Here is a 57,671-nt window from a genome sequence, read left to right on the forward strand (position 1 = left end):
GGCGCGGCTGAGTATCGCACAAATGCCAGCGCTGACAAGGGGGCAGGCGCACAAGGCCGGCGCCGATCGATATGGTCGCCTACTGACCACTACCGATAAGATGGCCGAAGGCCCGAAGCCGATTTTTGCTTAGCAACGAGATACCCGCCACAAACCAGAACGAAGCACTCGTGACCGCCCCGCCAACGACGCCGCGATTTCTGCTCATCGGCTCCACCGGCCAGGTGGGGCGCGAACTGGTACGAATGCTGTCGCGCTTGGGCCCGCTCGTCGCCACGGCTCGAGCGCCGGGCCAAACCGCCGAGGCCGGGGCTACAATCGGGCTCGACGTTACTGACCTTGCCGCGCTCCGCCAGGTGGTGCGCGACGTGCGACCGTCGATCGTGATCAATGCCGCCGCATACACCGCGGTCGATCGGGCAGAAACCGAGCAAGACACAGCCTCGCAGGTCAACGGCGTGGTGCCGGGCGTGCTGGCCGAGGAAGCGCGGGCGATCGGCGCGGCGCTTGTACACTTTTCGACCGATTACGTCTTCGACGGTTCCGGCACGCGTCCCTGGCGCGAAGACGACCTGGTCGGCCCTTTGAACATGTACGGCCGCACCAAGCTGCAGGGGGAAGAGGCGATCCGCGCTTCGGGCGCCGCGCATTTGATTCTGCGCATTTCCTGGATCTACGCGCCTCACGGCGCCAACTTCGTGCGCACCATGTTGAAGCGGGGGCGGGAACGAGCCGAGCTGCGCGTGGTCGACGATCAAATCGGCGCGCCGACGCCGGCTTCCTGCGTAGCGGCCGCGACGGCACAAATCGTGGCACGCGCATCCGCCGGGCCGGTCGAGTTCTTTAACGAGCAAGGAGGTACTGTCCACCTGCCCTGCGCCGGCGAGACGAGTTGGCACGGCTTTGCGGAAGAAATCTTTCGTCTGGCGCGTGCCGCCGGATTGCCGCTGATCGTCGAACACGTGACGCCGATTCCAACCAGCGAATATCCCACACCCGCCCGCCGGCCGTTGAATTCACGGCTGGATGGCGCGCGGGCTGCCGAGCGCTTCGACGTGCGGCTTCCCGATTGGCGCACGGCGCTGGCTGCCGCCTTTCCCGCGATTGTCATCGCGAACCGTAAAACCTGATGGACTCGCCTCCGTATAATGCGCCGGAAACCCCGTCCCATTGAACGTCCGCGATGAGTAACCGCACGACCAACGTCCGGCAAAGCCTTGGCTTCATGGTGCGGTCGCTGCGCCACCGCAACTTCGCGTTATTCTTCAGCGGCCAACTCGTGTCGCTCGTCGGCACCTGGCTCAGCCTGGTAGCGACCAGTTGGCTGGTCTATCGGCTGACGCGCGATTCCGCGTCGGGGCACTCCGCGTTCATGCTGGGCGTGGTGAATTTCGCCGCTCAGATACCCATCTTTCTGCTGGCGCCCTTGGCCGGCGTGTGGCTCGACCGCTGGAATCGCCACCGGGTGCTGCAGGCCACTCAGACCTTGTCGATGGTACAGTCCTTCGCGATGGGGTACCTGGTGCTGTCGGAGCACATCACGCTGGTTCAGATCATCGCCTTGAGCATCTTTCAGGGCATCGTGAACGCTCTGGATATTCTCACGCGGCAATCGTTCCTCGTGCAGATGATCGACGAGCCCGAGGACCTGAGCAACGCCATCGCGCTGAATTCGTCGATGGTACAGGCCGCGCGCCTGGTGGGCCCGGCCGTGGCGGGCTTCTTGATCTACGCGTTCGGCGAGGGACTGTGCTTCGTGATCGACGGTTTCAGCTTTCTGGCCGTGCTTGGCGCCCTGTTGGCCATGCGCATTGCGCCGCGACCGGCAACACAAAAACATTTGCCGGTGACTTCGGCGCTTTGGCAGGGCCTGGTGTATGCCTTCGGGTTCGCACCGATTCGTGCGCTACTCTCGATCGTCGCCATCGTCAGCTTGATGGCGATGTCACAATCCGTACTCATGCCAATCTATGCCAACCAGATCCTCGGCGGGAACGAGCGCACGCTCGGCATTCTGTTAGGCAGTGCCGGGATGGGCGCTTTGGCGGGCGCTATTTACCTCACCTCACGCCGCAGCGTGCTGGGACTGGGGCGCGTGATCGTGATCGGCAGCGTCGCGCTGGGCGCGGCAATGATCGTACTCGCGTCGTCGAGCCATCTTGTTCTGTCTTTGGCCGCGCTCGTGGTGGCCGGTGCGGCGATGTTGGTTCAGGCCGCTTCGTGCAACACGCTGCTGCAAACGATTGTCGACGAAGACAAACGCGGTCGCGTGATGAGCCTGTTCGCCATGGCCTTCATGGGCATGGCTCCGTTCGGCAGTTTGCTGGCCGGCAGCGTGGCCACGGAACTGGGCATCCGCTGGACGCTGGCCTTGGCCGGCCTGGTGTGCGTAACCGCTGGCGGCATTTTTGCCCTGCATCTGCGTGCGATTCGTCCGCTCATTCGGCCGATTTATATTGCCAAGGGCATCCTGCCCGCCGTCGTCGCTGATCCCCAAGCGGCTACCGACATTCCGGCCGACGAACTCGCGGCGCTCAGCGAAGCGGGCGCCCTCAAGAGCGCGGCTGTCGAGCGAGACTCTGCCGCGAATCGCAGCGATTAGCGTCGCTACATCCCTCAATCAATAAAGAAATCGGGCTGCAGTTGGTTGCCCGGCTCGGTGGCGTATTGATCGAAGTCGGTCACGCCGCGGGCACGGAGCAGGTCTTCGTCGATAAAGAAGTTGCCCGTGCATTTTCGGCTGTCGCTGGTGAGGATCGCATAGGCCGCGTCTCCCATGATTTCTGGCTTGCGACAGAAAGGCCGCGCGTGCGGGGCCAGCAGGTTTTCGACCGCCGCGGTCCAGATCACGGTGCGCGGCCAAAGGGCGTTGGCGGCGATCCCCTGTTCGGCCAGTTCGGCCGCCATGCCCAAGACGCACATGCTCATGCCGAACTTGCTCATCGTGTAAGCCACATGGCCGGCGAACCACTTGGCTTCCATATTCAAAGGGGGCGAGAGGTTCAAGATGTGCGCGTTGTCGCTCTTGGCCAGGTGCGGAATGCACTTCTGCGAGCAGAGGAATGTCCCGCGCACGTTGACCTGGTGCATCAAGTCGTAACGCTTCATGGGCGTGGCCGTCGTGGGCGTCAACGAAATTGCGCTGGCGTTATTGACGAGGATGTCGATGCCGCCGAATTTCTTGACCGCTTGCTCGACGGCATCGGCCACTTGCTCCTCTTGGCGCACGTCGACCGCCAAAGGCAGAGCTTGCCCGCCCGCCGCCACCATCTCTTCTGCGGCGGTGAAGATCGTTCCGGCCAGCTTGGGATGGGGCTCGGTGGTCTTCGCCGCGATGACGATATTCGCGCCGTCACGCGCGGCGCGCAGGGCGATCGCCTTGCCGATCCCACGACTGGCACCGGTGATGAACATGGTTTTGCCGCGCAAATTGGGCATGGGATGCTCCGCGCTTGGTTTTCGGTTTGAGTCCGCCCCTCGCCGCCGAGAGTTCGGTTATACGGCCACGGTCAGCTACTGCTCCACATTGTCGGGGTCCCAGATCGTGGCCGCAATATAGCGATCGCTTTTCGGTTGATCGTGATAGTAGTAGGTCGTTACCACGTGCCCGTCGGCGCGCTGCACACTACGTGGATAGCCGACGTCCCGACCGCCGCCATCCTCGCGGAGAATGATCTCCTTACCCCAACTGCGGCCCCCGTCGCTGCTGAGACGGGCGCGCATCCCGTAGGGGGCCTTGCGATAGCCGTACGTCAGGCAGACGCGGCCGTCTTTCAGCCGGATCATGCTGGCTGGGTTTCCTTCGCCCGTGTCCGGCGCGCCGATGCCGGCCGACTGCCAGCTTCCGCCGTCATCGAGCGATCGGTAGAGGTCGATCCACTTCTTCGGCCCCTCGTGATGTCGCAACGCTGTCAGCAGCTCGGCCGGGCCCAGCCGCACGGTCGAGGGCATGATCGAAAAGCCCGTCGGCTCCGGCCCGACCCACGAGACAAAGTTCCAGGTCTTACCGCCATCCTTCGTGCGGGCGCAGAGCACGCGCCCTTCCTCATGATCCGTCTTGGCGGCAGTCAGGAAAAGCAAGCAGTCGTCCCGGCCGTTGACGATGTAATCCGTTCGAGCAGCGATCTCGAGACCCGTGTTGTTGGCTAGCACCAGGCGGAATGGTCCCTTCCAGGTATGACCACGGTCCGTCGAATAGTGGAAGCGCGATGGCCCGATGTCCGCATCGGTCATGCGCAGCGTCATGGCAAAGTCGGGATGCGTGAAATCGATCCCGCCGGGACAGTCTTGCCACGGCTTTTCCACCAGGCCGGGCGGCGTGACTCCGTGGAGCGCCTTACCAACCGGGATCAACACGCCTTGCTCGGCGGGATTCTCGATCTTCCAGGTACGGCCGCCGTTCAGACTGCGAGCGAGCAAATGCTCCTCGGGCTTGCCGTGATCGATGTTGTGCCGCTCGGGGCCAAGGTCCTGATAATACCCGGCGCCGAAGCCAACGAGAATTTCGTCGCCCCACGACCAGATGCCGTGATTGGCCGGCCAGCCTCCGAAGCGACCGGGCACGCGATAGACGTCAACGTTTTCGACTTCGATGGCCGCCGCATCCTGCGCAGCGAGCACTACGAACAAGGCGAAACAATTGGTAGCGATTGTCACGAGCGGTCGCATCATGAGAAGCATTCCCTCGTCGAGATTGGGATCAAGGCTGCACCTACCGCCTACATAGAATGCGAGCCGCGACTTGTGCGGTCAAGGTGCGGCTGTCCGCTTGGATGGTTCAGGAGATTGCTCAGACCAGATACTGTTCGAGGTGAGCGAGCAGGGCAGCCCCGGAGGCAGGTTGACCACGGAAGCCGACGTATCCGTCGGGCCGGATCAAAAAGAGCGTGTTGGCGCCGGCTCCGTAGGTTTCCTGCATGTGACGCTCGGAATCGATGAGTATCGTCGCAGCGGCGGTCCTCGAATCAAGGATGTGGGGTAAATCGCGCGCGCTCTGGGGTGTCAGAACGAAATGCATTTTAACGATACCCGGAAAGCGGCTTTCGACAGCGTCTGGAATGGCCAGCAGGTCGTCGTTTGAGAGGTTATCTGTCAGCAGAAGCAGAATGTGCTGCGAGCCGCGCAAGAGGTCGAACAATCGCAGCCGCGGGCCGGTGGCAAGTTCGGCAAACTCGACGTCGGGCGCGCGATCGCCGGCATGCACTCCTCCCTCCCACAGGCGCGTCGCGGCATTCCAGAAACCGCCGTTCTCACCCGTAATCGGGCCGTGGCGATAGTGGATCGACACCTCGGCCAGAGCATTGCTGAGTCCGCGCTGCACGACTTCGAGCGATCCGAACAGTTTGTATGCCCCGTCGCGAAGCCCCTGCGCCAGCGGGTTGCGCAGCGTCGCGGCGGTAGTCATAAGGCCGGCGTTGCGAAGCACCGCGCGGCCAATGGCGCTGCGCTCTTGCGAGTAACTGTCGAGCAACACATCCTTCGCGCGACCCTTGTGAACCAGTGCCAGCTTCCACGCCAGGTTCCAGGCATCCTGCATGCCAGTGTTCATCCCTTGTCCGCCGGCGGGGCTATGAATATGCGCCGCATCGCCGACAAGGAACACGCGACCGTGGCGATACTCGGCGACCATCCTCTCGTGAATGCGAAAACCCGCCAACCAAACCGGATCGCGGACCGTCAATTTGCCTGGGCCGCGCTGGTCGATCATGGCTTGCACTTCGGCGAGCGTTGGATCAGGGGGACGGTCGACGTTCTTGACCAGCCCGAGGTCGGCGATCACGCGAAAGCGACCACCGACGATGGGGAAGAAGGCGAGCACACCCTGCGTGTGAAAGAAAATGCTGATCTCATCCGACGGCAATGTTCCTTCGAGATGAATATCGGCCAGCATCCAATCGTTCGGCTCGGCATCGCCGGCGAACGGCACGCCAAGAACATGGCGCACAGTGCTATGGGCGCCGTCACAGCCCACCAGCCAGCGACTGCGCAGCTGCTCCTTCTGTCCGTCCACAGAGCATAGTTGGCTCGTTACGCCGGTTTCGTCCGCAGAAAACTCAGTAAGTGCAAGCGACCGCTCGACTCGCACGCCAAGGCGACCGGCGTGTTCCGCCAGCAGCCGCTCCGTAACGTTTTGGGGGATCAATAACGCATAGTTGTAAGGACTGTCGATTGCCAACGCGATGTGCAGCAACCGCTCTCCCTGCGTGTAGAGATTCACCCCGCGACCGCGCAGCCCGGACGCGACAAAGGAAGGAGCAATGCCGATGGCGTCGAGCATTTCCATACTGCGACTCCACAGCACGAGGGCTTTCGACTTGTCGGTAGGGGTCGCGGCTTTATCGATAAGGCGACAGGTCAGGCCATGCCGCACGAGTTCAGCAGCCATGGTCAGGCCGACTGGCCCCGCGCCGACGACGAGCACGTCAACCGTAGATTCCGACATCGCCGACCTCACCATTTGTTGATCCGGGCATAGTCACGCGGCCGCATCGAAGTCCAACTTCCCCGTTTAGTACCAGCGCCGTTTGTCGACGATGTTCAGCAGCTCCTTTCCTTGCGCGAAGCGGCGCAGGTTGTCCAAGAGCACTTGCAAATGCCGCTCGGCGATCAAGGGGGCCATGCCGGCGACGTGCGGCGTGAGGATCACGTTGTCGAACTGCCACAGTGGATGCTCCGGCGGCAGCGGCTCGACCTCGAAAACGTCGAGCGCCGCGCCGGCGATCTCTTTCGCTCGAAGAGCCGCGCACAGGTCGGCCAAGCGCACGATCGCCCCTCGGCCGATGTTGATGAAATAGGCGGTCGGCTTCATCTGCTGAAACTGTGCGCGGCCAAACAGCCCCGCGGTCTCGGGCGTATGCGGAGCGGCAACCACGACGTAATCGCTTTCGGAAAGCAGGCATGGTAATTCATTGATTGGCCACAGTGCTTCCATGCCCGGCACGGGCTCGGTTCGCGCCGGGTCGACGGCCACCACGCGCATGTGGCAAGCCACTCCGCGCGCCGCGATCTCGGCGCCGATGCCGCCCAGACCAACGATGCCCAGCGTAGCGCCCGTCAATTGCCGGTGTTCGAGATCAATGGGCGTTTGCAGCCCCGCGCCAAACTGGAAACCGGTGCGCGTCTGCTCGCCGCCGACCGGTTCCCAGCGTCCCGATGTTTGCCGCCGAATGTAAAGGTGCAAGTTGCGGGCAAAGCACGTAATGTATCCCAATACCTGGTCGGCAATGCAATCGTTGAACAGCCCGCGCATGTTGGTGAGCACGGCCGAGTGCTCGACCAGCTCGGGAAACAGGTAGTGTTCCATGCTGGCCGTGGGAGCTTGAATCCAGCGGAGCCGTTCGCCGCGTGCGAGCAACGCCGGCGTAATGCGTCCGAAGAAGGCGTCGGCATCGGCCATTTCGGCGAGCGCTTGCGCGTCGTCCGCGGCATTAACGACCGTGCCTAATCCCGCAACTGTCGATTCAATCTTGGAAAAACGGGCGGGCTCGACAGCGGGCGAAATCAACAGTTTCATCGAGTATCCATCTAGGGAATGTTCGGTGTACGGCTTGTTACGTCGACGGCATTATCGGGCGTGCCGCCGGAAATCGCCAGCCGGAGGCCAGTCCGCGCATTGTGACGCAACGTGGCGGCGGACTACAATCGACGCGAAAGGCAATCGATCATTCCGCCGGGGACAGAACGATGGCGACCACCGTTTATCGCACGTGTACGCTTTGCGAAGCCATGTGCGGTTTGAGCCTGGACGTCGAGGGCGACAAGATCGTGGCCGTTCGCCCCGACGAGGAAGATGTCTTTTCCCACGGCTACATCTGCCCCAAGGGCGCGGCGATCGCGGCCATTCACAATGATCCCGACCGGTTGCGTACGCCGATGCGCCGCACGCCCTCCGGCGATTTCGAGCCCATCCGCTGGGACGAAGCGTTTGCTCTGATTGGCGAAAAGCTCAACGCGATTCGGGCGCAGCACGGCGCCGATGCGATCGGGCTCTACATGGGCAATCCGATCGGGCACAACCACGCCGTATTGGCTTTGCGAAACGGCCTGTTTCGCGCGATTGGAACGCGCAATTGCACAAGCGCCGGTTCACAGGATACGAGCCCTCGGTTCGCGACTTCCTTTTACGTCTACGGTGCCTCGCTGTCGATCCCGGTTCCAGATATCGATCGGACCGACTATTTGCTCTGCCTGGGGGCGAACCCGCGCGTGTCCAACGGCAGCTTTCTGACGGCGCCCAACGTTCGCGAACGGTTGCAAGCCATTCGTCGGCGGGGCGGCCGGGTGGTGGTCGTCGATCCGCGGCGCACCGAAACCGCGCGCGATGCCGACGAGCATGTTGCCATACTGCCAGGCGGCGATGCGGCGTTTCTCTTGTCGATAGCGCAGGTGATTGTCGCGGAACAACTCGTGCGGCGCGACCATATCTCACGACTGGCCCTCGGCTTCGACGAAATCGAGCGCCGGCTGACGGAATTCACGCCCGAGCGCGTGGCCGCCTCGACCGGCATCGATCCGGGTACGATTCGCCGTCTGGCTCACGAGTTTGTGGCCGCGCGCACGTCGGTCGCGTATTCGCGCGTCGGCGTTTGCAACAATGCGCATGGTACGGTCGCCTCACTGGCCACGGATATCGTCAACCTGGTGGCAGGGCGGGTGGGCGAGATCGGTGGGGCCATGTTCCCCACTCCTGTTTTTGACGCACGTCCCATTTTGATGCTGACGGCGGCCGACGGCCATGCCCGCTGGCACAGCCGCGTGCGCCGGCTACCTGAGACGTTTGGCGACTTGCCGGCCGCAATACTTGCTGAAGAAATCGAAACGCCCGGCCGTGGCCAGATTCGTGCTATGGTCACCTACGCGGGCAATCCTGTGTTATCGACGCCCAACGGCCCACGTTTAGACCGAGCGCTAGCGACGCTCGATTTCATGGTCTCGATCGATTTGTACATCAACGAGACGACGCGGCATGCCGATGTGATTCTTCCGCCGGCCTGGAGTTTGACCGAAGATCACGTCGACTTGATCTCGACCAACGCGGCCGTGCGCAATGTCGCGCGCTGGTCACCGCCGGCAGTGCCACGACCGGAAGGCGGCAAGGCCGATTGGGAAATCATTCTTGAGCTGATCTATCGCCTGGGCGGCGGGCCAACCGGTCTGCGGCCGCTGGACTGGCTCTATCGCGTCGGTCGAAAATTCGGCATTCGCTGGAAGCCCGATTCAACGGTTGATTTGCTCGTTCGTCTTGGGCCGCACGGCGACCGGTTTCTGCCATGGAAGCGAGGCCTGAATCTGAAAAAACTCAAGCAAGCGCCTCACGGCATCGATCTGGGGCCGATGCAGCCGGGCATTGAACATCGGGTTTTGCATCGCGATCGAAAGATGCATCTCGCGGCGCCGGTTCTACTCGGCGCGATCGACGCTTTGGCCCAGTCGCTCGAACAATCGACCGACGACGGGACGCTGCTGTTGATCGGCCGGCGCGATTTGCGCAGCAATAATTCGTGGATGCACAATGTGCCAGGACTCGTCTCGGGAAAACTTCGGTGCGTGCTCTTGATCCATCCCGACGACGCTGCCCGCGCGGGGGTCCGCGATGGCGATACTGCCATTCTGGAAAACTCAATCCACTCGGGCGAAGTGCCAATTCGCGTCAGCGACGAAATGCGGCCGGGTGTGGTCAGCTTGCCGCACGGCTGGGGTCACGCGGCAACGGCCCGTTGGCAACGGGTGGCGGGGGCGAACGCCGGCGTTTCGGCCAACGACTGGACCGACGATCAGCAAGTCGAATCGGTCGTCGGCCAGTCGATTCTCAATGGCGTGAAAGTGCGCTTGCGAGCGAAGGTTGCGGTCGCGGTCGCGGCCGCTAGCGACGTGCAACCGGTCCTACAAAGCTAGCCATTCGCCCGGCGCTCGCGAGCCTCGACTGTCGGGAAGCAGCACCAATGCGCAGTCCGCGCGTTTTTCCCACCATAGCAGCATGCAAGAGAAATGGCCTCTGCTAGCGGCCGGAAACTTTCAAAAAAGCCCCCAACCGTCAAAGTCGGCCAAAGCACTGCGTCAATTCTGCCGATCAATGTCCCTGTAATCCGCATCCTCGGATTGCGTAGCTGCGCGACATGTCGCGGTGGCTTTCCCAGCCCCCGCAGATTGTCGGCCAAGGGACCAAGATGAGTCAGCTTCTCATGACACAGCCGTCGGAAGCACGTGCGACGATTCACCTCTCGCTGATCGCCTTGGCGATCACAGCGATGAGCTTGAGCGGCTGCGCTCACATGTATGAGAACACGGAGATGGGCAAAACGTCTTTGCCCCCGCATTACCCTCATCCGTTTGAAGCTCCCGTCAATTACGGCTATTTCCCGACTCTATGGCGCGCGTGGCCTGGTGCGGAATCGATTCCGGGTCAGACGATGGCGCGCAGCAAGGGTGAGGAAGAGGAGCGGGCCGAATCGACGAGCGATACACTGCCCGAGCCATCGACGGAAACCACACCCGAGGGCGCCGGTGAGCCGGGCATGGAGAATGTATTCGACCTGCCCGAGGGTATGCAAAACGAGACGCCCGAAGGCGCGGCTCAACCCGAGATGGGCGAGCCGCTACCCGACCAATTGATTCCGGACAACGAAGCACCGGCGGCAGCTCCCGAGGAATTGCGACAGCCTGAGGCGGCACCTGAAGCCGCGCCCGAGGCCGCGCCGGAGAAGGAGCAGATTCCCGACCAGCTCATCCCACCGGACGAAGGAGCCGCGCCGCCGCCCGAATCCTCGACGATGAATACGCCACGTGACCTGGAAGAGCTGCCGTTTGACGCTCCCGAAGGTGACCTGATTCCCGAGCGGGCACAACCCGTCGCGGCAAAGCCTCGGCCCGGCCTGCTCATGCCGATCGAGCAACGCCGTTCGACCGATGGAGAAGCGCCGCGCATCCAGAATGCTCTGCGTCCCGGAGTGCGGCAGGGCGCCAAGACGATGCTGAGCGAACCCGAGAACGCGATGCGCGAACTCGCCCGTGGCAAGGCAAAACCGGCAATGACCGCCGATGAGGTTTTTGCCGACGGTCCCCAATTCGCTACACCGGCGAGCGCCGAAACAGACGCAACGGCGAGCACTCAAGAAGAAGCGCCAAAAACAGAATCCTCGAACTTGCAATCGACACGGAAGCCTGGCGACAGCTCGCGCGTCGTTACGCCCACCTCGATGACCACTGCCGGTCCGGCAATGTCGATGACGGGTGACGAAGCAGCCGTGAACTGGCGCCCCTCGCGTGTACGCGGCGCCGGTACGCCGGGCCCTGCCCTGCAATCCAGTGCGGTGCGCGAGCCGTATCGCTCGCCTCGTCAGGCGGTGCGCCGCGATTACCCGGCCGTGCAGGCCGGGCATGTCGAGAGTGGCCCGGATTTCGGCACGACGGGCGGCGCGACGAATCCACTCCGCTAGTGCGGGCCGAATGCGAGCGGCTTCTTAAGTGCGAGCGGATCATCGCTGGTGCCAGGGGCGGTTAAGCGATGAAAATCGCCAGTCCCGCGGAATTTCGGGTCGCCTGCGTAAAACTCATCGCGGCGCAGCATCGGTCTCTGTAACAGGCGGAATCCACCGGCGACTCGCGATTGGTCAGTCGTTCGGCTGCTGGTCGCCGATGGCCGTCAATGATAGAGTTGATGAGGCAGGCCTCTGGTGCAAACCGCCGGATATTTCGGTCGGAAACCTGTCGCGTAAGTCATGGCGGAGGTGTCCGGGCCGCCGTGGTGAGTTTTTCGATGGCGGGGTCAGGCCCCCTCCGGATTAGTTTCGCGATAAGCACGCCGCCGACGGGACGGCGGGTCGCGCCCATTTGAGGGCCCCCACAGCTACGCTCTCACAAGTGGGGGGCAAGGGATGACTCAGAATTCATCGGCCCTGAAAAGCCCGAACGCCGACAAGCAACTCGCCGAGGTTGATGCATTGCGCCAGCGTGTCGCCGCGCTGGAGAAGCAAATGACCGATTACCGGCGGTTTACGGAACGATTGAGCGCGCCGTCGACCTCGCCGGAAGCCGATAACCGGGAATTCTTTCCGGCGCTCTCGGAAGCGCTGGCCAAGACGCTGGCTGCCGACGTCGTTGTTTTCGGAGAACTCCTAGCGCAGAAGGAAATCGTTCGCACGCCCGCGATGTACGTCAAAGGGGAGTTGCTCGTCGGAAAAGAATATCGCCTGGCGGGAACTCCCTGCGAAAACGTGGTGCGCAAGGGAGAGTGCATTTATACCGAAGCCGTGCAAAGCCATTTTCCCCGCGATCGCACGCTGGCCGAATGGGAAGTGGAAGCGTACGTAGGCACGCCGCTAGTCGGCGCCAACGGAGAGGTACTCGGCTTGTTGGCCGCCATGTGGACGCGACCCCTTGCCGATGGTGAGTCCGCCCGGTCGCTGCTGGCCTTGTTTGCCGGCCGCGCAGCGCGCGAGATCGAGCGCGGGCGGGCGGTCCAAGCATTGCGCACCAGCGAAGCTCGTTTTCGCACGCTTTGCCAGGCGTCGCCCATGGGAGTGTTCGAGGCCGACGAGCGCGGCTATTGCACCTATCTGAGCACGCAGTGGGAAGCGATCACCGGCCGCACGAACGAGCAGTTGCTGGGCTTCGGTTGGACGGCCTTCATGCATCCTGACGATATTGCACATTCGCGGGCCACGTGGCGCAAGTCGTGTCTGCAGCGTAGCCCCTATCTGGATGAGTTCCGCGTCGTGCTTGAAAGCGGCGAAATACGTTGGGCCCGAGCCGTTGCCCGGCGGCTGGAAGGGGACGAGACCAAGCCAGCCAGCTACGTCGGCTGCATCGAAGACATCACCGATCGCAAGAACGCCGAACTGGCGCAGCGGTCCACCGAAGAACGCTTTCGCGCGTTTATGGATAACAGTCCGGCCATCGCCTTTATGAAGGATACCAATGGCCGCCGGGTTTACGCAAATTTGCCGTATCTGAAGCGCTTTCAGCGCGGCACGGAAGAGGTCATCGGCAAAACCGATTTCGAAATGTTCGACGCCGAGCTAGCCCGCAAGCTGGCGGCCAATGACGAGCGGGTGTTGAACGAGAACCGCTGCATCCAAACGACCGAGGCGGTGCCCACGGCCGACGGTGTTCTGCGGCACTGGCTGGTCTACAAGTTTCCGGTCGATTCGGAATCGGGCGAGCGATACATCGGTGGCGTCGCGGTCGATATTTCGGAACGCAAACACGCTGAAGAAGAACTGCGCCGCGTGCTCGATGAACTGGAGCGTCGCGTCGCCGAGCGAACCAGCTCGCTGACAACCGCCAATAAGCGATTGCTCCAAGAGGCTTCCGAACGCGAAGCGGCCGAGTCCGCCCTACGCGACGAACAGATCCTCTTGCGCCGGCTTCTCTATCGGCAAGAAGCGGATCGCAAGCTGATCGCTTACGAGCTTCACGACGGACCGGTGCAATATGTTACCGCGGCGCTCATGCATCTGGAGGCGGCGCGCCGCGCTCTGGGCGATGTCTCGGATCAGGCCCGCGAGACGTTTGACAACGGTCTGGCGCTTTTGCGGAATACGATTCAAGAGGCCCGGCGGATGATCAACGGCCTGCAGCCGATGATGCTCGACGAATCAGGGCTGGCGCCGGCGATTGAATGCCTGATCCACGAGTACTTCGATCCCCAAGTGGTTCAGTTCGAGCATCAGATGCGCTCCGAGCGGCTCACGCCGCTGTTGGAGGGTATCCTGTTTCGCATTTGCCAGGAAGCGCTCACCAACGCCACCAAATACAGCCAGGCGAAAAAAATTCGAGTGCGGCTGACGCAAGAGAATGCCTGGGTGCGGCTGGAAATCGTCGATCAGGGGATCGGCTTCGATATGGAGCAAGCCACCACGGCCAACTCATTCGGACTGCGCGGCATTCGCGAGCGCGCGCGCTTGCTGGGAGGACATGCCCTGATCGATAGCGCGCCGGGCCGGGGGACGCGCATCGTGGTCGAGTTGCCGGTAAAAGAGGACTGACGGAGCTCGTTCGTTGCCACCCCTTGATCACTCGACAGCGTTGAAACGCGTTTATCTCGATAACGCCGCCACCAGTTGGCCCAAGCCGGCCCCGGTCTACCGCGCCGTCGAGCAGTACCTGCGCGACGTGGGCGCTGCGGTGGGCCGCAGCGTGTACGACGAGGCCGTGACGGCCCAAGGCCTTGTCGAGAATACCCGCCGGGCGATCGCCGAATGGATTGGCGCGAAACAGTCGGAAAACGTCGTCTTTACGCTCAACGGGACCGACGCGCTGAACACGGCGATTCACGGCGCGCTCGTTGACGGCGGACACGTCGTGACCACACTGGCCGAGCATAATTCCGTCTTGCGGCCGCTGGCCGCTTTGCAGGAAGCTGGTCGTATCCAGATCAGCCGGGTTTCCTGCGACGCGACCGGCGTGGTCGATCCTGCCGAGATTCGCCGGGCCATGCGGCCCACGACTCGTCTGGTAGCAATGACGCACGCCTCGAACGTGACGGGCATGATCCAGCCCGCCGCCGAGGTAGGAGCGATAGCACGCGACCGTGGCGTGTTGTTTCTTCTCGACGCGGCTCAGACCGCTGGCGAAATCGCCATCGACGTCGAACAAATGCACATCGATCTGTTGGCCGCACCGGGCCATAAAGGCTTGCTCGGGCCGCTGGGCACCGGATTCTTGTACGTCCGCCCGGAAATCGCAGACCAGATTCCGGCCCTTCGCCAAGGCGGCACTGGGACGCACAGCGACCGCGACCGCCAACCCGATGCGATGCCCGATAAGTTCGAGGCAGGCAACCTGAATGTTCCCGGCATCGCGGGGCTGGGCGCCGGCATCGCATGGCTGGCGGAACGTGGCATCGAACAATTGCGCAGCGTCGCGATCGAGCGTACCCGAAAGTTGATCGATGGCCTGTCAGAGATCAAAGGCGTGCGCCTGTTCGGCGCGCGTTCGGCTGAGGCGCGCGTGGCCGTGGTCAGCATCTCGGTTTCCGGGTACGATCCGCAAGAACTGGCCGCCACGCTTGACGCTTCGTTTCGCGTTCAGGCGCGGGCCGGCCTGCACTGTGCGCCGCTGATGCATCGGGCGCTCGGCACGACGGCCTCGGGCGGAACGCTGCGTTTCAGCCCTGGTCCGCTGACGACCGAGGAGGAGATCGATGTCGCCGTTCGCGCGGTGGCCGAAGTGGCCGCGCAGTCGCCGGTCGTGTAAATTTGCGTTTTGCGAGCGTTCACGCGGCGGAACAAGCTAGCCGTGTCGCCCGGCGCATACGAGACGAAGTTCGAGGAAGACCCCATGGCCAAAGAACCCTGGTACCGCGACGGATTGCGATTCAAATGCACGCAGTGCGGCGATTGCTGCACCGGCGCCCCCGGCTATGTGTGGGTGAACAAGGAGGAGATTGCCGCCCTGGCACGCCGCTTCAACCTGTCGGTCGAAGATTTCGAGCAGGATTACGTGCGCGAGGTGGGCGTGCGCAAGAGCCTGATCGAGTATGACAACGGCGACTGTGTCTTCTTCGATGGCGAAGCCCGGCGCTGCACGGTTTACGAAGATCGGCCGCGCCAGTGCCGCACCTGGCCCTTCTGGGAATCGAACGTGCGCACGCCCGAGACCTGGAAAGAAACGTGCGAAGCCTGCCCGGGCAGCGGCAAGGGGAACCTGGTACCGCTGGAAAAGATCGTCGAGCAGCTCAAGGTGTTGCGGCTGTAATTCTCAAGACGGATCGTGGCAGCGGCATGCTTATTCGGTGCGCAAAAAAGCATGGCACCGAGGATCTGCGGCCGGCTTATGCCAACTCTCTTGCATGCTGCTGAATCTTCCGCACGGCGGCCGCAATCTCGTGCATGTCTTCTTCATCGCCCAGAAGCGCATATTGGGGCACCCAGTAGGTCTCCCAGGCGGCCCGCTCGGTGATCGGAAATTCGCGCTGCCAGCTCGGGTGCCCGTCGGTGCCTGGGCAGAGCCGGCTGCGGAAGGCGCCGCTGGCGAATACATCCAGCGAGTGGACCGGCGGATAGGCCGCCTGGTTCGGTATACCTTCGGCGATCATGGCCTCGATGAAGCGCTCAGTGCTGATGTTTGCGAAGTGCGCGCGATTGATGTGGAAGATGTAGGCGTAATGGCCGTTGCGGGTCATGCGTGCGTCGAAAGCCTGTGGTGTGATGCCGGGAATATCGGCCAACAGCCGGTCCAGCAACCGGGCATTTTCATGACGACGACGGGTTTGCTCGTCGAGACGCGTCAGTTGCGCACCGAGAATCGCGCCTTGCCATTCGCTGAGCCGGTAGTTCGAGCCGTAGATAAAATGGCTATAAAACCACTTGCCAGGCATCCGTCCGCAATCATGGACCGAGCGGAGCAGACGTTCGGTCTCGTCGTCGTTGGTGATGATGATGCCCCCTTCGCCGGCGGTCATCAATTTGCTTTGCTGAAAGCTGAACGTGCCGGCCCGGCCGAAGGTGCCGACCGGACGTCCGCGCCACTGGCTGCCGTGGGCGTGGGCGCAATCTTCCAACACGATCAGGCCGTGGCCGTTCGCCATTTCGGTCAAGCGATCGAGATCCGCCGCATGCCCGCCCATGTGTACGGGCAGAATCGCCTTGGTGCGCGGCCCTATGGCCGCCTCGACGAGGTCGCAGTCGATGCAGTAGTTGTCCGCCCGGACGTCAACGAGCACCGGCACGGCGCCGGTCATGAGGACGGCGCTCGCCGTGGCGACGAACGTATAGTCGGGCACGATCACTTCATCGCCTGGCCCTATGCCGACGGCCAAGAGCGCGACTTCCAGCGCGTGCGTGCCGTTGGTGACCGCAATGCCATGTCGCGCCTGATGGTAGGCGGCGAAATCGCGTTCGAAAGCCAACGTTCGCGTTCCGGGCGTACGCCACCAGACGCGGCTGTCGAGTACTCCGAGCAGGGCTTCACGTTCGCGCTCGTCGTACTGCGGCCACTGTGGAAAAGATTTTGTCTTGGCCGGCCGGCCGCCGGCGAGCGCCAATTGGGCCATCGAGTGCTCGTCTTTCACAAAGAGGGGGTCATCGATGCTATGCGAGGGATTGGGCAGCTCGCGCATTTATTGCGCAAGGCCGTTTTAGCAGACGGCGCGAAGAGGAACGAGCGATAAGCACTCAGCCCGGCCGAGCGCAGCTTAACGAGCAGCTTCGACCGCCGCCGGCCGCGGCTTCGCGGTGTGATCTGGTACGAGAAAGCTCAGATGCATTTCGGCGTGCCGCAAGTGAAAGCGATCCCACTCTTCGATCGAAAGTGGTCCGGCCACCGGATGCGACGTGCGCGCCGTCTCGCTGCGCAAACGATGGATGCCGTGGCGCAGCGCCGCCAGCCCCTCGGCCGGCGTCGTGGTATCCGGCGCTACGAGCCGCTCGGCCGCCGACTGCGGTACCTGGAAACCGGTCGGGAAGGGACCGTCGAGCAGTAGTCGTTTGACGTACATGCGCCCGATGATCCGCAGCCAAAGCGGCACCTTGAAGCCAGTGCCGTTGATCGAGCCTTCCATCGCCACGCCCAAATGTTTGAGCGTCTGCCCAACCGACCAATTTCCCAGGCACATGACCTGCGGAGCCGCGGCGAGTGTTTCGGCCTCGGCCCAGACCTCGTCGATGGAATTGAAGCGCAACCGGCGTCGTCCGCTGACCTTTTTGGTATCGACGGCCATAGTCGGCATCCCGGTGGGGGCGAATTCGCCGGTCGGTCGGTCGCCGAAGAGACCCGGCGCGGCGCAGGAAAAGATGCCTCACTTTATCGCAGCTTCTCCGCGCTGGCAAACTTCCTGATCGCCCCTTCAGACCGGGGGGCGATTGCCTGCGCGGCCTTGGTTTGGCACGATGGGGGTTTCTCGTCGGGCGTCCCAAGCCCGACACGAACATTAAACCGCACGAATAATTCACTCCAAGTAGAGCAACCGAACATGGCCGCATTCCCCGAAGTCAGCAAGATCCGCTACGAAGGCCCGACGTCGAAGAATCCTCTCGCCTTCCATCATTACAACCCCGACGAAATCGTCGAAGGGAAGGCGATGAAGGACCATTTCCGTTTTAGCGTCGCCTACTGGCACACATTCCGCGGCGCGGGGGCCGATCCGTTCGGGCCGGGCACCGCCTTGCGCCCCTGGGAAGCGCCGGTCGATTCGGTCGATAACGCCATCAATCGCGTGCGCGTCGCCTTTGAATTCATGGAAAAGCTGGGCGCACCCTACTACTGCTTCCACGATCGCGACGTGGCGCCCGAGGGGGCCTCGCTGGCCGAATCGAACAAGAATTTCGACGCCGTCGCCAAGGTGCTCAAGGAAGAACAGCAGCGCACGGGCATCAAGCTCTTGTGGGGTACGGCCAATCTGTTCAGCAATCCGCGTTACGTGCATGGGGCGGCCACCAGTTCGAACGCCGACGCGTTTGCCTTTGCCGCGGCTCAGGTGAAAAAAGCGCTGGAAGTCACCAAGGAGCTGGGCGGCGACGGATACACCTTCTGGGGTGGACGCGAAGGGTACCAGAACCTGTGGAACACCGACATGAAGCGCGAGGTCGATCACCTGGCCCGCTTCATGCACATGGCGGTCGATTACGCCAAGTCGATTGGCTTCCACGGGCAGTTCTATTTCGAGCCCAAGCCGAAGGAACCGACCAAGCACCAATACGATTTCGACGTAGCAGCGTGCATCAACTTCCTGCGCGCCTATGGCTTGGAAAAGAGCGTGAAGATGAACATCGAAGCCAATCACGCCACGCTGGCCGGCCATTCGATGCATCACGAGCTGGAATATGCGGCCATGCAAGGCTTCCTGGGCTCGGTCGACGCCAACTACGGCGACCTGATGCTCGGCTGGGACACCGATCAATTCCCTACCGATATCTATCTCACCACGCAGATCATGCTAGTGCTGTTGAAATACGGCGGGTTCACGACGGGCGGGCTGAACTTCGACGCCAAGGTTCGCCGCGAAAGCTTCGAGCCGGTGGATCTCTTCCACGCCCATATCGGCGGCATGGACGCTTTCGCGCGAGGGCTGAAGATCGCCGCCGCCATCCGGGCCGATGGCCGTCTCAATGAGATGTTGAAGAGCCGCTACAGCAGTTGGGACTCGGGCGTTGGCGCCGAAATCGAATCGGGCAAGGCCGACTTCAAGTCGCTCGAGGCCTACATGCTCAAGAAGGGGGACGCCACGCCCAACGTGAGCGGCCGCCAGGAAATGATCGAGAATTTGATCAATACCTTCATCTAGTTAGTGGGCAGAGGGCAGTCGGCAGTCGGCAGTGATGAAGGAAGCCCCTCCGTCGTGGAGTGCCGTGCTTGTTCGCCGTTAGGCGAATAAGCATGTCTTAGATGCACCATTCGGCTTCAGCGCGCGAAAAAAATCGAGCCTGCGACATCGATCAGGATTTCGAAGTCCTGGTCGGTGCCGCAGGCTCGTTTATTACGTTCGAACTCGGCCGGGAACCGAAGCTCTAAACAGCCTTACGACTTCCTGCGACGCACGCGCCGCCAGGCCAACGTCGCCACCGCCATGCCGACGAGCGTGATGCTGGCCGGTTCCGGAATCGGGGCCGAGGTCGTGTGGAACGTCGGCGTGAAGAACGACAGCGACGGCGAACCGTCGACGGCGAAGGCCAGCACACTGTCTTGCACGTTCAGCGAGGTCGCGCCGGCGAAACTCAGATTCGTGGTCAATTGCGAGCCGCCCGGCGAGTTGGCGAAAATGCTCATCGTGTCGTTGACATTGCCGGGCAGAAAGCTCTCGGTCGCGGACACCGTACCACTGCCGCCCAATACGGTCGGGACGCCCGTCAGGTTAGCGCCGATGATGGTGTTGCCCAGCGTGACATCGGTAACGCGGTAGGTGAGCAGCGCGTCCGACCCCTGGTTCCCAGGGAGATCGGTGAAAGCACCTTGGAATTGCAGACCGTTGTCACCGTTCAGGGCGGTGAAGGGCGAAACCGTTATGCCGGTGGCCGCGGGCATGTCGCCGGTCTGCAAGTAGCTGAAATTGTCGAACACCAGGTCGCCCACCTGGATCGAACCACCAGGCACGAGCAGGTCGGACAGCGTCGTGGCACGGGCCACGGTGACAGCGCCAATCAAGACAATCGAAAAAGCAATGAGTCGAAGAAAAGTGCGATGCAAAGTCATAGTTCTCTCAGTTCCCAGGTGCTGAACGTTGTGGATGGTTTTTTGCGAAATCTAAAGGGCCTCTATTCCTCTCTCGGCAACGAACGCCAATACCGCGTGCTGGAAACTCGGTCGTGGCGGCCGGATCTGGGCGAATCAGAGAATCGAACGGTCGGCTCGATCTCACGCCGTGCGAGGACCAGAAATCCGCAAGCGGCTTAAACGAGCGCGGTGCGACGCACGCGGAAAAGCCGGATTGACTGGCCGGGCGACGGTGCCCAGGAGAATCGCAAGAAAAACAAGCTTTGGATTACCATCCGTGGCTTGTCGCGATTCTCAGCGAGAGAGCATTAGCAACTCGTAAAACGGACCGTCGAAAAAGAACTGTGGGGCGTTTGCCCTACCCAACTATAATCACCGCCTGCCGGCGGATGTTCCGAAAAATCCCTAAAATTCTCAAATTGTTTTTTCGTCGCTGGTCGTTGCCTGCCGACGGAGCCATTTCTTGCGACCCGCCACCAGGCCGGCCGTTCCCAAGGCGATCGCCGCGAGCGACAGACTAGCCGGCTCGGGGATCGACCCGGTAACGACTTGGAACGATGGCGCGAAGAACGACAACGTCGCGGCCCCGCTGGTCGCCTCTGCCTGCAGCACGCCGGTCACAGTAAGCGACGTAGTTGAACTCAATCCCGACAACTGATCGATAAGGTGATTCGGGCCCGACGTGCTGGCAAAGATATTCAGCACCGTGGGCAATTCGGCAAATGATTCGGTGAGCGTGAGTGTTCCTTGACCGATAATGGCCGGATTACCCGACAGGATGGCGCCAAAGAGCGAGTCGCCTTGATCGGCCGTCACGTGAAACCCAAAGGTGGCGTCGGAGCCGTTACCGGCGGGCATATCCAGGAATGCTCCCTGGAACAATAAACTGTTGGTTGCCGACTGTGGGACGACATTGATCGAACTGGGCGCCGGCATCTGGCCCGTGCCCAGGTACGTGAAGTCGCTAAATGTCACGTTGCCCGCGTGCAATGTCGCACCGGGAACCAGCAGGTCCGACAGCGTCGTCGCCTGCACCGTCCGCGCGGTCAGCAGCAGCGCGAGCCCAAGTGTGGCACGCACGGCAGCAGAGGTCAGCGGATGGTTTCGACGTACGACAAACATGGTTTTTGACGGGGTAAAAATCTTCGGTTAGTTCCGGCAACCTGGTTGCGCCGAGATGCGCGCAACGAAGCACGCAAGTCCGTGAACAGGAATGGGGCCAGAGGAATCGCAGAAGGGCAGCCCGATGGGCTGCAAGCTTGTCCGGGCTTTCTCAGCCGGCGAACGAAGCGCGATTCTTGCCGAAGAGCATTAGCAACTCAGGGATGCTGGTAAGCCGATGAGCGATACAAACTCGCCATCGACCATGACTGTACTAGAGGGCAGAGATTGTGTAAAGCTTCTCTTTCCTAAAAATCCCAGATTTTCGTGTCTCTGCCCGTTTGGTGTGTGTGGGGGCGGGGGGGGCGAGAATGGCTGCCCAAGTCTATTAGGGGCGGCAAATACCGGCCACCGGGCGAGAGGAAACTGCCCACTTCCTTGCAGCTACACGTGATCGACCTCCTGCCACCAATCGGCCGCCGCGATTGCAGCCGGATCAAACGACAACGCCAGATCCAGCGCTTTAACCATCGAAAGCTCCGTACGACGGGGCGAAATGGCAAAAAGCCCCTCCACGGGCGGGGTCGCCGGGAGCCATCCCCCCACCTGCGCCACGCCCCGCTCACGGGCTAGGGAGATGACTGACCGCAAGAGTGCCTCCCGGCATGCGGCATCCCCACCGCGGACGGCGTGATCCTGAATGATCAGCTGGCCCTCGGCCGTCGTCAGGCAGACGTAACTGCATTTCTGGCCCCCGGGCTCAACAAGCCAAAAATGCTCTGCCTGCGGCAGCCGGGCGGCCAGGTGCAGCCAGTATTCCGCGGTCCGGTCGATGGCCAGCGTACGGCGACCGTGGTCGCTCGTGTAAATCTCGGCCAACCGTGGGACCCGCTGCGAGAACTCCTCCCCCGCGGCGGCGGCCACGAGCCGCCAACCTGCCTGCGGACTCCCCGCGCCATCGGTCTTGGCGGTGCCAAAGTGCGAGGGGCAAAGCGTGTAGCCCAGCCGTTCGTAGTAACGCGGCTCAATGTCGCAGAACAGCGCGCTGATTCGCGCCCCTTCGTGTTGTTCGAGCGATTCGATCCATCGAATCAAGCGCTGCGCAATCCCCTGCCCACGGTATTGCTCGAGCGTGTGGACTGAAGCGATGCCGATGCCTGGGAACGAGCGCCCATGCAATAAGAATCGCAGCGGATGACTGGCGAGCGCGGCCACGACGCGCCCTTCGATGCAGCCGACGATCCACCGCGCACGGCGATGGAGCGCGGAGTTTTCGCGACGAGCGACGTGATCCGCCAACGACAAGCCCAGCGACCAGACGTCGTGACAATTCTCGTGGGCCTGGCGGCGCTCGGCGTCGCCGGCTACGTGGATGTCGAGAAATTGCGTCATGACCAGATCGTTCGAGGTAGTGCCATGCGGTGTGCGGTGCTGGTGGCGAGCCACCACTGGCACCCGACTCAGGTTTTGAACGGCGTTTCCATTTGTTTGCAGCCTTGCGACAGTTTGCTTGCAGCCTTGCGCCTGTGCGGTAGATTGTGGGCGCATTTCGTGGCGGTGCAATCCTTGCCGCCGGCGGTTCGTATCTCTCTTGATTCCCGTTGGGAGCTTTGTGCGGTGACAACCAAGATGAATGAACGAATCGTGCTGGCCGCCCGACCGGTTGGTTTTCCGCAAGAAAGCGATTTTCGCCTCGAGGAGCGACCGGTCGAGCAGCCTACTGCCGGACAGTTCCTCGTTCGTATCGGCTACCTGTCGCTCGACCCGTACATGCGCGGCCGGATCAGCGAGGCCAAAAGCTACGCCGCCGGTGTGCAGCCGGGCGAGTTGATGGTCGGCGGCGGCGTCGGCCGGGTCGAGGCGTCGCAGCACCCGAAATTTGCCGTCGGCGACTTCGTCGTCGGGCCGAACTTCGGCTGGCAGCGTTATGCGATCTCCAATGGCGCCGGAGTGACGAAAGTCGACCCGAGCCTGGCGCCGGTTTCGACGGCCCTTGGTGTGTTAGGTATGCCGGGACTGACCGCGTATTTCGGTTTGCTGGAAGTAGGCCGGCCACGGCCCGGCGAAACCGTCGTCGTCTCGGCAGCCTCGGGCGCGGTCGGCGGAGTGGTTGGCCAGATCGCCAAGATCATGGGGTGCCGCGTCGTCGGCATCGTCGGCTCGGACGAAAAGGCCGCCTATATCCGCGACGAACTCGGCTTCGATGCCGCGATCAACTACCGCACCGCCGGGAACCTTAGCAAGGCGATCGCCGAGGCCTGTCCCGCCGGAGTGGATGTTTACTTCGAAAACGTCGGCGGCGAGATCCTCGACGCCGTGATGCAAAACCTCAACTTTCGGGCGCGCATCGCGGTCTGTGGCATGATCGCCGAATACAACCTCGAAAAGCCCGCCGTTGGACCGCGCCCTGGGCGCATGATTCTCGTCCATCGCGCCCGCATGGAAGGATTCATCGTCTTCGATTTCCACGATCAATACCCGCAAGCGCTCGCGGCGCTAGGCCGGTGGGTGCGCGCCGGAAAAATCAAGTATCGCGAAGACGTCATCGACGGACTGCCCAATGCTCCGCGGGCTTTCATTGGCCTGATGCAAGGGAAGAATTTCGGGAAGCTGTTGATTCGCGTCGCGGATTTAAATGCCTAAGCGGTGCATGGAACCCGTCTCGTAGAGAAAGGAAGCGTCGATCGATGGCCCTGCCACGTGCGCAACTGAACGAGGTGATCGATATTCGCCCACTCGGCGCGGACATCGCCACGTCGCCCACCTCTACGCTGTTGGTGACGGACGCGCTGGAAGTCATTCGCCTCGTGATGCCTGCGGGCAAGAAAATCCCCACGCACCAGGTGCCTGGTGAAATCACGGTGCAATGCCTGGAAGGAAAAATCGAGTTCACAGCCGGCGATCGCTCGCACGCATTGCGCGCGGGCGAGATGCTGGGACTGCCCGGCGGTTGCCCTCATGCGTTGCACGCGCTCGTTGATGCAACGGTGCTGGTCACAATCCTGCTGAAGAAATAAAACCCTGCGGCACGCCCCGAGGAGAACGACGCGATGAAAATCTTACGCACGCCCGACGAACGGTTTGAAAACCTACCCGGCTATTCCTTCGCGCCCCATTACGTGGAGGTGAACGGGCTGCGGATGCACTACGTCGACGAAGGGAAGGGAGACCCGATTCTCTGTCTGCACGGCGAGCCATCGTGGTGCTACCTGTACCGCAAGATGGTGCCCATCCTATCGCGCGAACATCGCGTGGTCGCACCCGACCTGGTGGGCTTCGGTCGTTCGGACAAGCCGGCGGAGCGGTCGGACTATACGTATGCGATGCACCATGACGCGGTTGCCGGATTCATCGAAGCACTCGATCTGAAACGCATCACGCTGGTCTGCCAGGATTGGGGAGGCTTGATCGGCCTGCCGATCGCCACCGAGATGCCCGACCGTTTCCGGGCACTCGTGATCATGAACACAGGCTTGCCGACCGGCGAGCCGCCGCAGACCGAGGCGGCGAAAAAGAGCGCCGCCGCCTTCGCCGCGTGGCGAGGCTTCGCCGAGCGCATGACCGATCTGCCCGTCGGATTTGTGATCAAGGGAGCGACCAAGTCGAACCCCTCGGAAGAGATCATCGCGGCGTACGAAGCGCCGTTTCCGGACGTCAGCTACAAGGCGGGGGCCGCGAAGTTTCCGCTCTTGGTGCCTGTCGCGCCCACGGACGAAGCGTCGCCGGTGATGATCAAAACGCGCGAGGCCCTCAAGCAATGGAAAAAGCCGGCTCTGGTGATGTTCTCCGACAGTGATCCGATTACCGCCGGCGGAGACGAGTTCTTTCGCCGGATCATTCCCACAGCCAAGGACGAGCCGGCGATCACGATCCGCGACGCCGCCCACTTCCTGCAAGAGGACAAAGGGGAAGAGCTCGCCGAGAACATCCGGCAATTCCTCGCGCGGCATCCGTAAGGTTGACGTGGCGTTCGAAGCCCGGCCTGGGATGGATCTCAATTCCACCGGCACAGCCGGCAAGTTTTCGCGGCCACGCACCATCGGACCATTCGGCTCGGGCGTTACGAGCCGTGTGGTTTCCGGGGCGTTGGTCGTCTGTCGATCGATCGTTGTGACGCGTTTTGACGGTCGTAGGTGGTGGTGAGATTATCGGGCGTCACCGCGCGCGAGGATGTTGCGCCCCATGTAGTTAGCGCTCATGAGCTGGCCGTGTTGCGACGATCCTCAGGGATGACGGCCATCGAGTGTCGAGCGCCGCGCTCGTTCGGAAGCAAACGCCCGGGTCGATGTGTGATTCATGTTAAGCAGCGGACGAAATCGTGCGCGAGCAATTCTGGCCCTGTCGGCGATCGTGTTGTCGTCGGCACCGGCGCGCACCGACCAGCCTCCTGCTACCGTACGCCAGCCGGTGGTGCAGGCCGTGACGCGTGGAGCAGCCTCGGCGCCGCAGAAGGAGAGGACGACGGTCCACTCGAAGAAAAGTACTCAGCCACGTCAGCGCGCCACGAGTGCCTCGCCCGTCCGCGCGAATTCGCCGGCTCCGCGCACTGCTGGGCGAGCCAGCATCGCGAAACAACAGCGATCCAAGAACGAGACCGCCGCGTTAGCATCGCTGCAACCGCCGCAAGTTCCGCCGGAATCGAGCCGCGTGACGCGACCGCTCGACGAGCAGCCCGCCCCCGAGCCGCGCTGTGTGCGATTGCCTCCTGGCCCGGATGAAGTGCCTAGCTTCGTGGCGATTCTTGGTTCGGAAGACGCTGCGAATGTTGCCGACCCCGTGCTCGAGCAGCCGGAGAGCGAGCAGGTCAGGGCGTCGGGAAAGGCATCCACGGCCCGGCCCGCAAAGACAGGCGATCGCCAGCAGGCGGCTCCCAGGGCACGCGTTCAGCCCCGTAGTTCCACTCGCTCGCGGCAGATGTGAACGCTTCCAGGGCATCGGCACGGTGGTTCATTCCCCGCGCCACGCGCTGTAAGATAGCGACCAACCGTTATCCGCTACGCGCCTGCACACCTGGAATCGCATTCCCATGATGACTTCGCCGCACTCTGCCCGCGTAACCTTCAGCCGACGTTCCTTGTTGGCCTGCCTGCCGTTTGTCGTTGCCGCTGTCGCGTGCTTCGCGGGGCAGGCCCGCGCTGCTGACAAAAAAATCGTGCTCGTGGCGGGCACGCCCAGCCACGGCGCGGGCGACCACGAATTCAATGCCGGCGTCCTGCTCTTGAAGAAGTGCTTGGACAATGTGCCCGGCATCAAGTGCGACGCCCATCTCAATGGCTGGCCGAAGGATCCCCACGCCTTCGACGGCGCCGATGCCATCATGTTATACATGGACGGCGGATCAGGGCATCCGCTGATTCGCGACGAAAACCTGGCGCAGATGCGCGCGCTCATGGCCAAGGGAGTCGGCCTGGTGTGCGTTCATTATGCGGTTGAAGTGCCGAAAGATCGTGGCGGGCCGGAGCTGAAGGATTGGATCGGCGGCTACTACGAGACCGGCTACTCGATCAACCCGCACTGGGTCGCGGAGATCAAGAGCTTGCCGGATCATCCGATCACGCGCGGCGTGAAGACGCCATTTTCGATTCGCGACGAATGGTACTTCAACATGCGGTTCCGCCCCGACATGGAAGGAGTGATTCCGATCGTGTCGGCCACGCCACCGGACGGTGTGCGCGGCACACCCGCGGCGAAGGAACATCCAGGACGCGAAGAGATTTTGGCCTGGGCCGTCGAACGACCCGATGGTGGGCGTGGCATCGGCTTCACCGGCGGACACTTTCACATCAACTGGGGCGATGACTATTTCCGCAAGTTGATTCTTAATGCTTTGGTATGGGCCGCCCACGGCGACGTCCCGGCCGACGGCGTGCCGTCGCACGTCGAGCGCGACGAGCTGCGGCAGAACCTCGACCCGAAGGGGAAGAAGAAATAGCAAGCGAAGCGCATTCTGTAGCCTGGGTCTGCGATCCCGGAGATTCTTGGATGCGGAAAGCCTTGGGCAGACCGGCTGAAACACATGGCGGCACTCCTTTTTGTCTTTCTGCTGCTCGGAATCGGGGTATTCGCCTTTACGCCGACTTTAGGCAGCGCCCGCGCGCCGTGGCGGGCAGGTCGACGTGAAATCGAGCCGGAACCGTGGAAGGTTAAATAGCAAAGGGGGGGCCATTAGCGCCATCGGGTCGCTAGCGCCCAAATCAAGCAGGGCAGGGTCGCCATCAACATCGCGCGGCGAGAACACGCAAGAGAAATTCATCGCGCGAAGAGGACGCGATCGCCCAAGACTGGGAACGTTCCAAAGACTTGCGACGGCAAAAAATTTTTCAGGACCGGGGTCCACGGCGACAGTGGACAGGGGCGGAGTTGAACCGCCGACACGTGGATTTTCAGTCCACTGCTCTACCAACTGAGCTACCTGTCCAAAACTCTTCGCTCGATCCGGTGGCCAACGTGTGGCGGTGGCCAACGTGTGACGGTGGCCAATCCATGTCGGTTACTCGTCCGGCCGCGCCGCCGATTCGCCGCAAACTCTGCCATTCAGCCAGCTTGCAGCCTCGAATTCGAACGAAAAAGCAATGGGCAATCGTAAGAGCCATCCCACGGGTTGTCAATCGCCATCCGGCAGTGCCCGCGCAGGCACGTAGTGGGGGCTCATAGCACCAAGGCCCCCGATCAATGGTAGCTCAGGTTTGTGCGCGTCGATCGACTCATTCGCCGGCTTGCTCGCGCAGCTTCGCCAGACGTGATTTCAGATGATCCAAAACGCGAGGGTCGTCGAGCTGTTTGGCCTCGGCCGCAAGCGAGATTTCGGCCTTGGCCAGCGACGCGCGCGCCGCTTCGCGATCACCCGCTGCCTGCTGCGCTTCGACAATTCTCAGTAGCACGTGCGTGCCCGGCACATCACCCTTTTGGAAAAGCTCCCACAGCTCGGTCAATAAGGCGATCGCCCGGGCGTGATCGCCGGCGCGCGCCGATTCCTGACCAAGAAAGAGGGTCGCTGTCTGCCACGGTTCGCTGTTGGGCTCCGCGGCGTTGCGGAATTCCTGCCAGGCGCTTATCGACCGGCCCACGTCCGGCGTGCCGTGAAAATAATTCGCACGTTCGCTCAGCAATTTCAAACGTTCGGCGTCGTCCCCAGCGTCGGCATAGCGCCGTGCCCATTGATTCGAGTATTCGTCGAGCGTGCCAGCGTTCACCAGGTTGTAGGCCTCGCGTCCGAGGTAATTCTGGCGCTGTTGACTGTCGATTTGTGGATCGGCGAGCATCCGTCGAGCATTCGCCAGCGCTTTTTCGTACTGTCCATCCCATTCCAGAAATACCTGCCGTGCCCATTCCAGCCGCAACCGCTCTTTAGCATCGGTCACGGCGGGTAACGCCGCATCGAGCCGGGCAATCGCCCGCTTGTAGTCCTTGGCGAGCTTGTCCTCGTCCATCTGGGCCCAGATCTCGTTGAGCTTGCGCCACTGGGGCAGGGCCGCGATCCGGTCGTCGTAAATCTTGCGAACGCCAGCGGTGCCATTCGCGTCGAGCCGGCGAATCTCTTCCACCACGTCGCCATAGAACACAAACAGCGGATCGTCCTTGCGCTCGTCCAGCGTGCTCAAAAGCGGCGCCACACTGGCAAGCGCCTCGTGCAGCTTCTGGGCACGCGCGCCGTCGCTATCGGCTTGACGCGCTTCGTCGAACAATTGATCGCGCTGACGCCGCGCCTGCTGCGCCTTTCGGGCATGCGCGAGGAACGACGCGGGCGTGATCCCCTTGTGATAGCCCGTGTATGCAAACGGCCGCCCGGTAGCATCGGCCAACACGACTACGGGCACTCCTGAAATCAGGTACTGCTCTTTCCATTTCGCGTAGCGATCCTGCAGTTCCTGCATTTCCGCGGGCAACTGTTCGAGATCGCCCGCCAGAAAGTTCAACTTCACCAGCACGAAGTTGTCGCGCGCCGCGGCGAACTCGGGCCGTTTGAAAACCTCGTCTTCGAGTAGCGTGCAGAAGTGACACCAGCCGTGGCCTGTGAAGACAATGAGCAAGTCCTTCTGCTCATCGACCGCCATGCGCTGGCCAAGGTCGATGCGCGGAATCCACTTGATATCCGGGGGAGCCGCATCGGCCGGATCGACCTGCAAGCCCAGGGCCGCGCAGGCAAGCAAGGCGCAGGTTAGCAAGGAAGAGAGAACGCGCATGGCTCTATCCCACTTCAAAATTGGGTTTTTCCGCGATGCAACCGCCATCTTATCGTCCCCGCGCGCGGCGAAGCAAATCCATTTCGGGGCGGCCGAGTGGCGGCCGACATGCTTTCTTGCCGATCGCCGTCGGGCCGCCTATCATCGAGCGCTGTTAGCCCACCCCAACGCGCGCTAGCCTACCCACCTCTGGCCGCATGAAATTCTTTGCCAAAATTTGCCGCGATAGCGCAGCGCCATTCGTCCGATTCGTCGGGGCCGGCGCCCTGGCGCAATTCTGTGTGGTTGTGTTCGTGGCCGCGATGCTCGTGACGCCTGATCGTGCATACGGCCAGGGTTACCCGGCCGACGAAGCCCCGCGGCACATGACCATTGCCGAGGGATTCGAGGCGCAACTCGTGGCCGCCGAGCCGCTGGTCCGCCAGCCGGTGGCTATCGAGTTCGACGATCGCGGCCGCCTGTGGGTCGTGCAGTATCTCCAGTATCCAAACCCAGCAGGGCTCAAGCGGGTGCAGGTCGATCGGTACTCACGCACCGTCTACGACAAAATGCCCGAGCCGCCGCCGCGCGGCACACCGGGCGCCGATCGCGTCACGATCCTGGAGGATACCGACGGCGACGGCCGGGCCGACCGCGCCAAGGATTTCGTCGCCGGGCTGAACCTGGCGAGCGGGTTGGCCTTTGGCTATGGCGGCGTGTTCGTCATGAACGCCCCGTACCTGCTCTTTTATCCGGACCGTGATCGTGACGACGTGCCCGACTCCGATCCCGAGGTACTGCTCACGGGCTTCGGCATCGAAGACGCACACAGCGTCGCCAACTCACTCACCTGGGGACCTGACGGCTGGCTGTATGGCGCACAGGGAAGCACCGTCACGGCCAACGTGCGCGGCATCGAATTCCAGCAAGGCGTGTGGCGCTATCATCCCGTATCGCACAAGTTCGAATTGTTCTGCGAAGGGGGTGGCAACTCGTGGGGGGTCGACTTCGACGCCCACGGAGAGCTCTTGTATAGCACGAACTTTGGCGGCTTCGTCATGCTCCACGGCGTACAGGGAGGCTACTACTGGAAGAATTTCGGCAAGCACGGCGCGCTGCACAATCCGTATACCTACGGCTATTTCGATCACGTGCCGCACGCAAACTTCACGGGTGGGCACGTCACCGACGGCGGCATCGTTTACCAGGCCGACTTGTTTCCCGCGGAGTTTCGCGGACGCTACATCGCCGCCGACCTGTTGGGTCACGCCGTCCATTGGCACACGCTCGCTCTGCGCGGCTCGTCGTTCAGCTCCGCACATGGCGGAACGTTGCTGGCCGCCAATGACACCTGGTTCGCGCCCAGCGACGTCACGGTCGGACCGGACGGTGCGGTCTACGTCGCCGATTGGCACGACGCCCGCACCGCCCATCCCGATCCTGACGCCGAATGGGATCGCCGCAACGGGCGCGTCTATCGCATTCAGCCGCGCGGGGCTGTGCGCAAGCCGACCCGCGATCTGCGCGACGTCGATGATGACGCGTTGGTAAGCGAGCTGGCTATCACCAACCGATGGTACGTCCGCCGAGCGCGTCGCATCCTGGCTGAGCGTGCCGCCAAGAAGCGGAATCCGGCAGTGGCTGCACAACTGAAGAAGCTGGCGACCGGTGAGGCCACGCCCAGCGCCGCGCAAGGAGCCGGTGTCCCGCCGCTCGAAGCGCTGTGGACGCTTTATTGCGTAGGCGGCTTTGATGAAACGACCGCTACACAGCTTCTGCAAGACACGGATCCCCATCTGCGCGCTTGGACCGTACGGCTGATCGGCGACGAGCCCGAGTTTTTGACATCGCCGGCCAATCGACTCGTGAAGCTAGCCGGCGACGAGCCGAGCGTGATCGTGCGCCGGCAACTGGCCTCGACGGCAAAACGCTTGCCGGCTGACACCGGAATCTCGATCGCCGCGAGGCTTGCCGAACACGCTGAGGACAAGGACGACCCTTACCTGCCGCTGTTGATCTGGTGGGCGGTCGAGCATTTTGCCACGGAATCGCGCGATGCCGTCCTGGCGACGTTTACCTCGCCGCAATCATGGCAGTCGCCACTTACCCGTGATTTTCTCTTGCCCCGATTGATCGAGCGTTACGCGGCCGAGCGGAACGCCGATGGTGCCGCATGCTGCGAGAAGCTCTTGAGCGTGGCGCCCAACCGCGCGGCCCGAACGACGCTATGGTCCGCCCTGGACAAAGGGTGGCGCGGACGTGTGACGATTGCCGAGGCGCCGGCTACGCTTGTCCAACTGGCAATTGCCGATTGGCAAGCGGATCGGGACAACATGACGCTCGCGCGGCTCACGGCGCGCCTCGGACACCGGCCAGCGCGCGATTACGTTTTGGCCCGCGCGCTCGACGCGGACGTCGACGAAGCGTCGCGCGTCGCGGCAATTGACGTTCTAGCCGAACTCGCCGCGCCCCGGGACATCGCGCGGCTCGCATCCCTTCTGACGCCGACGAATTCCGCGGCACTGCAAGCAGCAACCTTGCGGGCGCTTGCCCGTGCGAGCGACCCAGAGCTGGCCGATGCTGTTTTGGCCGCCTATCCGCAAATGACGCCGAATCTGCGCAGCCAGGCGCGCGACGTGCTGCTCGCCAAGCGTGCCTGGGCGCGGCGATTGCTGGATCGAGTTGCCAAGGGCGCAATCGAACCTCAGGAGATTCCGCTCGATCAGTTGCGCGTCGTCGCCGCGCATGACGATGAGGAACTGAACGCGCTGGTGCGAAGATTCTGGGGCGCTATCCACCAGGCCACGCCCGAGGAGCGTCTGGCCGTCGTGCGGCGCTTGAACAACGACCTGCGCGCGGCCGTCGGCCACGCCGACGCAGGTCGTGACATCTTTCGCCGGCAATGCGGCACTTGCCACACGCTCTTCGGCGAAGGAGAAAAAATCGGCCCCGAGCTGACGCACGCCAACCGTCGCGATCGCGATTTCCTGCTCGCCAGCATCGTCGATCCGGGCGCCGTCGTGCGCAAGGAGTACACCAACTACACGGTGCAAACGACCGATGGTCGCATTCTTACCGGCTTACTGGCCGAGCAGGATGCCAACAGCGTGACCGTGCTCACGGCCAAGAACGAACGGTTGCGCCTGGCGCGCAGCGAAGTCGAAAGCATCAACGAATCGCCCCAATCGCTCATGCCTGACAACATTGCCGAGCAGTTGTCGCCGCAAAATCTGCGCGACCTGTTTGCCTGGCTGCAATCACAACCGGATGCCAAATGATGCCTCGGGCCGGCGCTCTCCCGCGGCCGGCGCTCGCGAGATAAGGAGAACAATCATGCCACGATCTTCCGTGTTGTCGGCGTTGTTGTGCGTGCTGGTGTACTTTACCGCGGCGCAAATTGTCGGGGCCGAGACGCCCGCCGCTCGCCGCGCATACGAAAATCGCTTGACGCCGATCGCGGATCCGCAGCCGCTGTTGGCCGACCATCCGCGGTTTGTCGAGCCAGTGCGCGAGACGCGCCGCTTCGAAGCCCCAGCGCTCGTGCAGGACGACCAGGCGGACCTGGCGGTCCGCGCGTGGCGTTTTTCGTACAACGCCCGCGGCATCGTGGAAATGCCGAACCGACTGCGCGGCAGCGACACCGCCATCATTGTCGTCCACCCGTGGGGGATCGACGACGGTCAAGGCTGGCGTACCCCCGAGCCGGCTGGCGCCGCCTTTCAGTGCACGCCGGAAAAGAACCTGCTGCTCAACCAGCACATCGCCGAGGTGATCAACCCAATGCTCACGGCGCTGCGCCCGCGCGTGGGCCTGGTGCTGTACAGCCTTCCCGGCAAGGAAGATCCGATCCGCAAGAAGATTTATCGCTCTTTCCGTGGTGAACCAACTCCGGCCGAGCGCAAGGAAGGTGCCGTGCAGTTAGCTGCAAAACTCACGGCGTTCGATTACCACGGCCGCGATCTGCCAGCGGCCCTCGAACTGTCCGCCGCTCTACCGGTGGTCGATTACTTTCGCCAGTTTCGCGGGCTCGATCCCACGGCCCCCTTTAACCACGAAGGCTTTTGGGATTTGCCGATTCCCGTTTCAAAACATATCACGGTCGCGCCGCGCGACGTCGTGATCTACGACGGCGAGGGGTACGACCCGCTCCGACAGTTCTTGCGCGACAATGGAATTCGCCACGTGCTTTTGACGGGCTACAACACCGACATGTGCTTCTGCAAGACGACGGCCGGCTACGACAACCTGTCGCCCGACTTCAACGTCTTCCTGGTCGGAGATGCGACGGTGGCCACGTTCCCGGCCAATCCCGAGCCGCGCTTTGCCACGAACGCCGCGATCTCGTTCGCCGCGCTCGATCACCTGGTGACGCAGGTATCATGGATCAAACCGCTGGCCGCCGGCCAGGCAGCCAAGTAAACGAATTGCAATGAGCGATCCAAGAACGACAACGCCGACGCGTCCAAATTTAGCCGGCCGGCTCGCCCGCCGCGATTTCCTGCGCGCCAGTGCCGCGGCGGTTCTGGGCGGCGCGGCCCTCGCGCGTCGTGGCGCGGCCAACCAGTCTCAGCCGGGCACAGCCCTGGTCGCCATCACGCTCGACCTGGAGATGAGCCGCAACTTCCCGCGCTGGGAAGATACGCACTGGGATTACGAAAAGGGAAACCTCAACGACGAATCCAAGGCGTACACCGTCGAGGCTTGTCGCCGCATCAAAGCCGCGGGCGCGGTCGCGCATCTGTTCGCCGTCGGTCGCGTTTGCGAACAGGAGAATCTCGACTGGCTGCGGCAGCTCGCCGCTGACGGGCATCATGTTGGCAACCATACCTACGATCACGTCAACGTGCTGGCCACGCACCCGGAAGACGTGCAATTTCGTTTCAAGCGAGCGCCATGGCTGGTGGCCGGCCGATCGGTCGAGCAGACGATCGCCGACAATATTCGCCTGACGACCGTTGCCCTGCGCGAGCGGACGGGCATCGCGGTCGATGGCTTTCGGACGCCCGGCGGATTCGCCAACGGCCTCGCGGATCGCCCGGATATTCAAGAGATGCTGCAAGCGCAGGGTTTCGATTGGGTCAGCAGCAAATACCCGGCCCATCCGAATAGCGAGCCGGGCATCGAACCGAGCGAAGTCGTCTTAGCCGGCATCGTGGCGGCGCAAACAGCGGCGCAACCCTTTATCTACGAGTCGGGCCTGTGTGAAATCCCGATGAGCCCGGCCAGCGACATCAACGCCTTCCGCAGCGGCCGCTGGAAGCTCGACTGGTTTCTGGAAAGCGTGCGGCGCGGCCTGGGCTGGGCGATCGCGAATCGCGCCGTGTACGACTTCCTCGGCCACCCGTCGTGCCTGTACGTCGCCGATCCCGACTTCCGCACGATCGACCTGATTTGCCAGACCGTTGGTAAAGCAAAGGACGCCGCAAAAATCGTCGACCTGGGGACGATTGCCCGCGCTACCAGGGCCAAGGTCGCCGCAGAGAAAGCCCGCTGATCGGTGAGCTTAGATCGATCAGGTCGTTGGAAAGTCGTCTGAGTACGGGACAAAAAAATCGCGGACCGCCGGCAGCGGCATACACGGCGGGCGATGCGTACCGGCGGTCCTCATGCCGACGAACGGAGTGGAACATCGGCACTGCCAGCCATCATTGCACATTGTGCGCCACTCCGGTAGCGCCGTTGCCATCCGTAAGTTGCTGGCGTCCTGACAAAGTGTCCTCTCAAGGACTTCTCCGCATTTGGTGGGGAGTCGCTGCCAGCGGATCGATGTTACGTTCACCCGAGCGCTCCCAAAAGGGGAGAGTCGTTCCGGTTCCGCGCATCGGTATAATCTTGGCGCTTGTTCCATCGCTTCGAATAACTGGGGGAGGATACTTCGATGCATCGCCGAGACTTCTTGATCGCCGCCGCGGCCGCTGGTGCCTTGCCACAACAACTAGCACGGCAACTTGCCGCCGCCCAGCCGCCCAAGTCATCCGCCAAAGACGCCGCTGAAACGGCCAGTTGCTGCGGGCCCGGCTACCCTTCGCCGCAAGAGGCCGCCAAGGCCCCGCCCGAAAAATTGCTCTACACGCTTGGTCTATATGCGGGCACGCCGGTCGAAAAGCCCGACTTTTTGGCGACGATCGACGTCGATCCGAAGTCTTCGACCTATTCGCAAGTGATTCACAGGCTGCCGATGCCGTTTGTCGGCGACGAACTCCACCATTTCGGCTGGAACGCGTGCAGCTCCTGCCATGGCGATGCCCAAAAATCGCGCCGCTACCTGGTTATTCCTGGTCAGCGCTCCAGCCGCATCCATATCGTCGACACGTCCGATCCGCGCGCGCCGAAAATGCACAAGGTGATCGCGCCCGAGACGATCAAAGCCAAGGCCAACCTCAGCGCCCCACACACCGTACATTGCGCGCCGGACGGGCGGATCATTATCTCGATGCTGGGCGATGCCGAGGGACGCGGGCCAGGCGGCTTTCTCGTGCTCGACGAAAACTTCGACATTGCCGGACACTGGGAGAATAGCGCCCCCGGCATGAAGTTCAATTACGACTTCTGGTATCAGCCGCGGCACAACGTGATGGTGTCGAGCGAATGGTCCGCGCCGCAGACGTATTACGGCGGCTTCAATCTCGACGACGTCGCCGCCGGCAAATACGGCACGCAGATTCACTTCTGGGATTGGCAGAAGCGCGCGATCGTGCAAACCGCCGACCTGGGCGATCAAGGGCGCATCCCGCTCGAGGTCCGTTTCCACCACAATCCGGACAGCACGCACGGTTTTGTCGGCGCGGCGCTATCGAGCACGATGTGGCATTGGCACAAGGCGGGCGATCGCTGGCAAGTCGACAAGGTGATCGCCGTCGACCCGGTCGAAGTAAAGAGCTTCCCGTTTCCGCTGCCCGGCTTGATCACGGACCTGGTGCTGTCGATGGACGATCGCTACCTGTATTTCTCCAACTGGCTGCACGGCGACATCCGTCAGTACGACGTCAGCGATCCGGCGAATCCGAAGCTGACCGGCCAGTTATGGTGCGGCGGCCTGTTGGGCAAAGCGCCGGAAGTGGCGGGGCACAAAGTCGTAGGAGGTCCGCAGATGTTGCAGCTGAGCCTCGATGGCCGCCGGCTGTATGTCACCAGCTCGCTTTTCAGCAGTTGGGACAATCAGTTCTATCCCGACATGGCCAAGACCGGCTCGTTCCTCCTGCAGGTCGATTGCGATCCGAAGGGCGGAATGAAAATCAACGACCGCTTCTTCGTCGACTTCGGCCGCGAACCGGGCGGCCCTGCGCGAGCGCACGAAATGCGCTACCCCGGCGGCGACTGCACGTCGGATATTTGGACGTGAGTCGTCGCTTGGTCGTCGATCATCAACAATGATCGAGCGCCTTTAGCTCGCAACGCGCGCCAGGCCGAATTCAGCTCGCGCCGGCGGCTGCTTCCACCATTTCGTCGTGCTCGGCAACCGCCTTGTCGATGGCTTCCTCGGCATCCTCGCACGCCTTCACGACCGCGTCGACGTCGATCTTATCTCCCTTCACCAGTTCAGCTAGCGCCGCCTGCTGTTTGGCTTCGACCTGCACCTGCTTTTCTACTTTGTCGAGCGAGGCCAAGGCCTTTTTATCGCCCGCAAATTCCTTCTTCTCCTCGGCCAAATACGTTTGCGTCAGCTTCACGTTCTGCGCCAGCTCGTTAACGTGGGCCCGGGCGATCGTCGGAGCGACCGGCTGGCTGTTGCGCCGGGAGCGCTGCGCGTAATTGCGAAAATCGCGCGACACGTCGCGCGAATGCCGCATCGTTCTGGTTGACGAACGACTGTAAGCGTCGCCACGAATTTTTGATCCTGCGTCGCGTATCTGCACATTTGCCAGCAAGGCGCCCGCCGAAACCAGAAACGCTGCCGTAACCAGGAACAGTCGAGGCCGTCGAACTCGTGACATGCGATGCTCCTTTCCATGACAGATATGGGTCGTTTGACCCAGAAACAATGCGGTTCGAGCCTGCGCATTATTGAGCAGTGAATCGGTCGAAGCAATCAGCGGACCGTGTAATTTGGGGTCCAGCGAAGTGATATCGTGGTCGGTTCCAAGAAGCGGGGAGAAACTTTGTAATCAACGATTGATTATTCGTCGATATTGAGCGGAGGTTGTTTATGCACTTGCGCTTAACTCTGTAAACGACTCCACGTTACCACCTCGACGCAAACACGCCGGGAAAGCTGCGTGACCGAATCCCGAGCCGCGATCTACTGATTCTGCGGGCCGTCATAACGCTTGTGTCAGCGGCTGCAATGCGTTCCCGGCGGGCGAGTAAGATAAAGGGCATGCTCCAATCATCCGCCAGACCCGACGCGACCAGGCGGTGGTTCTCACGCGTTTGGTTCCTGGTCGGCGTTATTGCGCTACTGTGCGTTGGCGCGGCGGCGTGGATCTATCAGTCGTACGATCGGGCGGCCGAGCAGATGCTCGCCAATGCACGCGCGAGGGGAGAACCTGTCACACCCATTGAGTTGGAGACATACTACGCCGTTCCACCGGTGAGTGAAGATGCAACTTCGTTGTGGCTTGCGGCTCTCGCTAAGCTGAGGCTCTCGCCAAAGCCGGACTGGACGGTCTATCGCGAGCTACCTTATTTCGCCGATGGCAGCATTCCGCCGCTGCCGCCGGGAGAGTGGCCTCAGCTTGCGCTAGCCGAACAGTTCTTAGCGGAGCAAAAAGAGGTTCTAGCGGCGCTACGCGCAGCGGCTGACTTTGGCGGTCGAGCGCGTTTTCCCGATGGGAATTACTTAGATGCGCATGACCGCGGCTCTGCCCTCGGGTTCTGCGCGCGCTGTCTGGAACTCGAAGCCCTCGTGCGTCTATATCGTGGCGACGTATCGGGAACCGCGGCCTCGCTGAACGCGCAGCTCGCAATCGCCCATGCATTAGAAGATGAGCCATCTAGCATGGCGTTTCATAAGATGGCAGTGGTTTACGGGGACACGAACGTGCGTACCTACTTGACGACCGAAGACTTTTCGGACGCAGACCTGTCGCGATTAGAGAACGACCTGCTCGCGATTGACTTTCGCAAGTCGCTTCGCGGCGCGCTGTACGGCGAGCGGCTCTTCGGATTGAGTATGTCCGAGTACGTTGCCACCGCGCCGCTCGACAACCCGGAGCTTTTTGCCCAGCGACTGAGGAGGCCTTTCGACAGGGTAGCGTATTTGGCCATGACCGAAGATTGGCTCGCAGTCGCCGACACCCCCTGGACGCGAATACTGGCCGAAGGAGATGCCGTGGCCGCGCGTTGGAACGACATGACGGGGCTGTTGCACCCGACCACAAAACAGCTGTCATACATCAATCTCTTCTATGTAGGTACCGTGCGTCGCGAAACTTCGCGGCGGCTGTCAATCCTGGCGATCGAGCTCGAACGATATCGCAAGCGGCACGGCGCGCCACCGGCGCTGCTCGATGAGCTCGCGCCGGAAGTTCTGTCCGAGGTGATCGACGATCCCGCGTCGGGTGGGCAATTCCGCTATCTTGTTAGCGAAACCGACTACGTCGTTTACAGCACATCGACACGATTCCCGCTTCTATACGGAGCCGCGCTCGACTCCGAGACAGGTGCCAATCCGGCGCTACTCTTTCGTCGCTCGCTTGTGAGCGATAAAGCGCCAACCGAACCGGCAACTGATGACCGATAGCCTCCTCCTAGGGATCATTGCCATCAGCGACCGAGCAGCCTGGCAGGGCCCGCCGTAGCTCGGCAATTTGCTCGTCGCTGACTGGTGTCCTACGCAGCCACAGAGACTCGAGGTTCGTCAGCGCGGCGAGCGCACGCGCGTCGCTCACGTGCGTGCCGTCAAGGTTGAGCATCTTCAGCCGCGTCAGGCCCGCAAGCGCCGAGCAATCCTCGACATTCGTATCCAGCAGTTTCAGCGATTCTAGATTCGTCAGTCCGGTCAATGGCGATACGTCACGGACTTCGGTTCCTTCGAGGTCGAGATTCGTCAAGCTGGTCAATCCAGCAAGCGGCGTCAAATCGCGGACGTGAGTATTTGCCAAATAGAGGTCGGTGAGTTTTGTAAGCGCAGCCAGCGGGCTTAGATCGCGGACGGGGGTCTGTTCCAGGTTGATAAAGTTCAGGTTCGTGCAGTGCGCAAGCGACGTCAGATCGTGTACCTTGCAGCGCGGGGCGTAAATCACTTCCAACCGGCCGTGACGGGCAACCGGTCCGATATCGGCCACGGGCGTCTCGCCCACATCGAGATACTTCACCCCTGGCATTTCGGCCAGCGGGGTCAAGTCGCTGACCTGCGAGTGCCGGAGACGCAAGTGGTCCAGGCTGCGGAACGCCACCAGCGGTGTGACGTCTGTCATTGTCTCGCTTCCCTGCGCGAAAACGACGCGCGGCCCGCGTAACTTGTCCCAAATCCGCTCCCACCACGGCCGCCCGTCGCGCGAATAAAACGTCGTTGTGGTCCCAAAGTCAAGATCGCCATAGGCCTCGATGCGTTTGGCAGCGAGCATTTCGCGGCGCGATTGCATTCTCTCGAACAGGAGCCAACAAACGGCGATCGCCACCACCGTGACGAGAAGCAACGTACGGAGGTTGTCCGCACTCCAGCGACGGGCATCTGGCGGAACTGTCGACATGCAGGACATTCTAATACGTGGTCGACGACAGCACTCCCGCCGCTATTGGAGCACGCCGTGCCCTATTCCTCGTTAAAACAACGGCGAGGCGGGCGATTCGTCCCAATTGGCCCATCCCCCTATAATGACGTATCCTATCGGAGCAGGAATAACTGTATTCGCGGTACGAATTCGCCTACTCCCAAATCGCAAAAACCACGATGCTTAACATTGCTCTCTTCGCCGCCGTGCCTGCTTCGCTGGCCTGGGCCGTCGCGATCATTATTCTGATATTGATCCTGTTAGTCTTCGTGATCGTGGCCGCGGCCTATGGCAACTTGTGGTTTCAAGCGTACATGTCCAACGCCCAGGTCGGCCTGTTGCGACTGGTGGCGATGGGCTTTCGCCAGGTGAACGCCCGCACGATCGTGCAGTCGAAAATCATGGCCATGCAGGCCGGCCTCGGCAACGATCCTGCGACGGGTATCACCACGCAGCGGCTCGAAGCGCATTACCTGGCCGGCGGCAATGTTCCGGGCGTGATTCGAGCGATCATCGCCGCGCATCGCGCGGATATCGATCTCGATTTCGACCGTGCGGCGGCCATCGACCTGGCTGGTCGCGACGTGCTGGACGCCGTGCAGACGAGCGTCAATCCGAAAGTGATCGACTGCCCCGATCCGCAGAAATCGAAAAAATCGACGTTGAGCGCCATCGCTCGTAACGGCGTTGAGTTGCAGATTCGCGCCCGCGTGACGGTGCGCACCAATATCAAGCAGTTGATCGGCGGCGCCACCGAAGAAACCGTGATCGCCCGTGTCGGCGAAGGGATTATCACCTCGATCGGTTCGGCCGAAAGCCACCTGGTCGTGATGGAGAATCCGGACATGATTTCCAAGGCGGTGCTCGCGCGCGGGCTCGACGCACAGACGGCCTTCGAGATCGTATCGATCGACATCGCTGATATCGACGTCGGCGAGAACATTGGCGCCCGGCTGCAGGCCGACCAGGCCGAGGCCGACACGCGCGTCGCCCGGGCCAAGGCCGAAGAGCGGCGGGCGTTCGCCATCGCTCGCGAGCAGGAAATGAAGGCCAAGGTGTCCGAGAACAAAGCCGAGGTGATCATGGCCGAAGCCAAGGTTCCGCTGGCCATCGCCTCGGCCTTCCGCGACGGCAATTTCGCCACCGCCGGCGGCTAAGCCCGAAGGTTCTCAGCCGCCTTTCGAAGGGCATGCGACGGCCGACTCCTTGCGCCTGTTGTGTTCTCTGCGTGATTCGGCGTTAATAACGCCATTGCGCTGCGCGCGTTCTGTATGATCCGGAACCGGTCACTCCCCGAGTCCCCCCGCATGTTCTCCTTCATACTTCTAACCGTGATCGCAGCCGATCCGGCGCCGGGCGATCAAACCAGGCTCGACCTGCTAAGAACCTTTCGCGACGAGCTCGTGCAGATCACGCCCGGCAAGGGAGATTTTCCCGCCAGCTTCGAGATGGGGTCTGATAATGGCTCCGCCGCGGAACGTCCCGCCCATCGCGTCCAGCTCTCTCGCCCGTTTGCGATTGCACGCTACGAAGTTCCGCAGAACCTCTGGCAGGCCGTGATGGGCCACAACCCCAGCCGCTGGAAAGGCCCTCGCAACTCGGTCGAAATGCTCAGCTACGACGACGCAGTCGAGTTCTGTCGTCGCGCGACAACGGACTTGCGCGAGGCAAAGCTGATTACCGCCAAGGAAGTAATCCGGCTCCCCAGCGAAGCCGAATGGGAATATGCGGCACGGGCTGGCACGCGCACGCGGTATTCTTTTGGGGACGACGCGTCCCATCTCGGCGACTACGCCTGGTTCACCGGCAACGCAGCGGGCAACGACCCTGCCGTAGGCGCCAAGCGTCCCAACAACTGGCAGCTTTACGACGTACACGGCTACCTGTGGGAATGGTGTGCTGACGCCTGGCATGACAATTACCAAGGCGCCCCGACCGACGGCACAGCCTGGCACGACGCGGACGCCAACGAGCGCGTGCTGCGCAGCGGCAGTTGGAAAGACCCGGCCGACCGGCTGACAAGCAGCGCTCGCCGCGGCGCGGCTCATGATCTGAAAGACGATGCCGCAGGTTTGCGCTGTGTGCTGGCAGAAGAGCCGTAGAACCTGCAATTCATGGTGAGCGATTATCTTGCCCCATGACATCTTTGGCGGCTAAAGTGGAGCGGTACTGTCCATATCCTCACCTGGGACCACTCCATGCTCGCCATTTCGCTCGCGCTCGCACTGGTCACGGCGACGCCTAAACCGGACAACGCCGCACCCGATACGATCGTCGTCTGTCCCGAGGCATTTCGCGCCGCTCTTGCCCCCTGGCTCGCACTCCGCAAGGAGCAGGGGCACCGCTGCCAGGTCATCAAGCCTGATACGGCCGACAAGCTGCGTGGCAAAATCTTAGCGGCCGCGGGGCGTGGTGCCTTGCGCTACGTCGTGCTGGTCGGCGACGCGCCGATCGAAACGGCTCCCAAGAAATCATTGGTCACGGTGCCCACGCATTACGTCCCCTCGCAAGTGATTCACCGCTTCGGCGGCGAAAAGCAGATCGCCGGAGACAATTGGTTCGCCGATCTCGACGACGATCAGTTGCCCGACGTGGCGATCGGGCGTTTGCCAGCCGATTCGCCCGAGGATCTGCGCACCATGGTCGAAAAGATCGTGGCTTACGAGCGTGGGCCGGCCCCCGGCAATTGGCAGCGGCGGATCAACCTGGTCGCCGGGCTGGGGGGCTTTGGTGCGATTGCCGATGCCGCGATCGAAGCCAGCGCCAAGCGACTATTGATCGAAGGTATTCCGGCCGCCTACGCGACCAGCGTTACGTACGGCAGTTGGCGCAGTCCTTACTGCCCCGATCCGCAGTTGTTCCATGCCTCGACCGTCGATCGCTTTAACGAGGGGTGTCTGTTCTGGGTCTACATGGGGCACGGTCACACGCGCACGGTCGATCGGGTGCGCACGCCCGACGGCCAGCATCACATTTTCAACACGGCCGACTGCTCGAAGCTGCAATGCGGCGCCCGTTCGCCCATTGCGCTAATGCTCTGCTGCAGCACGGGCGGATTCGATCAGCGCGAAGATTGCCTTGCCGAGGAGCTGTTGCGTGCGAAGGAAGGGCCGGTGGCGGCCCTGGCCGGCTCGCGCGTTACGATGCCCTACGCGATGAGCGTCCTGGGGGCCGAAATGTTGCGGATCTATTTTTCCGAGGATTGCCGCACGGTCGGCGAATTGCTGTCCTCGGCGAAGCGGGCCATGATCACGCGGCCGCGCGACGACGAACGCAGCCAGGCGATCGATGCCCTGGCAAAGTTACTTAACCCGGCCAGCCAGGATCTGGCACTTGAACGAGCCGAGCACTTGGAGATTTTCAATCTGATCGGCGATCCGCTCTTGAAGCTGCCACGTGCCGCCGTGGCCCAGGTGAAAGCCCCCGCGAATGTCCGCTCGGGCGAGTCGCTGGCGATCACCGGCACGGCGCCCTTTGACGGTGCGGTGGAAGTCGAACTCGTGGTGCGCCGCGATCGGCTTACCTTCCGGCCGCCGGCCCGCACGAAGTATGAGAATTCACAGACAGCCCGCGATGAATACCAGCGAACGTACGTTCGGGCGAACGACGCGCGGCTCGTTTCGGCAATGACGATGGCAAAAGGAGGCACGTTTGCCGCAACCCTGGCCGTGCCCGCCGAAGCCAGCGGAGAGTGCCACGTGCGCGTGTTCGTGCAAGGCGAGAAGGAGACCGCCGTCGGCGCTGCCGACGTCACGGTCGAGTCGGCCGTCGCCCGGAAAGATTGAAAGGCGCGCCGGCGCCGCTGCTTATTGAAGTCTTTACTTCTGCGGAGTCCGGCACGGCCGACAAAGCGATGTCGCTTTTCGCCCGTCTTTCGCCCTTCGTCCGTTGATTCCAATCGCTCCCGGAATCGGCCGTTCAGCCCATCTCGCGCCAGATATCTTCCGAGTAGGGACGCTCGGCGATCCGGCCTAATTCGTCCAGCGTGCGGCGCTGACCGACGTTGTGCCAAGGGCTGACGCCTTCGAGTTCGGGCATCATCTCGACCAATTGCGAGGCCAACGTTTGGGCCAGCCGCTTGACCGACGAGCTGTCCGCCTTTTCGGCGATGGCCGCCACGGTCTTCATGATCCGCACCAGACGAGCGCGCTCCAGTACGGGAGCCGACAGGGGCGAATTCGAATCGACCATCAGTTCCGAAATGGGAACCTCCAGCACGCTTTGCCACCAATAGACGCGGCTCAGGCGCAGATCCGAGGTCTCGTCCTCTTCCAACTCCAGATCGCGGATGCTGCTGCGCAGTTGACGTGCCAATCCACGCAAGGAGATCCCTTGCTGCTGGCGGACCGCGGCGATCCGATGTAAGGCCACGCGTTTTGCGGCGGGTGGAGGTGCCGCAGGCTGCGGCGAAGGCGCCTTGATCGCCGGGAATGCGCCGGCCCCGATTTCAGAAATGCTCATGCCGAACCTCGATCCTGTCCAGGGTTGATGCGGGACGATCCACCGACGGCAACCCTGCCGGCACGATTCCACATCCCTACGAACGAAAAAGCAGGGCGGTTCACCGTTCCCAAACGGCACGCGTCACGGTGAGCGAGCCTTTGTTCCAGGGCCGGATGAAAATCCAGCGAACCGCCCTGATCAATCCATTTGCTTTCGCACGGAGCACGACAACTCAATCGCATGACGCCTCTTCAAGCGCATGGCCCCATTCCATGGAACGACGCGCATGACGTTGCGCCGCAACACGACTTGCCAGAGATGTCGCAGCAGATCCTCGGCTGACCCGCGGACCTTACTCCCCCGTTTGGGAACTCGGTAGATGTGGTGTGGCGAGTTCCGAAGGAAATCATAGCCAGTCGCGTTGAGGGGGACAAGCGCCCGACACCCAGGTTATTTTTCGATAGCGGAACAGGGCGACGAAGGGCAGTCTGCCATTCCCTATGGCAAACAGGCGCGCCAGATGGCTCGTCCTCGTCCAAGACATGGGCACGAACGTGCCAAGTTCCGCGCAAGCGCGACCGATAGCTAGACCCTCTAGGGCACGTTACTTAGCCTCAAAACTATCGGCGTTTCGACAAGCTTCGCCGTGTGCGAGTGCCCAGGATCAGTGGTTCAGTAACAGAAAGGAAGGGAAGAGCACCGTCCGAGAGCACGCGAAATCCAAGTGACGGAAACGTCACCCAACACAAGGACAAAAAACCGCCAAGACGTAACGTTTCTCATGGTCGAGCGTCTTGTGGCTTCGTTTCCAGCGGGGGCTTTATTCCCCCATGGCAAAGGCCTTCAAACGCAGCAGGTAATTCGGGCGTTTGGGCCGCCCCGATGCGTCGCCCGCGTCGCAGTGCTGCGGCTCGAACCGGCCAGACATTGGCGCCATCCCGGAGGCGAGGCAGCGACGCAATTCCACTTCGTGCTGCGGGTAACGGCGGGCGTGCAGGTAGCCTTGCAGGTCCTCTTCTTTACCGGCCAACCAGGGCCCCAGGGCACGGCGCTCGATGAGTTGCAATGCGGGCCCCGTGGCCAGTCCACGCTCCTTCTTTCGGGCGGCCAAGGTAAAACGTCCACGGCCCGCATCGCCGTGTGAACGTGCGACCACCAACGGATGCGCGGACGCCCGTTTCCACATTTTGTGCAGGCCGGTCAGGTCCAGATCGCAATCACTGGACCTGAGCAGGACCAGGTCGCCGTCGGTCACCCGCGCCCCGCGGCGAAAGCACGCGTTGTCACCCATGGCCGTGGAATGATGAATGACCGTGGCCTGCGGGTAAGCGCGAACCAACTCAGCGAGGCTCTCGCCCGTGGCGTCGGTCGAGCCATCGTCGAAAAGCACCAGGTTCCAGCGTGGAGTCAGCTCGGGCAGGATTTCCAGGGCTTGCGTAAAGATGAGCGACACGCGATCCGCATCGTTCCGCAGCGGCAAGATCATGCAAAGCGAAGGTTTCAAACCGACACCCTTTTCTCGAGCAGCCATGATTCGTAAGAGATCGCCCTGCCAGCCTGGCCTTGCAACGTAAACATCGGACCGTGGCGCGCGCATCTCCAGCCATGCACTTACGGAGGCATGTAGAGCTTAACTTGCCGCGGGCAGCGAACGATTCGATCGCGAGGCAAATACGTGTGGCGCGGGGACACCACTTCCCGGCGGCCGCGGGCCGTGGACGGCGCGAACCTGTGAGGGTGGCGAGGCGGTCCGTGAAGTAGTGTTAGGCAGTTTTTACCGCTAAGCTGTGAGCGTGGCGGTGTCAGCTCCGTTACAATCCGTCCCGTTCGCCCAGCTCCCATTCTTTCCGGGTTGAGATACCAGTGTCCGCCCATCCTGCAGCCGACGCACCTGTTCCCAACTTCGCCAAGGGCGACGGCCTGTTGCCCGCCGTGGCGCAAGACGCCGTCACGGGCGAGGTGCTGATGGTCGCGTACATGAACTCGGAGAGCTTCGCCGAGACCGTGGCTACAGGGCGTGCAGTCTATTTCAGCCGCTCCAAGGGGCGATTATGGCGCAAGGGGGAAGAGAGCGGCCACGTACAGCAGGTCGTGCAGATTCTCGTCGATTGTGACGCCGATACGATCTTGCTGAAGGTCAACCAACAAGGCCCGGCCTGTCACGAGGGCTATCGCAGTTGCTTCTTTCGCGAGCTCTCGGGCGACGGTGTGAAGGTCGTGCAAAAGCGCCTGGTCGATCCCGCCACCGTTTACGGCCGCAAGTGATTGTGTGGTGCTTGCAGGCGCCCGACGATGACATTTCGCCGCGATTTCGTCGTGGGATTTCGTCGTGGCGTTTTTTTGTCCGTGGCGATTCTCGACAATCAAGTTTGCTCATCGCGCGGCGCTCGGCCTGGTTGTGAGCGCCGCGCGAGGTAGCCTCGGCCATCCCATCTTTCTAATGACTAGACATGGGAGGTGAGCGAGTTAGAATCAACATCCCACCACGCGTCCACCCGCGCGTATTCGCTCATTTCTAACGATGGAGATCACCCGTGAGCGCTGAAGCACGCCTCGGTGAACTGAAGCTGCAATTGCCGCCCGCGCCGAAACCAGCCGGCGTTTACAAGCCCGTGGTCGTCATTGGCAACGTGGCGTACGTCTCGGGCCACGGTCCCTTGAAAAGCGACGGCTCACTCTCGACCGGCAAGGTCGGCTCCGAGGTCGATCAACAGGCCGGGTACGACGCAGCCCGCCAGACTGGCCTGGCGATTCTGTCGACGCTCAAGGCGCACTTTGGCAGTCTCGATCGCGTCGTGCGGCTAGTGAAGACCCTGGGCATGGTCAATGCCGCGCCCGACTTCCAGCAACATCCGGCCGTGATCAACGGCTTCAGCGATTTAATGTCGCAGGTTTTCGGCGCCGATCATGGCGTCGGCGCGCGGAGTGCCGTTGGCATGGGCTCACTGCCGGGGAATATCTCGGTCGAGATCGAAGCGATCTTTGAAGTGAAGAACGCTTAACCGCTGGTGGCGGAGTCAAACGGACCACTACCCATCAAGGGTCGTCGCGCCACCACTGGCTGGCAGATTGGTCTGGCCTAGCGTGCGTCCTAGCCGCTTGCGCTCGTGCCGGCCCAGGACGGGCTCGGCCGTGCGATTCTCCGTCGTCGCCAGGCGGCGCGGCGCCTCGCGCAGCAGGCTCTGCAATTGGGGATGCAATGCATCCTTGTCGTCCGCCGCGCCGATCTGCTCGACGGCGTCCGAAAATCCCAACAACACGGCCCGGCGGACCCCCTCGCGAATCCAACCGAAGACGCCAACATTGCTATTCATCTGATCCTCCCTCGATCACGCGCTTTTTCTGGTAGCGGCCGCCAGCCGGGCGGGGGATTCAAGCAGTCGCTGCTTGCACGCACCGGCCCGCCCTGTCCAAACTACCCAAAGTATGTGACGACGACATTAGTCTGCCGCCAATGCCATCGGGTTTTCCCATGCGATTCCTGCAATCAAAAAAAGCTCCGGCGAAGACACGCGGCACACAGTCGTGGACACCAAGGCAGATCATCGGCTTTGCCGGCGCCTCGCTGCTGGCAGTCTTTGTTGCCGGCGCGCTCTTCGTCGATCGATGGACGACGGAGCGTGCGCAGCCATTTCACCAAGACAGGTTGATCGCGGAAGGCTCCGTGCCGCCGACCTCGCCGCGCGACGGAAACGCAACCGAATCATCATCGCCCGATCCCGAATTCCACACCTTCTCGATTTGCGCCATTGATCCCGAGGCCGGGCAATGCGGTGTGGCGGTGACAACGCGCGTCACGCAGGTCGGCCGCTACGTTCCCTGGGTTCGCGCCGGCGTAGGCGCCGTGGCCACGCAGGCGACGACGGCCGTCAAGTACGGCCGCGCCGGGCTCGATCTCTTGGCCGCAGGTAAAGCACCCGAAGAAGTCATCGGCGAACTGCTTAGAGACGACGCGAATCGCGAAGTGCGCCAACTGGGCGTGATCGACATGCAAGGACGTACCGCGAACTTCACGGGAAAAGACAACGGCGTTTTCGCAGGCTCGCGGCAGGGGAAGAATTACACCGTGCAGGGCAATCTGCTTGTCGGACCGCAAGTGATCGACGCCGTGGCCGAGAGTTTCGAAGGGACCAACGGCGCGGGAATGGCACTGGCCGATCGGCTGATCGCGGCGCTCGAAGCCGGCCAGCGCGCCGGCGGCGATAAGCGCACCGGAAGGTTGCAATCGGCCGCGCTCGTCGTGGCCGACGAGCGATACGCCGGGGTTGCCGACGATCATATCGTCGAGACGTTGCAAGTGGCCGAACATCCCGAGCCCGTTGGCGAACTGCGCCGCCAATACAACCGCATCCACGAGCGTCTGGGGCAACGCACCTTTTCGCTGGTGCGCGGCCGCGACGTCGTCGAGCTTAAGCAAATGCTCTTCCGGCTAAAGCTGCTTTGGACCGAGCGAACCGAATTCCCCGCCCGGGCCGACCGGCCGGATCTCGACCAGTTCGATACCGAGGCAGCGACGGCCGTCGATCAATTTCGTGTCGCACACGGGCTGCCGGTGCCGGCTGATGGTCTGGGGCATCCCGCCGGACTGGTCGACGCACCCTTTGTCGAGGCGCTTCGTGCCGCATATCGCGACGCGCTCAAGAATCCCGTCCAGGCAGGCAAAGACGACAAGGCGCCGGAGCAATAGCTGATTCAAGACTGGCGGGCGCATGCTCCCGCGGCGAGTGCCGATGCCTTGTCAGGCCCAATCGAGGCCGGTCTCGTGCCGCAGCCGGGCGTCGAATTCGCCCAGCAGGCCGCCGATCACGTCCCAGCGATCATGCCGGCGCAGCTCGATGTCCCCCTGCGGATTGACCCGCACCAGGCTTTCTTCCTTCACGCCGCATTCGCGCAGCTGCTCGGGCGAGATTTCATTTTCACTCACAACCCGCAACAGCGTTCGACCGGTCATCTCGATGAATTTCATGGCGACAACCGCGCTCCGGTGTTCCCTGTCACCCATTGCCCGACTTGAGCCGCTATCATAATCTGCGATCCGCACCGGCCGCCAGCGGGGCCGGGTGACATTCTTCACCTGTGATCAGCGAGCGCGTATCGAATGCCCGAACCCTTGCGGCTGCTCATCCTTGGCGCCCATCCTGACGATGCCGAGTTCCACGCCGGAGGCCTGGCCGCGATCTATCGATCGGCTGGGCACGCGGTGAAAGTCATCTCTTTGACCAATGGTGATGCGGGGCATCACGTCATGTCAGGGCAGGTCCTGGCCAAGCGCCGCGCCGAAGAGATGCGCACCGCTGCGGCGGTGATCGGCGCCGAGCAGGCAATGTGGTCGCACCACGATGGCATGCTCGAACCCTCACTCGCCCTGCGCTGGCAAGTGATTCGCGAGTTGCGCACGTTTCAACCCGATCTGGTGCTCACACATCGTGACAACGACTACCATCCGGACCATCGCGCGTGCGGCAACGTGGTGCGCGACGCTTCGTACCTGGTAACCGTGCCGACAATTGTGCCGGACGCCGGCATCCTCCACCGCCCGCCGGTCATTGCCTACCTTCCCGACCGGTTCACGCGTCCCAATCCGCTGCGCGGTGATGTCGTTATCGATGTGGGGAGCGAAGTGGAAAAGATCGTGGATATGCTGGCCTGTCACGAGTCGCAAGTCTTCGAATGGCTGCCGTTCAATCGCGGCGCGACCGACGAAGTGCCAGCTGATAAGACTCCCCGGCGAGCCTGGCTGCGCCAGTGGTTTCTTGACTACCTGCGTCCACAGGCTGATCGGTACCGTCAGGAATTGATTGCCACTTATGGCGCAGCGCGCGGCGAGCAGATCGAATACGCCGAGGCCTTCGAGATCAGCGAGTACGCCGCGCCGCTCGACGCCGACACCCGTCGCCGGCTCTTCCCGTTTTTGCCCACTTAGCCGAGGCTGCTTGATGACGGCTAGCGCCGCCGAATAACAACCTGGCAGCCGCTAACGATGAACGTACTTGCTGAATTTGCCCTGGGGCTCGGTATTTTCTTCGTCGGCATGCAGATGGTCGGCGAGCATCTGCGCCAGCTCAGCGGACCATCGTTTCGCGCACTCGTTGCGCGCAGCACATCCTCCCCCTGGTCGGGCGTAGGGTTGGGCCTGGTCGCGGGCGCCATGATGCAAAGCGCGACGGGGGTCACATTCATTCTGGTCAATATGGTGACCGCCGGATTGATTTCCGCCCAGGCGGCGCTACCAGTGATTGCCTGGAGCAACGTCGGGCTCACGGCGCTGGCGTTTGTCGTCACGCTCGACATCCATCCCCTCGTGGCCGGCAGCGTCGGCGTTTGCGGCATCGCGGCCACGCTCATCCGGCAGCGCACCGCGCGGCAGGTGGCCAACGTGCTCTTGGGGGTCGCGCTCTTGCTATTCGGGCTGCAGAGCATGGGCGCGGCAGCCGTGCCTTTGAAGGAGACGCAGGAATTGCGAACGGCCGTGCAATACACCGTGACGTCGCCTGCGCTGGCGTTTGTCGCGGGGTTTCTGTTGGCGGCCCTGCTGCAATCGAATACGGGCGCGACGATGCTCGTCATCACGCTGGCGGCGCAAGGAATGTTCGGACTGCCGACGGCGGCGATGTTGATCTACGGCACGAACCTGGGCGCCATCGTCTTGCGACTGTTATTGTCGATCGATATGCGCGGAGTACCGCGCCAATTGGTCCGGTTCGAGGACGCGTTTTGCCTCGCCAGTGGGCTGCTAATGGTCGCGCTCTTTTTCATCGAGCGCGTGACCGGCCTGCCGCTGGTACTCGCCGGGGTGGCTGCCGCCACGGACAAGATCGCCTTGCAATTGGCGCTCGTTTTCTTATTGGCGAACTTACTCCCGGCCATCGTGGTGATGCCGGCACTCGGCCCGAGCCTGGCGTGGCTGGCGCGGCGATGGCCGGCGGACGAAGTGGCGGATGCCGCGCAGCCAGAATTCCTCACGCCGCAGAGCCTGGACGACCCGGCCTCGGCCGTGGACCTGATCCCACGCGAGTTGGCGCGGTTGTTGACCAGCTTGCAGTGCTCGGTACGTACCCATCGTGCGGGCACCGACACCAGCGACGTCGAGGACCAGCGCGCCGCTGATTACGCGGCACTGACGGCGCGGATCGACGAGTACGCTGCACAGCTCTCGACGCGTCCGCTGCAAAAATCAGTCGCCCAGCGATTGAACGCTACCCGGGAACTGACGGCGCTGGTTGGTTATCTTGCCGAAAGCTACGTGCAGTTACGGCACTCGCACCGCGCGCTGCGACACTTTCCCGACACGGCTGCCATACGTGACCAGATTCTGGCGGCTCTGGAATTGCTGCTGGGTATCGCCGCCACGGCCGTGGATACGCGTCAGCCGGCAGCGATCGCCCACCTACGCGAGCAATCGCGCAGCCGAAGCGTCTTGATTGAGCAAGCGCGCTTGGCGAGTGTATCGGGCGCGACGGGCGATGACACCCGTAACAGCAGAATCGCTGAGCGGACAGCCACCCAAAAGCTTCTGGCCGACTTTGAGCTATCGACCTGGATCATTCACCGCATCTCGAAATTGCTCGACGAGCTAACCCCACAGGCGAGCGGCGCCGCGCCGAGGAGTGCGCCAAAGCCCTGATACCGCACGGCGAAACCAGGTACGTCCGCCATGGGCTCGCTTACTTCTTGTGTTTCCGATCGAGTTGCGCTTCGAGCGCATCGAGCCTCGCGTTCCAGAAATCTCGGAATTCGGCGGCCCAGCGGTAAACGTTTTCGAGCGGCGCCGAACGTAAGCGATAGATTCGGCGGCGACCGTCACGCCGTTCAGCGACAAGGTCTGCATCCTTGAGAATTCGCAGATGCTGCGAAATGGCAGGAAACGACACGCCGAACGGCTCGGCCAATTCGCTCGCCGGGCGGTCTCCACTTCGCAGCAACTTAAGGATCTTGCGGCGCGTAGGGTGCGCGATGGCGTGAAAGACGTCATTCTGTTGGACAGGCCGCATCGGTTATTTCTTCCACTGAGGATAGAGGGCCCGCAGCTCTTCGAACCGTGGCATCCAGGAGGGCATCGCTTGCTTGCCGAGTTGGGCTTCCAGCCGATCGAGCAATACGTGTGTTCCTGGTGCAAAGCCCGCCGCGGTATTCCGCGTCATGCGGCGATATTCCACCGTGAGCAGCGTGTGGTCACCCTCTGGCGTCAATTCGTAGCGGAACACGGCGTCCTCTCCTTGCGGCATGGGAGGTACCGGAGCCACCTTCCACTCGTGCGCGAAGACACGCGGCGGGTCCCACGTAAGAACCTTACCGCTGACGTGGAATTGTGCCGGCCCGGCCACCATGGCGACCGTGCCTCCGACTCGGCCATCGATTCTGGCCGAAGAGCACATCAGCCAGCCCGCCAGCTCGGTGGGATTCGTAATGGCATCCCACACTAACTCGGGCCGGTGACGGAGGACGCGCTTGAACACGATCGTGGCGTGATCCCCCTCGATAAAGACTTCGCCCACGCGTGATGCGTCATCGGACATCTTCAACTCCCTCATCTAAACGTGCTCGTAGCGGAGAACGACTTTCCTTCTTGAACGCGCGCGATGACGCCCAGGTGCAAATTCGAGCATCGTGGGCAAGCCGTCGATGACGGAGCGTCATCCACCGACACGGTCAACTTTCGCGTCGCGGTAACTCCTTCGACCCCGATATTATTAAGTAAGTACTTAAATGTCAAGCGAGGAAACGAACGCGGCGAACTCGAACGGCCGATCACCGATTCGAAGACCGGTACGGCGGGCCCACCAAGCGAGATTTAGTCGCCGTGGATCTGCCGCAGGCGTGGAGAAATGCGCAGCATCGCCTGCAGCCGCTCGAACTCGCCGAGCCAGTCTCGTACGATCGCGGCCAGTTCATCGCCTGTGGGCAAAACCAGGCCGCTCGCGCACGAGGGACCAAACATCCGCGCCATCATCTGACGATAGCGCGAAAGGGTGCGGTCGCCATAGCGGCCGATCTCCTGAAAATCCTCGCTCAGGAAGACGACGACCGGTACTCGGCTGCCGCCGCAGATCTTCAATTCGCCCGCCAGCTCCGGGTGGGCGTCGCGGTCGAAGAAGCGCACCTCGACCAGCGGATTGACGGCTTCGACGCGGCGCAGAATCGGGCACTGGTAGACGCAGTCACCGCACCAGGCTCCGGCCAGACAAGCCACGGGCATGCGGCGGGTAAAGCCCTGCAGCAAATCGCGATCGCGGTCCGTGAACGCCACGGCCGCATGCGCATCGGCCCAGCGGCGGCGATGTTCGGGCGTGCCGTGCTTCTCGAGAAACGCGTCGTAGCCAAGTCCCGCTGAAAAACATTGATTCCAGTCGATCATGAGGGGCCTGTCCGAGCCACCGTCGTGGCGGCAGCAAGAAGAAAAAGACGCAAAAATGGCGTATTCTTGTCCGTATCGTCGGGAGAGAGCGTAATCAACAGTCCAAATCACAACGTATAGTCAGATAGCCGCTTACCCCCGAGCCGCGAGGCCTTGAGCTACCACCCGGCCCGCGTATCATCATGCGGTCACCCCGAAAGGCGTGCGAAGAACCCCGCTTCCGCGCGCGGTAAAACCAGCCTGCAGCCCCGACTTAGCATCCCGTGCGTATCGTCAGCTACAACATTCACAAAGGCATCGGCGGCCGCGATCGTCGCTATCGCTTTGAGCGGATTGCCGAGGTGATCGAGCACCTCGAGCCCGATGTGGTCTGTCTGCAAGAGGTCGACCACAACGTCCGCCGTTCGCGCTTCGACCATCAGCCCGACCTGCTGGCAGCCCGGCTCAACGCAGCCGAGGCATTCTATCAGCACAACGTCCCCCTCAAAATGGGAGGCTACGGCAACCTGATCCTGTCGGTTTGGCCATTTCGCTCGAAGCATCAGGTTTCGCTGCGAATGAAAACCAAAAAGCCGCGCGGCGCCCAGCTGGTGGTCATCGAGACTCCCCAAGGACCGCTGCACCTGGTGAACTGGCACCTGGGGCTGGCCGAGACCGAGCGCCGCTGGCAGGTACACCATCTGCTGACGCACTCGCTCTTTCGCGAGGGGCATGAGCTGCCGACCTTGATCATCGGCGATTACAACGACTGGCGGAATCAATTGAAGCATCGTTCGTTCGCCGAGCACGGCTTCGAGCAGATCACCAGCCCTCCCTCGCGTTTTCGCTCGTTCCCCGCTTACCTGCCGCTCGGATCACTAGACAAAGCCTTTTATCGCGGGGGGCTCACCATTCACCGGGCATTCATCGCCCATAGCAAACTCGCCCGAGCGGCCAGCGATCATTTACCGCTGGTCGTCGATTTCGACATCGGCAGCAATGGTGCGGGCGTCTGACGCCCGGGGGTCGAGACGAATCCTCATCGCACGGCGCAACGCGGCCCTGTTGCGACACGTCAGGCCGCGGGTTAGCCTCTTAATCGACGTACTCGCCTGCCTCCGCCCGTTTCCCTCACGCCTTCGGAGCCCGCCATGCTCTGCTTGCCCTCGCGATTGAATTTCGTCGCCCTCACAATTTGCCTCGCGGCTCTGATCGCCATGAGCGGCGTTCGATCGCGTGCCGCGGACGATTATCCTTTGGGCCCCGACTCGCAACGGCAGGAGGGCGTGCCTCGCGGCACGGTCACCCAGCACCACTGGACGAGCAAAATCTTCGACGGCACCGAGCGCGATTACTGGGTCTACGTGCCCGCGCAATACAAAGCGGAGATCCCGGCCTGCGTTATGGTTTTTCAAGACGGTAAGTGGTACATCGACGAAGCGCGCGACTTTCGCGTGCCGGTCGTCTTCGACAACTTGATTCACAAGGGCGAGATGCCGGTCACAATCGCCATCTGCATTAACCCCGGCGTGTTTCCTGCCAAGACGGCCGACGGCAAGACGGAATCGAATCGCAGCTTCGAGTACGACTCGCTCTCGGATCAGTACGCCCGATTTCTGCTCGAAGAAATCCTGCCCGAGGTGGGCAAGGAATATCGCCTGACGGATAACGCCGCAGGCCGGGCGATCTGCGGCATCAGCTCGGGCGGAATCTGCTCGTGGACCGTCGCCTGGCAACGGCCCGATGCCTTCAGCAAAGTGCTGAGCCACGTGGGAAGCTTTACCAACATTCGCGGCGGCCACGTGTACCCCGCTCTCATTCGCAAGACCGATCCCAAGCCGATCCGCATTTTTCTGCAGGATGGCTCGGGCGACTTGGACAACGCGCACGGCAATTGGCCGCTGGCGAACCAGGAAATGGCGGCGGCGCTGAAATTCGCCAAGTACGACTACCGCTTCGAGTACGGCGACGGCGGACACAACGGCAAGCATGGCGGCGCGCTCATGCCGGAATCGCTGCGCTGGCTGTGGCGCGATTACAAAGGCAACTAGTTCGAGTTGTCCGCCGTGCGCAGCCGTTTGGCGTGCACGCGAGCCACGTCTCCCATGTAATGCGAAATGGGATGCTCCTCGGCCTCGGCCAGATGCTCGACGCAGCGCTTGGTATCTCCCGTGGCCTCGTAATACAAAGCCAGGTAAAGGTGCGCATAAAATAATTGCGCATCGAGTCGCGCTGGCGGCGGATCGTCGGCTTGCGCCGCCGCCAGAACCCCTTCCGGTGCGAGGTCACCGCGATAGAGCGAGTAGATTTCCATCATGGGCACGCGCGCGTCACGCTTGACGGGCAACATGGCAGCCCGCGCCTTGGGCACTCCCTCCGCTCGCGCCATGCACAGGAATCGCCACACGGCGTTTTCAACGTCGTTGTCATCGACGGTTTGATATCCTTCGAATTGCTTGCGGCCTTCCTCGTATCGGCCGGCATAGTAGTACGAAATCCCTCGCTTCCAGTGGGCCGGCGCTTGATCCGGTCGCATTGCGATGAAGCGGTCGAAGTCCGCGATCGATCCCTCGATCTGGCCCAGCTTGAACCGCTCGCTGCCGCGGCGATCGTACAGTTCCGCCTGGTCCGGCGCGAGCTTGATCGCCATGTCGTAATCAGCAACGGCCTGACGATGCTGCCCCACCAGGGCTTCGATATCGGCTCGCAATTGGTAACCGCGCGGATCCTGCGGCCCCGCCTCGATGGCTTTGCCGGCAAGCTCCACCGCTCGATCGGGCTCCCGATCGCGCAGCGCCATACGAGCACGATCCAGCAGTGTCGAGAAATCTTCTCCGCGCGCGGTGCCACAGGTGACGACGAGGACGATCAAGCACCGAAATGCAACGGCCGACATGGATCACCTCGCACAATGACTATCGGTTGCCCTGCCGTGAAATATCGTACCAAGCGCTGCCGGCCCGCTTGAACGGCAATCCACTCGCCATTTGGCATACACGCTCGGCCTATTTGACGCATTGACGAATTCGCGGCGGAGAATTACAGGGCGCGATGGCCGAAGTAACACGATCCGTGGAGAGCCTTCCCGTCGAAGCTATCGCCCTTCGGCGCTTGCCTCGGAAGGCGTCGAAATGCGGTAAACGTGCTCCGCCGTGCGAACCAAGAGGTTTCCTTGCGCGATCGAGGGCGTGGCGATGCTCAGTTCATCGAGCGCGTTCGTGTGATCGATTTTGAACTCTCTCCCCGCCGGCATCACGTACGTTTCCCCGGACTCGCTGAGAAAGAAAATGTTGCCGTTGTAGGCCCAGGGCGAGGCGGTGAAACTGGCGCCCTGTGGGAACCGCGAGCGGTTGAAGACCAGCTCGCCCGTCGCCGCGTCATGGCAAGTGAGCATTCCCTGATCGAGGAGGGTGTAATACAGGCCGCGATAGACGATCGGCGAAGTGTTGTAGGGCCCCATTTTTTCCAGCGACCACTGTATGAATTGGTTGGCAGTCTCCCCCTCGCCCAGCGTGATATTCCCTGTGGCACCCGGCTTGACGGCATACACGGGCCGATTCTTGTCGCCGACATAACCTGACGTGATATACAGCAATCCATCGACGACAAAAGGGGAAGGAATCGTCAGCGACGACATGTGACCATCGAAATTCCACAGCAGCGACCCATCGGTCGTGTAGGAGCGATTCTCTTGGCGCCCGGTCGTCACGATCTCGGTCATTCCGTCATGTCGCCAGGCGAGCGGCGTGCCCCACGTGCTGCGTTCCTCGCGCGAGGTTTTCCAGCGCAGTTTGCCGGTCGCTCCCTCCAGCGCCGCGATGTACGAGT

At 62.2% G+C, this 57,671-nt stretch carries 48 protein-coding genes and 1 tRNA gene (1 of these 49 only partly in view); 27 read left to right on the plus strand and 22 right to left on the minus strand.

Annotation, left to right across the window (positions count from 1 at the left end; all coding sequences use genetic code 11):
- Positions 1–170: 170 nt before the first annotated feature.
- Both rfbD and VHD36_02755 read left to right on the plus strand, forming a co-directional pair.
- Positions 171–1,130, plus strand: coding sequence for a dTDP-4-dehydrorhamnose reductase (rfbD, locus tag VHD36_02750; protein ID HVU86211.1), 960 nt, complete (start codon positions 171–173; stop codon positions 1,128–1,130).
- 53 nt (positions 1,131–1,183) lie between these two features.
- Complete coding sequence (locus VHD36_02755; protein HVU86212.1) at positions 1,184–2,602, plus strand: MFS transporter; 1,419 nt, start codon at positions 1,184–1,186, stop codon at positions 2,600–2,602.
- 14 nt (positions 2,603–2,616) lie between these two features.
- On the opposite strand, the gene VHD36_02760 is transcribed toward VHD36_02755, so the two are convergent.
- The 4 genes from VHD36_02760 to VHD36_02775 all read right to left on the minus strand — a co-directional run bounded on the left by VHD36_02760 (position 2,617) and on the right by VHD36_02775 (position 7,513).
- Positions 2,617–3,438, minus strand: a complete 822-nt coding sequence (locus VHD36_02760; GenBank protein ID HVU86213.1) for an NAD(P)-dependent oxidoreductase — start codon at positions 3,436–3,438, stop codon at positions 2,617–2,619.
- A 75-nt stretch (positions 3,439–3,513) separates the two neighbouring features.
- On the minus strand, positions 3,514–4,671 hold the full coding sequence (locus VHD36_02765; GenBank protein HVU86214.1) for a sialidase family protein: 1,158 nt from the start codon (positions 4,669–4,671) through the stop codon (positions 3,514–3,516).
- Positions 4,672–4,789: 118 nt separating this feature from the next.
- Positions 4,790–6,421, minus strand: coding sequence for an FAD-dependent monooxygenase (locus VHD36_02770; GenBank protein ID HVU86215.1), 1,632 nt, complete (start codon positions 6,419–6,421; stop codon positions 4,790–4,792).
- A gap of 87 nt (positions 6,422–6,508) precedes the next feature.
- Complete coding sequence (locus VHD36_02775) at positions 6,509–7,513, minus strand: D-2-hydroxyacid dehydrogenase (GenBank protein HVU86216.1); 1,005 nt, start codon at positions 7,511–7,513, stop codon at positions 6,509–6,511.
- Between the two features lie 170 nt (positions 7,514–7,683).
- Between VHD36_02775 and VHD36_02780 the strand changes: the two genes are divergently transcribed.
- From VHD36_02780 to VHD36_02800, 5 genes are all read left to right on the plus strand, one after another.
- Positions 7,684–9,894, plus strand: coding sequence for a molybdopterin-dependent oxidoreductase (locus tag VHD36_02780; GenBank protein ID HVU86217.1), 2,211 nt, complete (start codon positions 7,684–7,686; stop codon positions 9,892–9,894).
- A gap of 272 nt (positions 9,895–10,166) precedes the next feature.
- Positions 10,167–11,435, plus strand: coding sequence for a hypothetical protein (locus tag VHD36_02785; GenBank protein HVU86218.1), 1,269 nt, complete (start codon positions 10,167–10,169; stop codon positions 11,433–11,435).
- A gap of 438 nt (positions 11,436–11,873) precedes the next feature.
- Positions 11,874–13,985 (plus strand): PAS domain S-box protein, encoded by a 2,112-nt coding sequence (locus VHD36_02790; GenBank protein HVU86219.1) that lies wholly within the window; start codon positions 11,874–11,876, stop codon positions 13,983–13,985.
- A gap of 13 nt (positions 13,986–13,998) precedes the next feature.
- Positions 13,999–15,195, plus strand: a complete 1,197-nt coding sequence (locus tag VHD36_02795) for an aminotransferase class V-fold PLP-dependent enzyme (GenBank protein HVU86220.1) — start codon at positions 13,999–14,001, stop codon at positions 15,193–15,195.
- A gap of 84 nt (positions 15,196–15,279) precedes the next feature.
- Positions 15,280–15,696 (plus strand): YkgJ family cysteine cluster protein, encoded by a 417-nt coding sequence (locus VHD36_02800; protein HVU86221.1) that lies wholly within the window; start codon positions 15,280–15,282, stop codon positions 15,694–15,696.
- Positions 15,697–15,772: 76 nt separating this feature from the next.
- Here the strand turns inward: VHD36_02800 and VHD36_02805 are convergent, their stop codons facing one another.
- Both VHD36_02805 and VHD36_02810 read right to left on the minus strand, forming a co-directional pair.
- Entirely contained in the window at positions 15,773–16,993 is a 1,221-nt protein-coding gene (locus VHD36_02805; protein HVU86222.1) for a DegT/DnrJ/EryC1/StrS family aminotransferase, read from the minus strand.
- 141 nt (positions 16,994–17,134) lie between these two features.
- On the minus strand, positions 17,135–17,659 hold the full coding sequence (locus tag VHD36_02810) for a DUF1569 domain-containing protein (GenBank protein ID HVU86223.1): 525 nt from the start codon (positions 17,657–17,659) through the stop codon (positions 17,135–17,137).
- Positions 17,660–17,911: 252 nt separating this feature from the next.
- Between VHD36_02810 and xylA the strand changes: the two genes are divergently transcribed.
- Positions 17,912–19,222 (plus strand): xylose isomerase, encoded by a 1,311-nt coding sequence (gene xylA / locus VHD36_02815; GenBank protein ID HVU86224.1) that lies wholly within the window; start codon positions 17,912–17,914, stop codon positions 19,220–19,222.
- Between the two features lie 233 nt (positions 19,223–19,455).
- Here xylA and VHD36_02820 read toward each other — a convergent pair whose 3' ends face one another.
- The 3 genes from VHD36_02820 to VHD36_02830 all read right to left on the minus strand — a co-directional run bounded on the left by VHD36_02820 (position 19,456) and on the right by VHD36_02830 (position 22,641).
- A complete protein-coding gene (locus VHD36_02820) occupies positions 19,456–20,061 on the minus strand; it encodes a PEP-CTERM sorting domain-containing protein (GenBank protein HVU86225.1) in 606 nt (201 codons plus the stop codon).
- A 501-nt stretch (positions 20,062–20,562) separates the two neighbouring features.
- Positions 20,563–21,228, minus strand: coding sequence for a PEP-CTERM sorting domain-containing protein (locus VHD36_02825; protein HVU86226.1), 666 nt, complete (start codon positions 21,226–21,228; stop codon positions 20,563–20,565).
- Between the two features lie 465 nt (positions 21,229–21,693).
- Positions 21,694–22,641 (minus strand): GNAT family N-acetyltransferase, encoded by a 948-nt coding sequence (locus VHD36_02830; GenBank protein ID HVU86227.1) that lies wholly within the window; start codon positions 22,639–22,641, stop codon positions 21,694–21,696.
- A 237-nt stretch (positions 22,642–22,878) separates the two neighbouring features.
- Here VHD36_02830 and VHD36_02835 point away from each other — a divergent pair, with 237 nt between their 5' ends.
- From VHD36_02835 to VHD36_02850, 4 genes are all read left to right on the plus strand, one after another.
- Positions 22,879–23,892 carry an NADP-dependent oxidoreductase gene (locus VHD36_02835; GenBank protein HVU86228.1) on the plus strand — a complete coding sequence of 338 codons (1,014 nt, stop codon included), beginning with the start codon at positions 22,879–22,881 and terminating at the stop codon, positions 23,890–23,892.
- Positions 23,893–23,936: 44 nt separating this feature from the next.
- Positions 23,937–24,266 (plus strand): cupin domain-containing protein, encoded by a 330-nt coding sequence (locus VHD36_02840; GenBank protein ID HVU86229.1) that lies wholly within the window; start codon positions 23,937–23,939, stop codon positions 24,264–24,266.
- Between the two features lie 33 nt (positions 24,267–24,299).
- The gene (locus VHD36_02845; protein ID HVU86230.1) at positions 24,300–25,205 is read left to right on the plus strand and encodes a haloalkane dehalogenase; all 906 of its coding nucleotides are present in this window, start codon (positions 24,300–24,302) and stop codon (positions 25,203–25,205) included.
- Between the two features lie 1,070 nt (positions 25,206–26,275).
- The gene (locus VHD36_02850; protein ID HVU86231.1) at positions 26,276–27,181 is read left to right on the plus strand and encodes a ThuA domain-containing protein; all 906 of its coding nucleotides are present in this window, start codon (positions 26,276–26,278) and stop codon (positions 27,179–27,181) included.
- 413 nt (positions 27,182–27,594) lie between these two features.
- Here VHD36_02850 and VHD36_02855 read toward each other — a convergent pair.
- A tRNA-Phe gene (locus tag VHD36_02855) sits at positions 27,595–27,667 on the minus strand.
- A 286-nt stretch (positions 27,668–27,953) separates the two neighbouring features.
- Entirely contained in the window at positions 27,954–29,432 is a 1,479-nt protein-coding gene (locus tag VHD36_02860; protein ID HVU86232.1) for a thioredoxin family protein, read from the minus strand.
- 281 nt (positions 29,433–29,713) lie between these two features.
- Between VHD36_02860 and VHD36_02865 the strand changes: the two genes are divergently transcribed.
- The 4 genes from VHD36_02865 (at position 29,714) to VHD36_02880 (ending at position 36,753) form a co-directional block, all read left to right on the plus strand.
- A complete protein-coding gene (locus VHD36_02865) occupies positions 29,714–32,689 on the plus strand; it encodes a PVC-type heme-binding CxxCH protein (protein ID HVU86233.1) in 2,976 nt (991 codons plus the stop codon).
- A gap of 55 nt (positions 32,690–32,744) precedes the next feature.
- Entirely contained in the window at positions 32,745–33,830 is a 1,086-nt protein-coding gene (locus VHD36_02870; protein ID HVU86234.1) for an isochorismatase family protein, read from the plus strand.
- Positions 33,831–33,840: 10 nt separating this feature from the next.
- The gene (locus VHD36_02875; GenBank protein ID HVU86235.1) at positions 33,841–34,905 is read left to right on the plus strand and encodes a polysaccharide deacetylase family protein; all 1,065 of its coding nucleotides are present in this window, start codon (positions 33,841–33,843) and stop codon (positions 34,903–34,905) included.
- Between the two features lie 384 nt (positions 34,906–35,289).
- Positions 35,290–36,753 carry a selenium-binding family protein gene (locus VHD36_02880; GenBank protein ID HVU86236.1) on the plus strand — a complete coding sequence of 488 codons (1,464 nt, stop codon included), beginning with the start codon at positions 35,290–35,292 and terminating at the stop codon, positions 36,751–36,753.
- Positions 36,754–36,823: 70 nt separating this feature from the next.
- Here VHD36_02880 and VHD36_02885 read toward each other — a convergent pair whose 3' ends face one another.
- On the minus strand, positions 36,824–37,345 hold the full coding sequence (locus tag VHD36_02885; GenBank protein HVU86237.1) for a hypothetical protein: 522 nt from the start codon (positions 37,343–37,345) through the stop codon (positions 36,824–36,826).
- 383 nt (positions 37,346–37,728) lie between these two features.
- On the opposite strand from VHD36_02885, the gene VHD36_02890 reads away from it, so the two are divergent.
- Positions 37,729–39,093 (plus strand): hypothetical protein, encoded by a 1,365-nt coding sequence (locus VHD36_02890; GenBank protein ID HVU86238.1) that lies wholly within the window; start codon positions 37,729–37,731, stop codon positions 39,091–39,093.
- 7 nt (positions 39,094–39,100) lie between these two features.
- Here VHD36_02890 and VHD36_02895 read toward each other — a convergent pair whose 3' ends face one another.
- A complete protein-coding gene (locus VHD36_02895; GenBank protein HVU86239.1) occupies positions 39,101–40,045 on the minus strand; it encodes a leucine-rich repeat domain-containing protein in 945 nt (314 codons plus the stop codon).
- A gap of 200 nt (positions 40,046–40,245) precedes the next feature.
- On the opposite strand from VHD36_02895, the gene floA reads away from it, so the two are divergent.
- The 3 genes from floA to VHD36_02910 all read left to right on the plus strand — a co-directional run bounded on the left by floA (position 40,246) and on the right by VHD36_02910 (position 43,851).
- The gene (floA, locus tag VHD36_02900) at positions 40,246–41,223 is read left to right on the plus strand and encodes a flotillin-like protein FloA (GenBank protein ID HVU86240.1); all 978 of its coding nucleotides are present in this window, start codon (positions 40,246–40,248) and stop codon (positions 41,221–41,223) included.
- A 150-nt stretch (positions 41,224–41,373) separates the two neighbouring features.
- Positions 41,374–42,168: a formylglycine-generating enzyme family protein gene (locus tag VHD36_02905; protein ID HVU86241.1), complete on the plus strand. Its 795-nt coding sequence runs from the start codon at positions 41,374–41,376 to the stop codon at positions 42,166–42,168.
- Between the two features lie 96 nt (positions 42,169–42,264).
- A complete protein-coding gene (locus VHD36_02910; GenBank protein ID HVU86242.1) occupies positions 42,265–43,851 on the plus strand; it encodes a C25 family cysteine peptidase in 1,587 nt (528 codons plus the stop codon).
- Positions 43,852–43,984: 133 nt separating this feature from the next.
- On the opposite strand, the gene VHD36_02915 is transcribed toward VHD36_02910, so the two are convergent.
- Positions 43,985–44,527 (minus strand): hypothetical protein, encoded by a 543-nt coding sequence (locus VHD36_02915; GenBank protein ID HVU86243.1) that lies wholly within the window; start codon positions 44,525–44,527, stop codon positions 43,985–43,987.
- Positions 44,528–45,329: 802 nt separating this feature from the next.
- Positions 45,330–46,040, minus strand: a complete 711-nt coding sequence (locus VHD36_02920; protein HVU86244.1) for a glycosyltransferase — start codon at positions 46,038–46,040, stop codon at positions 45,330–45,332.
- A gap of 332 nt (positions 46,041–46,372) precedes the next feature.
- Here VHD36_02920 and hisI point away from each other — a divergent pair, with 332 nt between their 5' ends.
- Both hisI and VHD36_02930 read left to right on the plus strand, forming a co-directional pair.
- Positions 46,373–46,774, plus strand: coding sequence for a phosphoribosyl-AMP cyclohydrolase (gene hisI, locus VHD36_02925; protein HVU86245.1), 402 nt, complete (start codon positions 46,373–46,375; stop codon positions 46,772–46,774).
- 269 nt (positions 46,775–47,043) lie between these two features.
- The gene (locus VHD36_02930) at positions 47,044–47,511 is read left to right on the plus strand and encodes a RidA family protein (GenBank protein ID HVU86246.1); all 468 of its coding nucleotides are present in this window, start codon (positions 47,044–47,046) and stop codon (positions 47,509–47,511) included.
- 27 nt (positions 47,512–47,538) lie between these two features.
- Here VHD36_02930 and VHD36_02935 read toward each other — a convergent pair whose 3' ends face one another.
- Positions 47,539–47,823, minus strand: a complete 285-nt coding sequence (locus tag VHD36_02935) for a hypothetical protein (GenBank protein ID HVU86247.1) — start codon at positions 47,821–47,823, stop codon at positions 47,539–47,541.
- A gap of 350 nt (positions 47,824–48,173) precedes the next feature.
- Here VHD36_02935 and VHD36_02940 point away from each other — a divergent pair, with 350 nt between their 5' ends.
- Complete coding sequence (locus VHD36_02940; GenBank protein ID HVU86248.1) at positions 48,174–49,196, plus strand: DUF1028 domain-containing protein; 1,023 nt, start codon at positions 48,174–48,176, stop codon at positions 49,194–49,196.
- A 51-nt stretch (positions 49,197–49,247) separates the two neighbouring features.
- Here VHD36_02940 and VHD36_02945 read toward each other — a convergent pair whose 3' ends face one another.
- A complete protein-coding gene (locus VHD36_02945) occupies positions 49,248–49,475 on the minus strand; it encodes a hypothetical protein (protein HVU86249.1) in 228 nt (75 codons plus the stop codon).
- A gap of 132 nt (positions 49,476–49,607) precedes the next feature.
- On the opposite strand from VHD36_02945, the gene VHD36_02950 reads away from it, so the two are divergent.
- The gene (locus VHD36_02950; GenBank protein ID HVU86250.1) at positions 49,608–50,432 is read left to right on the plus strand and encodes a PIG-L deacetylase family protein; all 825 of its coding nucleotides are present in this window, start codon (positions 49,608–49,610) and stop codon (positions 50,430–50,432) included.
- A gap of 57 nt (positions 50,433–50,489) precedes the next feature.
- Positions 50,490–52,133, plus strand: coding sequence for a Na/Pi symporter (locus VHD36_02955; GenBank protein ID HVU86251.1), 1,644 nt, complete (start codon positions 50,490–50,492; stop codon positions 52,131–52,133).
- 40 nt (positions 52,134–52,173) lie between these two features.
- Here the strand turns inward: VHD36_02955 and VHD36_02960 are convergent, their stop codons facing one another.
- From VHD36_02960 to VHD36_02970, 3 genes are all read right to left on the minus strand, one after another.
- Positions 52,174–52,500 (minus strand): metalloregulator ArsR/SmtB family transcription factor, encoded by a 327-nt coding sequence (locus VHD36_02960; protein ID HVU86252.1) that lies wholly within the window; start codon positions 52,498–52,500, stop codon positions 52,174–52,176.
- Between the two features lie 3 nt (positions 52,501–52,503).
- Positions 52,504–53,025, minus strand: a complete 522-nt coding sequence (locus VHD36_02965; protein HVU86253.1) for an SRPBCC family protein — start codon at positions 53,023–53,025, stop codon at positions 52,504–52,506.
- Positions 53,026–53,300: 275 nt separating this feature from the next.
- Positions 53,301–53,864, minus strand: a complete 564-nt coding sequence (locus VHD36_02970) for a thioredoxin family protein (GenBank protein HVU86254.1) — start codon at positions 53,862–53,864, stop codon at positions 53,301–53,303.
- A gap of 263 nt (positions 53,865–54,127) precedes the next feature.
- Here VHD36_02970 and VHD36_02975 point away from each other — a divergent pair, with 263 nt between their 5' ends.
- Both VHD36_02975 and VHD36_02980 read left to right on the plus strand, forming a co-directional pair.
- A complete protein-coding gene (locus tag VHD36_02975) occupies positions 54,128–54,859 on the plus strand; it encodes an endonuclease/exonuclease/phosphatase family protein (GenBank protein ID HVU86255.1) in 732 nt (243 codons plus the stop codon).
- Between the two features lie 201 nt (positions 54,860–55,060).
- The gene (locus tag VHD36_02980; protein ID HVU86256.1) at positions 55,061–55,894 is read left to right on the plus strand and encodes an alpha/beta hydrolase-fold protein; all 834 of its coding nucleotides are present in this window, start codon (positions 55,061–55,063) and stop codon (positions 55,892–55,894) included.
- Here the strand turns inward: VHD36_02980 and VHD36_02985 are convergent.
- On the minus strand, positions 55,891–56,739 hold the full coding sequence (locus VHD36_02985) for a tetratricopeptide repeat protein (protein HVU86257.1): 849 nt from the start codon (positions 56,737–56,739) through the stop codon (positions 55,891–55,893). The two genes, VHD36_02980 and VHD36_02985, sit on opposite strands and share 4 nt — an antisense overlap.
- Positions 56,740–56,937: 198 nt before the next feature.
- On the minus strand, positions 56,938–57,671 hold the 3' portion of the coding sequence (locus VHD36_02990) for a PQQ-binding-like beta-propeller repeat protein (protein HVU86258.1). 634 nt of this gene lie beyond the right edge of the window; 734 of the gene's 1,368 nt are visible here — the last part of the coding sequence; the start codon falls outside the window, past its right edge — the gene reads right to left on this strand; it ends in the stop codon at positions 56,938–56,940.

The sequence above is a fragment of the Pirellulales bacterium genome, assembly GCA_035546535.1.
In the GTDB taxonomy this organism is placed as follows: Bacteria; Planctomycetota; Planctomycetia; order Pirellulales; family JACPPG01; genus JACPPG01.

Excerpts from the sequence above, each read along its gene's own strand:
- VHD36_02755 (HVU86212.1), top strand. The coding sequence starts at position 1,184 with ATGAGTAACCGCACGACCAACGTCCGGCAAAGCCTTGGCTTCATGGTG.
- VHD36_02760 (HVU86213.1), bottom strand. The coding sequence starts at position 3,438 with ATGCCCAATTTGCGCGGCAAAACCATGTTCATCACCGGTGCCAGTCGT.
- VHD36_02765 (HVU86214.1), bottom strand. The coding sequence starts at position 4,671 with ATGATGCGACCGCTCGTGACAATCGCTACCAATTGTTTCGCCTTGTTC.
- VHD36_02775 (HVU86216.1), bottom strand. The coding sequence starts at position 7,513 with ATGAAACTGTTGATTTCGCCCGCTGTCGAGCCCGCCCGTTTTTCCAAG.
- VHD36_02780 (HVU86217.1), top strand. The coding sequence starts at position 7,684 with ATGGCGACCACCGTTTATCGCACGTGTACGCTTTGCGAAGCCATGTGC.
- VHD36_02785 (HVU86218.1), top strand. The coding sequence starts at position 10,167 with ATGAGTCAGCTTCTCATGACACAGCCGTCGGAAGCACGTGCGACGATT.
- VHD36_02790 (HVU86219.1), top strand. The coding sequence starts at position 11,874 with ATGACTCAGAATTCATCGGCCCTGAAAAGCCCGAACGCCGACAAGCAA.
- VHD36_02800 (HVU86221.1), top strand. The coding sequence starts at position 15,280 with ATGGCCAAAGAACCCTGGTACCGCGACGGATTGCGATTCAAATGCACG.
- VHD36_02805 (HVU86222.1), bottom strand. The coding sequence starts at position 16,993 with ATGGCCCAATTGGCGCTCGCCGGCGGCCGGCCGGCCAAGACAAAATCT.
- VHD36_02810 (HVU86223.1), bottom strand. The coding sequence starts at position 17,659 with ATGGCCGTCGATACCAAAAAGGTCAGCGGACGACGCCGGTTGCGCTTC.
- xylA (HVU86224.1), top strand. The coding sequence starts at position 17,912 with ATGGCCGCATTCCCCGAAGTCAGCAAGATCCGCTACGAAGGCCCGACG.
- VHD36_02830 (HVU86227.1), bottom strand. The coding sequence starts at position 22,641 with ATGACGCAATTTCTCGACATCCACGTAGCCGGCGACGCCGAGCGCCGC.
- VHD36_02835 (HVU86228.1), top strand. The coding sequence starts at position 22,879 with ATGAATGAACGAATCGTGCTGGCCGCCCGACCGGTTGGTTTTCCGCAA.
- VHD36_02840 (HVU86229.1), top strand. The coding sequence starts at position 23,937 with ATGGCCCTGCCACGTGCGCAACTGAACGAGGTGATCGATATTCGCCCA.
- VHD36_02845 (HVU86230.1), top strand. The coding sequence starts at position 24,300 with ATGAAAATCTTACGCACGCCCGACGAACGGTTTGAAAACCTACCCGGC.
- VHD36_02850 (HVU86231.1), top strand. The coding sequence starts at position 26,276 with ATGATGACTTCGCCGCACTCTGCCCGCGTAACCTTCAGCCGACGTTCC.
- VHD36_02860 (HVU86232.1), bottom strand. The coding sequence starts at position 29,432 with ATGCGCGTTCTCTCTTCCTTGCTAACCTGCGCCTTGCTTGCCTGCGCG.
- VHD36_02870 (HVU86234.1), top strand. The coding sequence starts at position 32,745 with ATGCCACGATCTTCCGTGTTGTCGGCGTTGTTGTGCGTGCTGGTGTAC.
- VHD36_02875 (HVU86235.1), top strand. The coding sequence starts at position 33,841 with ATGAGCGATCCAAGAACGACAACGCCGACGCGTCCAAATTTAGCCGGC.
- VHD36_02880 (HVU86236.1), top strand. The coding sequence starts at position 35,290 with ATGCATCGCCGAGACTTCTTGATCGCCGCCGCGGCCGCTGGTGCCTTG.
- VHD36_02885 (HVU86237.1), bottom strand. The coding sequence starts at position 37,345 with ATGTCACGAGTTCGACGGCCTCGACTGTTCCTGGTTACGGCAGCGTTT.
- VHD36_02890 (HVU86238.1), top strand. The coding sequence starts at position 37,729 with ATGCTCCAATCATCCGCCAGACCCGACGCGACCAGGCGGTGGTTCTCA.
- VHD36_02895 (HVU86239.1), bottom strand. The coding sequence starts at position 40,045 with ATGTCGACAGTTCCGCCAGATGCCCGTCGCTGGAGTGCGGACAACCTC.
- floA (HVU86240.1), top strand. The coding sequence starts at position 40,246 with ATGCTTAACATTGCTCTCTTCGCCGCCGTGCCTGCTTCGCTGGCCTGG.
- VHD36_02905 (HVU86241.1), top strand. The coding sequence starts at position 41,374 with ATGTTCTCCTTCATACTTCTAACCGTGATCGCAGCCGATCCGGCGCCG.
- VHD36_02910 (HVU86242.1), top strand. The coding sequence starts at position 42,265 with ATGCTCGCCATTTCGCTCGCGCTCGCACTGGTCACGGCGACGCCTAAA.
- VHD36_02915 (HVU86243.1), bottom strand. The coding sequence starts at position 44,527 with ATGAGCATTTCTGAAATCGGGGCCGGCGCATTCCCGGCGATCAAGGCG.
- VHD36_02920 (HVU86244.1), bottom strand. The coding sequence starts at position 46,040 with ATGGCTGCTCGAGAAAAGGGTGTCGGTTTGAAACCTTCGCTTTGCATG.
- VHD36_02935 (HVU86247.1), bottom strand. The coding sequence starts at position 47,823 with ATGAATAGCAATGTTGGCGTCTTCGGTTGGATTCGCGAGGGGGTCCGC.
- VHD36_02945 (HVU86249.1), bottom strand. The coding sequence starts at position 49,475 with ATGAAATTCATCGAGATGACCGGTCGAACGCTGTTGCGGGTTGTGAGT.
- VHD36_02950 (HVU86250.1), top strand. The coding sequence starts at position 49,608 with ATGCCCGAACCCTTGCGGCTGCTCATCCTTGGCGCCCATCCTGACGAT.
- VHD36_02955 (HVU86251.1), top strand. The coding sequence starts at position 50,490 with ATGAACGTACTTGCTGAATTTGCCCTGGGGCTCGGTATTTTCTTCGTC.
- VHD36_02960 (HVU86252.1), bottom strand. The coding sequence starts at position 52,500 with ATGCGGCCTGTCCAACAGAATGACGTCTTTCACGCCATCGCGCACCCT.
- VHD36_02965 (HVU86253.1), bottom strand. The coding sequence starts at position 53,025 with ATGTCCGATGACGCATCACGCGTGGGCGAAGTCTTTATCGAGGGGGAT.
- VHD36_02970 (HVU86254.1), bottom strand. The coding sequence starts at position 53,864 with ATGATCGACTGGAATCAATGTTTTTCAGCGGGACTTGGCTACGACGCG.
- VHD36_02980 (HVU86256.1), top strand. The coding sequence starts at position 55,061 with ATGAGCGGCGTTCGATCGCGTGCCGCGGACGATTATCCTTTGGGCCCC.
- VHD36_02985 (HVU86257.1), bottom strand. The coding sequence starts at position 56,739 with ATGTCGGCCGTTGCATTTCGGTGCTTGATCGTCCTCGTCGTCACCTGT.